Below are 57057 nucleotides of genomic sequence, written 5' to 3' on the forward strand. Positions count from 1 at the left end.
CCCTACAYGAGCGCGGCCGCTACCGCCCCGGCCGCCCCCTCAGAACGGCTTGGCCAGCACCAGCCACACCACGCCGATGAACAGCACCAGCGGCAGCTCGTTGAACCAGCGCAGCGCGCGCGAGGACGGCAACCGCCTGCCGCGCAGGCTGCCCTTCAACAGGCGCCCGGTCCAGGTGTAATACACCAGCAGCAGCACCACCAGTCCGAGCTTGGCGTGCAGCCAGCCGGCCGCACCGGGTGCGACCATCGTCGGGAAATCGGGAATCACCTTGTAGCCCAACCACAGCAGCAGCCCCAGGATCAGCGCCAGGCCGAACATCATGTGGCCGAACTTGTACAGGCGCAGGCCCATCAGCTGCAGGCGCTCGGTCACCGGCAGCTGGCCGGCGGTCTCGCTGAGGTTGACCAGGATCCGCGGCAGGTAGAACACCGCCGCCATCCACGCCACCACGAACAGCAGATGGAAGGTTTTTACCCAGTAGTAGGACTGCATGCGCTTGCTCCGGCGGCTGGCGTAAGGTGGCCGCCATTCTCGCATGCCCCAGTAGAGCCGCCGCATGGGTGTCTGCCGCGACCCATCGCCGCACCCGCGCCACGCATCCCGCAGCGCCAGGCCGTACGATAGGCGCCGTTTTCACGACTGCCCCCAAGCCCATGGACAAGACCTACGACGCCGCTTATTTCCAGCGCTGGTACCAGGCCGACCAGACCGGCGGCGCCGCGCGCCTGGCACGCAAGGTCGCTCTCGCGGTAGCCAGCGCCGAGTACTACCTGGAACGCCCGATCCGCAGCGTGCTCGATATCGGCTGTGGCGAAGGCGCATGGCGCGCGCCGCTGCTCAAGCTGCGGCCGCGCGTGCAGTACCTGGGCTTCGACAGCAGCGAGTACGCGGTGCAGCGCTTCGGTCGCAGCCGCAACCTGCACCTGGCCAAGGTCGGCGATTTTGCCTGGCTGCGGCCGTGCGCCCCGGTGGATCTGCTGGTCTGCTCGGATGTGATGCACTACGTGCCCAGCCGCGAGCTGCGCCCTGCCCTGGACGGCTTCGCCGAGCTCACCGGCGGCGTGGCGTTCCTGGAAGCATTCAGCGCCGAAGATGACTTCGACGGCGACCACGAGGGCTTCCAGCCCCGCCCGTCGCGCTGGTACCGGAGCCATCTCACGAAGACCGGCTTCACCGCGCTGGGCTCGCACTGCTGGCTGTCGCCCGCCCTTGCCGGCCATGCGGCGGCCCTGGAACGCGCAGACCGCTGAATCTCCACGACTAATGAGACAGACCCCGTATTAAGGCGCCGATCCCGCCTGTGCGTTATGCTGCGCGGCAACATAAGACCATACATATTCGGACGCCATGCTCTATCAGCTGCATGAGTTGACCCGCAACATGCTCGCCCCGTGGGTGCACCAGGCCCAGGCCAACGCCAAGTTCTTCGCCAACCAGGGACACTGGTGGTCGCAGATGCCTGGCGCTGATCGCCTGTCCGCGGTGAATGAGCTGTTCCATCGCATCGGCAAGGATTACGAGAAGCCCGAATGGGGCATCAACGAAATCGAGGTCGATGGCGAGCGCGTGCCGATCGTGGTGCACGAGGAAGTGAGCAAGCCGTTCTGCAAGCTGCTGCGCTTCAAGCGCCACAGCAACGAAGCCGAACAGCTGCACACCATGCTCAACCAGCCCTTCGTGCTGGTGGTGGCGCCGTTGTCGGGCCACCACGCCACGCTGCTGCGCGACACCGTGCGCACGCTGCTGCGCGACCACCGCGTGTATGTCACCGACTGGGTCGATGCGCGCATGGTGCCGGGCAGCGAGGGCGAGTTCGGCCTGGACGATTACATCGCCTACGTGCAGGAATTCATCCGCCATCTCGGCGCAGAAAAACTGCACGTGGTGAGCGTGTGCCAGCCCACCGTACCGGTGCTGGCGGCAGTGTCGCTGATGGCCAGTCGTGGCGAGCCAACCCCGCGCACGCTGGTGATGATGGGCGGCCCGATCGATGCGCGCTGCAGCCCGACGGCGGTCAACAACCTGGCCACGCAGAACCCGTTGTCGTGGTTCGAGAACAACGTCATCCACACCGTGCCGGGCACCTACCCCGGCGCCGGTCGCAGGGTGTATCCGGGCTTCCTGCAGCACGCGGGATTCCTGTCGATGAACCCGAGCCGGCACTTCAGTTCGCACTGGGATTTCTATGCCGACCTGGTCAAGGGCGACATGGAAGATGCCGATGCGCACCGTCGTTTCTACGATGAGTACAACGCCGTGCTGGACATGCCGGCCAAGTACTACCTGGACACGATTGAAGTGGTGTTCCAGCAGTTCCTGCTGCCGCGCGGAGAGTGGTTCGTCAACGGCGAGCGCGTGGATCCTTCGGCGATCACCGGTACCGCGCTGCTGAGCATCGAAGGCGAGCTGGACGATATCGCCGGGCTGGGCCAGACCGAAGCGGCGCAGGCCTTGTGCAGCGGTATTCCGGCCGAGCATCGCGAGCATTTCATCGTCGAGGGCGCCGGCCATTACGGCATCTTCAGCGGGCGTCGCTGGCGCGAAACCGTGTACCCGAAGGTGCGGGACTTCTTCGCTGCGCATGCGCAGCCGGCCAATGCCAAGCCGAAGAAAGCGGCCAAGATCGCCAGCAACGTGACCCCGCTGCGACGTAAAGCAGGCTGAAGCCAACGCAATTACGGTAGTGCCGGCCGCTGGCCGGCTGCTCCTGCCATCCGGGTAGTGCCGGCCGCTGGCCGGCTGCTCTTTCATCCTGCATCGCGAGGAGCCGGCCAGCGGCCGGCACTACCTTGGATCTGCGTCGCGCGGAGCCGGCCAGCGGCCGGCACTACCCTGGATCTGCGTCGCGTCAAGGACGCCTTACAGCCGCACCAGCAGGTGCTTGGCCATCATCCCGTGCAGGTGCCCGATGCCACGCGCCAGGTGCAGGGTGGCAAACAGCAGCAGCACGCCGACCACCGCCAGCAGCGGGGTCACCCAGAGCGGCAGCATCTGGTTGCCGTCGATATGGATCCCCACGTAATCCGGGGAGATCAACGCTGCCACCGGCGCCCAGATGAAGGCCAGCGACACCGACAACAGCGTGGTGGCAAGGGTGAAGTAGACGATGCCCAGCGGCAGCATCAGCATGAAGTACAACAGCGTCAGCCAGGTGCGGCCGTCGGTGAACATGTCGCCGATCCGCTGCAGCCAGGTGCGGCTGCGGTCGGAATAGGTCGGCCGGCGCGGCATGCGCTCGCCGAGCAGGGCTTCCACCAGACGCCCTTCCAGCAGCGACAGGCCGCGCACCGAACCGAAGAACAGCACCGCGATCGGGATACCGATGATCAGCACCATCAGCCCCAGCGACAACGACAGGCCGGTCACCACCCAAGTGAAGAAGAACGTGCCGGTGGCCAGCGACAGCAGCATGTAGAACAGCGCGCCGTAGGTGCGTGCCTCCAGGGCGACACCGAAGAAGCGCGCCAGCACGCCGCGCGGCTTGACCGGCGCCGGTGCCGTCGGCGCTACGCCGCTACCAACGCTGGCCCCCCCCGCACCGCCCACCGTCGCCCGGCGCAACGGCGCCGCACCGGCGCTGGGCGTGCGCAGCGCACGGGTAACGGTGATTTCGGTTTCGCGGTAGATCTCGGCGACCTCTTCCGGCGCGCCGTAGCTGCCGGCGACATCGGCGATCACCTCGGCCTCGCTGCGGCCGGGCTGCGCGGCCAGCTCCGAGCGCAGGTATTCCTCGGCGTCGTAGAGGGCGTCCTGCACCATCGCCGGGTCGGCATCGTGCAGGGCCGCGCGCAACTGCGCCAGGTACTGCGGAATGGTGGCGGGCAGCTGGCTGCCCGTCGTGGTCTGGTCGTTCATTGCAGTACCCCCTCCAACACGGAATCGACGGAATCTCGGGTGGCGCGCCAGGCCTGGGTCCATAGCTCCAGTACCTGGCGACCGCGTTCGTTGATGCGGTAGTAGCGTCGCGGCGGTCCGGCCATCGACGGTTCGACATGGCTTTCCAGCAACCCGGCCCCTTCCAGGTTGCGCAGCACCGGGTACAGCGCGCTCTGCTTGCCGCTCAGCACGCCCTCCCCGACCCGCTCCAGCTCCTTGGCTATCAGGTAGCCGTACAGCGGCTCGCCGGCCTTGGCCAGCACCGCCAGCAGGGCCAGCGAGACGGTGCCGGCGCTGAGCTCTTTCTGGAACTTCTTGAGGTGGGCCTCGTGGTCGCTCATGGGCTTCTCCAGCTAGCGTGGAGTCAACACTAGTGTGAAGTCAGCTATAGCGAATGTGTCGTTAGTCACCGTGCCGGTTGGCAGCCCCGACCGCTGGCGGATCCGTCGGGGCTTCGCGCACAATCCGGGGACACTTCCTGAACGGGTTTGCCATGTCGCCACGTCGTCCTGCCCTGCTCGCCCTCGCCCTGGCCTGCGCGCTGCCCTTGGCCGCCAGCGCAGCCACGCCTTACCGCAGCCCGCAGCAGATCCTGGACGCCTCGCCGGCCAGCGACTGGCGCACGCCGGATCCGACCAACCTGCTGTACATGAATCTGGACAAGGGCCAGGTCATCATCGAACTGGCCCCGGCGTTCGCGCCGCAGCATGTGGCCAATATCCAGACGCTGGCGCACGAGCACTTCTGGGACGGCGAAACCGTGTACCGCGTGCAGGACAATTTCGTGGTGCAGTTCGGCGATATCGATGCCGACGATGCGGCCAAGGCCAAGCCATTGGGCACGGCCAAGCGCAAACTACCGGCCGAGTTCCAGCGCGACAGCGCCGGGCTGGAGGTCAGCGTGCTGCCCGATCGCGATGGCTGGGCCGACCAGACCGGGTTTGTGGACGGTTTCGCGGTGGGCCAGGACCGCAAGGATGGCAAGACCTGGCTGGCGCACTGTTACGGCACGCTGGGCGCGGGCCGCAGCAACGAGGAAGACAGCAGCATTGGCGCGGAGCTGTATGTGGTGACGGGGCAGTCGCCACGGCAGCTGGATCGCAACATCACGGTGGTCGGTCGGGTGCTGCAGGGAATGGAACTGTTGAGCGCGTTGCCGCGCGGGCCGGCGCCGATGGGCTTCTATGCCGATGCGGCGCAGCGCACGCCGATCGCCTCGATCCAGCGGGCAACCGATGTGCCGGCGGCGCAGCGGCCGAAGCTGCAGGTGCTGCGGACCGAGTCGAAGACGTTCGCCGATGTGGTGGAGGCGCGGCGCAACCGGGTGGATGATTTCTACAAGCGGCCGGCAGGGCATATCGATCTTTGCAATATTGCGGTGCCGGTGCGGTAAAGCGAGGTTTGGCCGCGCGCTGTGGCGTAGAGCCACCCCATGGGTGGCTGCACGCGGACCAACCGGGCTTAGCGCTTCTGCGACGCCGCGACGCTGCCGAGGATCAAGGCGCCGGCCACGACCATCGCCCCGGTCACCGGTTCGCCCAGGAACAACCAGGCGAACAACGCGCCGAACATCGGAACGAGGTAGGTGACGGTGGAGGCACGCGCCGGGCCGATGCGGGCGATGAGGCGGTAGAACATCAGGAAGGCCAGGCCGGTGCAGACCACGCCCAGGGCAATCGCGCAGGTCCAGGACAGGGCCGGGATCGGGGCCGTCGGCCAGTGGGTGAGGGCCATCGGCAGCAGGGCGATGGCCGCGCAGCCCAGGGTGGCGCCCGCGGAGGCGGCCGGCGGCAGCCCGGTCATGTGGCGCTTGACCAGGTTCACGCCCAGGCCGTACAGCAAGGCAGCCAGCGCGCCGGCGATCACCGCCGCCCCGATGCTCAGGCCGGAAACTTTGGCCGTGGCCAGCACCACGACGCCGGCGAAGCCGACCAGCAGCGCAATGGCGCGGCGCATGCCGATCTTCTCGCCAAAGAACAGGAATGCGATCAGCGCCGCGAACAGCACGGTCATCGCGTTGCAGATCGCGCCGATAGCCGCCGGGGCACGTTGTGCGGCCCAGGCGAACAGCACGAACGGGATCGCCGAGTTGATCACCCCGATCGGCGCCAGCCACAGCCAGCGCCGGGCCGGGAATTGGGCGCGGGCCTGCCACAGGAACGGCAGCAGCACAACCGCGCCCAGCAGCAGGCGCACTTCGACCAACGCGTACGGGCCGAAGCTGGGGACCGCCACACGCATGAACAGGAACGAGCAGCCCCAGATCGCGCCGAGCACGGTCAACTCCAGCGGGGTGCGCCAGTCGCGCTCGACCGCGGCGCTGGCCATCGGGGCGCCGCTCATCRCAAGCCTCCAGTGAACAGGCAGATGCGTGGCTGGGCGGCGTGCGCGGACGGCAACATGGGGGTGGCTCCGGGGGACAGGGACACAGCATCCGCCTACCGGCAGAGGCCCACAAGCGCGTAGTATCCGGGCAAGCCACAAATCTAGTTTGGGTCTCGACCATGATCCTGCGCCCCGCCCTGCTGCCTGCGCTGGGGGTGTTCGCGGTTGCCGCGCGCCACCAGAATTTCGCCCATGCCGCCGAAGAACTGCACCTCACCGCCAGTGCGGTGAGCCACCATGTGCGCAAGCTTGAAGACGTGCTCGGCACGGTGCTGTTCCAGCGCCACGCGCGCGGGGTGCGCTTGACCGCAGAAGGACGCCAGCTGGCCGATGCGGCCGCCGGAGCGCTGAGCGATCTGAACGCGGTCGCCGGCAACCTGCACCCGCAGGCAGACATCGTGCCGTTGCGGGTCACCACCATCCGCTCGCTGTCCTACTGCTGGCTGGTACCGCGGCTGGCGCGCTTCACCGCCCAGCATCCGCAGGTACGGATCGAACTGCAGACCAGCACCGAGCTGGTGCGCTTCGACGAGAACGGGCCGGAACTGGGCATCCGCTACGGGCTGGGGCAATGGCCGGGACTGCGCGCGCATCATCTGATGGACGACGAACTGCAGCCGGTGGCCTCGCCTGCGCTGGCCGGCGTGGCCGCGCTGCGCGAGCCGGTGCAGATCGCCGCGCTGCCGTTGATCAGCGACATGTCACCGCAGGGCTGGCGCGACTGGTTCCGTGCCGCCGGGGTGCGCGGGCTGGAACTGCCCTCGGTGCACTCCTTCAGCGACAGTACCGATGCAATGCGCGCGGCGGTGTACGGCATCGGGGCGGTGCTGGCGCGCAAGCACATCGCCCAGCCCTACCTGCAGCGCTACGAACTGGTGCGCCTGCCCGGGCCGGCGCTCAAGGCGCGCTATGCCTACTACGTGGTGCATGCCGAACACCGACCGCTCAGCCCGACCGCGCTGGCGTTCATGGACTGGCTCAAGCGCGAGGCGCTGGACGAACGCACGCCGATACCGGCGTTGCCGGACGAACTGCTGGGCCGGCCCGCGCCGTCCCCGCCACGCTAGCGCACGCCATCCTCACCCCGTCTTTTCCACGCGCTGGCTAGGCTGGAGCTCCTTTCCCCCAAGGCGCATTCCATGGCCCTGTTGCGACTCCGAATCACCGGCAGCGAAGACGATACGCGTGCCATCACCGACCTGCTGCAGAGCATTGAAGGTATCGAGCATGTCGAGGAAACCGACGACCTGATGCCGCACATGGACGACGACGACTCCAGCTCGGCCGGCCTGTCCGACGACATCGGCCCGGGCATCCACGAACTGGAAGTGGAAGTGGGCAATGCCCTCGGCGCCCAGCGCGTGCGCGACGCCGTGCAGGAACTGGCGCTCGAACTGGATGTGTTCGTCGAATACGAGCACGACGAAGGCTGATCCGCCGCGGTGCCGGGCAACCCGGCACCGCGCGGTCGATCAGGCGTTGTTGGCGTTGCGGCGCTTGCGGCGGCGCCACAGCTTCAACCCGATCCAGCCGAACAGCCAGAGCACAAGGGCTACCGGCAGCAGCGCGGACACCGCGCGGATCAGGAAGGCCACGCTGGAAGTGAGGATCGCGCCAGACTCGCGCACGGCCTCGCCGATTTCACTGCGGCTGCGCTGCCCGGCCGGGGTGTGGAACTGCACCGTCACCAGCTGCGTATCGATCCGCCGACGCTGCTGCGCGGCATCCTTGTTGGCCTGCTCGACGCCCGCCTCGATCTCCGACAGGCGCTGGGTGATCACCAGCAGGTCGGCCATCTTGACGTCCTTGCCGTCCTCATAGGCCAGCAGGCGTTCGTGTTCCTTCTCCAGCCGTGCCTTGGTCAGCGCGGTGTCGGCCACCTGCTGGGCCAGGTCTTCGGCATGGGTGTTGCGCGAGGACACTTCCCCGCCCTGCCCGGCCAGCCCGATGATCGGCTCGACGCCCTTGGGCGCGATCCGCACCCGGATCGAACCGGTCGGGTACTCGCCGCCCTGCTGACCGACCTGCAACACAGCGCAGTCGCCAAAGCGCGCGGACTGGCAGGCATCGGCGATCTGCTTCACGCGCGGACCGATCTGCGCCGCCTCCAGCTGGATGTCGATGTCGTGCTCGTACGCCAGCGCGGCCCCTTCCGGCGAGGCCACCGCGCCCGCCGCACCGGCCCCGGCATCGGCGGCAGCGTGATTCTGGCTGCAGCCGGCCAGGGCCAGCACCAGCGTCCCTGCCAGGGCGCCCGTCAGGCGCCACGTCGTCCTTTTCACTGTTTACCCGCTCCGTCGTATCGATTGATCTTGAGCCCGTCCAGGTCCACCCCGGGCAGGCAACGTACATTCACCGCGACCATCTTCTGTCCGCTGCGCGGGTCCACGCCCTCGCTGAACGGGGCGATCCCGCAGGTGCGGCAATGGTGGTGTTCCAGGTGGTGCTGGTTGAACTGGTAGGTCGCCACGTCGGCCGCATCGGTGCCCAGCCGCAGGGCCTCGCGCGGACCGAACCACAGCAGGCCGCCACGGCGGCGGCACAGCGAACAGTTGCAGTCCAGCACCTCGGTGATAGGGGCGTCGGCATCCACCACGAATGCGATCTGCCCGCAATGACAGCTCCCTTCGTACTGCATGGCGCACCCTCCCGATGAAAGGGCCATGGTAATCCAATGGCACGGGCACGGCCGCGCCGCTGGGCCTATGCTCGGGGATTGACCACAGCACAGGATCGCCGATGCGCCAGCATCTTCTCGCCCTCGCCCTGATCGCCGCCCTCGGCGGCTGCCAGCAGGCCGACGCCCCGCCCGCCGCCACCGGCACGCAGGCCCCGGCCACCGCCGGCGACGCCGCGGTCGATGCCGCGTTCGCCGACCTGTCCAAGCGCGCCCTGGACACCTGGATGCAGCTGTCCCCGATCAGCGCCACCCAGATCGGCGACCACCGCTACGACAGCGAGATCGACGACCTCAGCGCGGCCGGCCAGCAGAAGGTGCTGACCGCCTACAAAGGCCTGGTGGGCGACCTGGACCGGATCGATGTGAGCAAGCTCTCGCGCGAGAACCAGGTGGATGCGGCGATCCTGCGCAACCAGCTGCAGTCGGAAATCTGGAGCGCCGAGGTGCTGCAGTCGTCCAAGTGGGACCCGCAGATCTACAACGGCATGGCCGGCAGCGCGCTGTACGGGCTGATGGCGCGTGAGTTCGCCCCGCTGCCCGACCGCCTGAAGTCGGCCACCGCGCGCATGGAGAAGCTGCCGCAGATCTTCGCCCAGGCCCGCGAAAACCTGGACCCGGCCCGCGTGCCGAAGATTCATGCCGAGACGGTGGCCAAGCAGAACCGCGGCATCCTCAGCATCGTCGATACGTTCATCACCCCGCACATCGGCGAGCTGCCGGCCGAAGACGGCAAGCGTCTGCAGGCCGCCATCGATGGCCTGAAGAAGGCCGTCGAAGAACAGCAGACTTGGCTGGACAAGACCCTGGTGCCCAACGCCAAGGGCGACTTCCGCATCGGCGCGGAGCTGTACGACCAGAAGCTGAAGTTCGCGCTGAGCTCGTCGCTGTCGCGTGCGGAGATCGGCGAACGCGCGCGTGCCGAACTCAAGCGCGTGCGCCAGGACATGTACGGCATCGCGCAGATGGTGCTGAAGGACAAGCCGGGCGCGCCGGCACTGCCGGCCAACCCGAGCGACGACCAGCAGCAGGCGGCGATCGAGGCGGCGCTGGAGCTGGCCTACGCCGACAAGCCGGCGCGCGACAAGGTGGTGGACGATGCGAAGGCGGCGCTGGCGCAGTCGACCGAATTCGTACGCAAGCATGACCTGATGACGCTGCCCGATTCGCCGGTGGACATCATCCTGATGCCCGAGTTCCAGCGTGGCGTGGCGGTGGCCTATTGCGATTCGCCCGGTCCGCTGGACAAGAACCTGAAGACGTTCTACGCGGTGTCGCCGATTCCGGATGATTGGAGCGACAAGCAGGTCGATTCGTTCCTGCGCGAATACAACAGCCGGATGATCCACCTGCTGAGCATCCACGAGGGCACGCCGGGGCATTATCTGGAGGGCTGGCATTCGGGCAAGTTCCCCTCGACGCTGCGCGCGGTGCTGCGTTCGGGGCTGTTCGCCGAGGGCTGGGCGGTCTACACCGAGCGGATGATGCAGGAGCAGGGTTACCTGGACAACGATCCGCTGTTCCATCTGGTGCAGTTGAAGTTCTACCTGCGCACCATTTCCAACGCGATCCTGGACCAGGGCGTGCACGTGGACAACTGGTCGCGCGAGCAGGCGATGCATCTGATGACGCACGATGCGTTCCAGCAGGAAAGCGAGGCGTCGGGCAAGTGGGTGCGTGCGCAGTTGACGTCGGCGCAGTTGCCGACCTACTTCGTGGGTGCGCAGGAGCACTTCGATACGCGCAAGGCGATGCAGGACAAGCTGGGCGCGAAGTTCAACCTGAAGGCCTACCACGACCAGATGCTGTCCTACGGCGCACCGCCGGTACGTTTCGCGCGCCAGCTGATGCTGGACCAGCCGATCGAGTAAGCACTGCCTCGTTCCTCGTCAGACAGGCAAACGGCCCGGGGTGACCCGGGCCGTTTTTTTTGGTCCTTCTCTCATCTGATTGGGGGTGTTTTGTTGCAAGACCCGCCGCCAAATGAGTAGGACGCGACGCGGGTGGCCGGGTGCGCAGGCGCCGTTTGGATCTGGTCCTGTCTTTGATCGGGGCTGTCGCGCGCGTTAGGGCCCCGTAGCAGCCGGTAGGCCCCTGGTGCAAATGTCCCCCCGGCCGCTACGGGGCTCGGCTCGCGTTACAAGCCAGGAGCGAGGCTTCCCTGACTTTCGGCGGTGGGYCRGGCGCTGGGCGCCCATGCCCTTTCCGGCGAATGTCCTCCGGCGTCGGCCTGTTGCCGACACCTCCCCCTTTATTTCGCCTCCAAGGGCATGGGCGCCCAGCGCCCGACCCACCGCCGAAAGTCAGGGAAGCCTCGCTCCTGGCGTCTCCACGATCCGGCCCTGGTCCATCACCACCAACCGGTCCATGCGCGCGATGGTCGACAAGCGGTGCGCGATCGCGATCACCGTCTTGCCGGCCATCAATTCGTCCAGGTTGTCCTGGATGGCCGCTTCCACTTCCGAATCCAGCGCCGAGGTCGCCTCGTCCAGCACCAGGATCGGCGCGTCCTTCAGCAGCACCCGGGCGATGGCGATACGCTGGCGCTGGCCACCGGACAGCTTGACCCCGCGCTCGCCCACATGCGCGTCGTAGCCGGTACGCCCTTCGCCGTCGCGCAGCGTCTCGATGAACGCCTCCGCGCGCGCCTTGGCCACCGCGCTGCGCAACTGCGCCTCGGTCGCATCCGGCCGGCCATACAGCAGGTTGTCGCGGATCGAGCGGTGCAGCAGCGACGTGTCCTGGGTAACCACCCCGATCTGCCGACGCAGGCTCTCCTGGGTCACGGCGGCGATGTCCTGGCCATCGATGCGGATATGCCCGCTTTCCAGGTCGTACAGACGCAGCAGCACATTGACCAGGGTCGACTTGCCCGCGCCCGACGGACCGACCAGGCCGATCTTCTCGCCCGGCTTCACGTCCAGGTTGAGCCCGGCCATCACCCCACCGGCCTTGCCGTAGTGGAAATGGATATCGTCGAAATGCACCCCGCCCCGTGCGACCTCCAGCGGCACCGCATCAGCACGGTCCTGCACGGTCAGCGGCTGGGAGATCGTGGTGATGCCATCCTGCACCGTGCCGATGTCCTCGAAGATGCCATTGATGGTCCACATGATCCAGCCGGACATGTTGTGGATGCGAATCACCAGACCGGTGGCCAGGGTGATCGCGCCGACGCTGATGTGGCCGCCGTTCCACAGCCACAGTGCCAGCCCACAGGTGCCCACGATCAGAAAGCCGTTGACGATGGCGATGGTGACTTCCAGCCCGGTGGTGACCCGGGTCTGGCCACGATGCTTGACCGCCAGGTCCTGGATCGATTCAGCCACGTAGGCCTGCTCATGCCCGCCATGGGCGAACAGCTTCAGCGTGGGAATGTTGGTGTAGCCATCGACGATACGGCCCATCGCCTTTGAACGTGCTTCCGAAGCGATCCACGCCCGCTGTTTCGCGCGCGGTACGAAGTACCCCATGATCACCGCGTAGGCGGCCATCCACAGCCCCAGCGGAATCATCAGGCGCCAGTCGGCCTGCGCGAACAGGTACAGCGCGGTGCCGGTGTAGACGATGATGTACCAGAGCGAATCGACCATCTGCACCGCCGATTCACGCAGTGACGTACCGGTCTGCATGACCCGGTTGGCCATGCTGCCGGCGAAGTCGTTCTGGAAGAAACTCAGGCTCTGCCGAACCACGTAGTTGTGCATCAGCCAGCGCGAGCGGTTGCTCAGCCCCGGCACGATGGCCTGGTTGACCAGCAGGCTGTGCAGCGACACCAGCAGCGGCCGCGCGATCAGGGTGATGCCGGCCATCCACAACAGCGTGTTGGCATGGCGGGCGAAGAAGCCGCTGCCGGGCTGCTCGGCGACCATGTCCACGATGCGGCCAAGGAAATCGAACATCGCCACTTCCACCAGCGCCAGCAGCAGGCCGGCGATCAACGTGGCCAGCAGCACCGGCCACACCGGGCGCAGATAGTGGATGTAGAACGGCACCACCCCGCGCGGCGGCATGCGGCCGTCGAGGGGCGGAAACACCGGAATCAGCGACTCGAACCAGCGGAACATCGCAGTGCACCCAAAACATGACAGGCCGCGATTATCCCACCACGGCCTGTGTTTTTACTCGCGCCTCCATCACAGGCCGGTGGCGGTATTCAGCCCTTGGCGTCGGCCACGATCGGGACGAACAACAAGTCCTGGAAATCGAAGCTGAAATCGGTCAACGACGAGATCGCCTGCATGCGCATGTCGCGCACCTTGCCATCCGGATCCAGGCTGAAGTTGACGAACGCATCGGCGTTGAGCGAGCGGTCGTCCCAGCGCACGATGAAGGTGTCGTGCTGCCAGTGTTCCAGCGTGCCGACCAGCTGGGCGGTCTTGCCGAACCGCAGGCGCAGTTTGCCGCCGTCGCGTTCCACGAACACATCGCCATACCATGCATCGCGGTAACCGCCGGCGTAACGCGCCAACGGCAGCGACGGTTTGCTTTTGGCATCGCGCGCCGCCTGATGCGTTGCCCAGCTTTCATCGGCCTTGTCCTGCGCCTTGGCCACCGCCGCCGCATACGCCTCGACCCAGTCGGTGGGTGGCGTCTGCAGGTACGCATCGAGCACGTCCATGGTGATCGCATTGAACGCGGCGCCCACTTCCTGGTTGGTCAGCACCACGATGCCCAGCTTCTGCTCGGGCACCAGGGTCACCCGCGAGACCATGCCCGGCCAGCCGCCGGTGTGCCAGACCAGCTTCTGGCCACGGTAATCGCTCAGGCTCCAGCCTTCGCCATAACCGGCGAAGTTCGGCTTGGCCGCCGCCAGCTGCGGCACGCTGGGCTCGGCCACCACCTGCGGGGTGATCATCTGCCACATGCCCTGCTGGCTCTTGGCGCTGAACAGCGCCTGCCCGTTCTCCAGCGTACCGTGGGCCAGCTGCACGTTCATCCAGCGCGCCATGTCGTGCACGCTGGAATAGATGCCGCCGGCGCCGGCGTTGTTGGACCAGGTCAGCGGGGCGACGGTACGCAACGTGCTGAAGTCGTACTTGGCGTGGCCGACCGCGGCGTTGTCGCCGGGCTTGAGGTGGTCCGCGTTGTAGCGGGTGCCGTCCATGCCCACCGGGGTGAAGATGTGCTGCTGCAGGAACGCGGCGTAGGACTGCCCGGAGACCTGCTCGATCACCTGCTGGGCCACCGCGTAGAGAATATTGTCGTAGGCGTAGCGGTCGCGGAAGCCGGCTTTGAGCGGCACCTTGGCCAGGCGCTGCACGACCTCCTGGTTGCTGTAGCCGGTGGTCGGCCAGAACAGCAGATCACCCGCTCCCAGACTCAGCCCGCTGCGGTGCGAGAGCAGGTCGCGGATGCGCATCTCGCCAGTAACGTAGGGATCGGACATGCGGAAGCCCGGTAGATGGTCGATCACCCGGTCGTCCATCTTCAGCTTGCCCTGCTCGGCCAACAGATTCAGCGAGGTGGCGGTGAAGGCCTTGGTGTTGGACGCGATCGCAAACAGCGTATCGGCCTGTACCGGTGCCGGCTTGCCCAGTTCGCGCACGCCGTAGCCGCGTTCGAACACGACCTGGCCATCCTTGACCACCGCCACGGCGATGCCGGGCACGTCGAACTGGCTGCGGACGCGCTCGACCGTGCTGTCCAGGCGCTGCAGCTGCGCCGGTACCGCCGCCGATGCCAAAGGTGCACATGCGAGCAGCACGATGCCTCCGATCCAGGATGTGTTCAAACAGTGTCTCCAGGTGCGTGTCGCGGGGACGTTGAGGCCTGCACGGGCCCGCTCGCCGGTTTCGCACGATGGTAACGCGCGCGCGCTCAGGCTCGCCTGTGCCAGAAGGAGGACCGCTCCGGAGACCGACATGACCGCGCCTGCCGATACCGTATCCACCGTCATTCCGTGCCTGCGCTACCGCGACGCCCGGGCGGCGATCGCCTGGCTGCAGCACGCGTTCGGGTTCGAGCCGCAGGCGGTGTATGCCGAGGGCGATACCGTCCACCATGCACAGCTGGTCTACGGCCACGGCATGATCATGCTCGGCTCGGTCGACACCACCAGCGAGTGGGGCCGGCACAGCGTGCAGCCCGATGAGGTCGGCGGTCGCCAGACCCAGAGTGCCTGTGTGATCGTGGCCGATCCCGACGCGCATTACGCGCGGGCGGTGGCCGCCGGCGCACGGGTGGTGATCGAGATCGCCGACCAGCCCTACGGCGGGCGCGGCTACGCCTGTCGTGATCCCGAAGGATTCCTGTGGTGGTTCGGCAGCTACGATCCGTGGCGCGCCCACGCAGGCACCGCATGACGGCCGCAGCAGGGCGTATCCGCACCGGCATTGGCGGCTGGGTGTTTCCGGCCTGGCGCGGTGGCATGTTCTACCCGGCCGGGCTGCCGCAGCGCGAAGAGCTGGCCCATGCCAGTGCCGCGCTGCGCTGCATCGAGATCAACAGCACCTTCTACCGGGCGCAGAAGCCGGCCGTCTACGCGCAATGGCGCGAGCAGACGCCGCCGGGCTTCCGCTTCTCGGCCAAGGCACCGCGCACCATCACCCAGACCCATGACCTGAGCAAGGTCGGGCCGCGGGTGGAGGCCTTCGTCGCTGGAATCGTGGCGTTGGAAGACCGGCTGGGCCCGCTGGTGTGGCAGTTCGGTGATACCCACCCTGCCGATGCGGAGGCGTTTGACGGCTTCCTGCAGCTGCTGCCGAAGCAGGCCGATGGGCGACGCCTTCAGCATGCGCTGGAGGTGCGCAATCCGGCGGCGTGGACGCTCGAGCTGGTGACGGTGGCGCGGGCGCACAACGTGGCCTTGGTGTTCAGCGGCTCTGCCGAGCATCCGAGCTTTGCCGACCCGACCGCGGATTTCGTCTATGCGCGGCTGATGCATGCACGCGCCAACCTGCGTGCGGGCTATCCGGAACGGGCGCTGGAGCAGTGGTGCCTGCGTGCGATGCGCTGGGCGCGCGGCGAGGACAATCCGGACCTGCCCCATGTGACCGCCGAGGCAGCGTCCACCGGTCCGCGCGAGGTCTACATGCTGTTCATTGGTGCGGCCAAGCAGCGTAATCCTGGCGCGGCGATGGCGCTGCGCGACCAGCTGGCGCGCGTAGGAGCGACGTAACGCCGATCGTGGGTCGGCCTATCGACCCACCATCGATAGCTACCGCCGGGTGGATACGGCGCTGCGCGCGCCCAACCGCGCGTCGATCCGCCACAACAACGCCCCCAGCGCGATGAACGCCAGCCCCACCACCAGCGCATTGCGCGCCACCGTGGCGGCACCGAGCGCGGCCAGGTCCAGGAACGGATACGGGTACTGCCCGCTCCAGCGCCCGACCAGCAGCGCCCACCCCAGGTAGATCGCCGGGAACAGCAGCGCCCAGCCGAGCTGGCGCCAGCGCAGGCACCCATGCGGTCCGGCCAGCCAACCCAGCAGGTACAGCACCGGGACGGCGTAATGCAAGCCTGTATCGGCCCACCACTGTGCGCCCTGCGGATGCCACAGGCCGCGCAAGACCAGCACGTAGACCAATCCGGTGATGCCGATATACAGCGCCACCGCGGCACTGGCGGCGGGCGCGGCCATGCCGTCGCGGCGCCCCCGCAGCCGTGCCAGACAGACCGCGGCCACACCGATGTTGCTGAGGATGGTGAAGTAGCCGAGCAGGCGCAGCAGCGCCTGCCCGGTGCCGGCCGTGGCGCCGACGGTCTGCAGCAGCAGCGCGTACTGCAGCACCAGCGCTGCGATGGCGGTGAGCCCGGTGAGCCCGGCCAGGGCCCGGGCGCGCGGGGACGGTGAGGGGATCGGTGCGCTGTTCATCGGCGCAGGATGCCATGCCGGCCTAAACGCGACGTGCATGGATCGCGGTGGCGCCCGGCTTGTCGCACAATACCGCGATGCCCATGACCGATACCCGCAGAGCGCTTCTGCAAATCCATTTCTGCGTGCTGCTGTGGGGCGTCACCGCCATCCTCGGCAAGCTGATCACCCTGCCCGCGCTGCCGTTGGTGTGGTGGCGAATGCTGCTCGTGGTGGCGATGCTGGCGTTGCTGCCACGGGTGTGGCGCGGGCTGCGGCAGCTGTCGCCGACACTGTTTGCAGGCTACTGCGGCATCGGCGCGCTGGTCGCGCTGCACTGGCTGACCTTCTACGGCGCGGTGAAACTGGCCAATGCCTCGGTGGCGGCCACCTGCATCGCGCTGGCGCCGGTGTTCACCTCGGTGATCGAGCCGTGGGTGGCCAGGCGCCCGTTCCAGCTGCGCGAGCTCGCCTTCGGCGTCGCGGTGCTGCCCGGCGTGGCGCTGGTGGTGGGCGGGGTTCCGCATGGCATGCGCCTGGGCGTACTGATTGGTGCCCTGTCGGCGCTGCTGGTGGCGGTGTTCGGCTCGCTCAACAAGCGCATGGTCAGTCACGCCGACCCGCTTACCGTGACCGCGCTGGAACTCGGCGCTGGCACGCTCACCCTGACCCTGCTGGCGCCGGCGCTGCCGTTCCTGCTGCCGGCGCTGGCCAGCCCGCTGTGGGTGATCCCGGACCTGCACGATGGCCTGCTGCTGCTGACCCTGGCCGGGCTGTGCACGCTGCTGCCATTCGCGCTGGCGCTGGTCGCGCTGCGCCACATCAGTGCCTACACCTCGCAGCTGGTGACCAACCTCGAACCGGTCTACGCGATCGTGCTGGCGATGGTGTTGCTCAGCGAGCAGCGCGAACTGACCCCGCTGTTCTATGCCGGCGTGGCAATCATCGTCGGCGCGGTGTTCCTGCATCCCCTGTTGAACCGCCGCAAGCCGGTCCAGCATCCGGAGATCCTGGCTACCGCCGAGGCGCGCAACATCGCCGATTGACCGGCCCGGCGCGCACCGGCCAGCAGTCCGGTACCAGCTGTGATGGCCGACCAACGGTCGCTACCGGATGCGAATGGCCCGGCCGACGATCGGCGCTTACCGCGATGGCCAGTACCAGGCCGGCGCATCCAGCAGGCCCTGTCCGACCACGCGGGTCTGGCTGAGTTCCTTGTGCAGGCGGATACACGCACACGCAGGGTCTTCCTGCAGCGCCGCGATCAGGCGGCTGGCGTGCGACACCACCCACAACTGGCTGCGCGTTGACGCGGCAATGATCAACCGCGCCAGCGCCGGCAGCAGGTCCGGGTGCAGGCTGGTCTCCGGTTCGTTGAGCACCATCAGCGGCGGCGGGCGCGGGGTATGCAACGCCGCAATCAGCAGCAGATAGCGCAGCGTGCCGTCGGACAGTTCAGCCGCCGACAACGGCCGCAGCAGCCCGGGCTGCTGGAACTTCAGGTGCAGCCGGCCTTCGTGCGGTTCGATCAACACCTGCGCACCGGGAAACGCATCGTCGAGCGAGCGCGCCAGGGCCTGCGGATCGCCGATCTCCACGATGGTCTGCCAGGCCGCCGCCAGGTCATGGCCGTCGTGGCTGAGCACCGGCGTGCGCGTGGCCAGCGGCGCCTGCCGCGCCGGTGCGTGCGGATCGCTGCGGAAATGATCGTAGAAACGCCAGCCGCGGATCGATTCGCGCAGGGCCAGCACCTCGGGCATGCGCTGCGGATCGGCCAGTTGGGTGAACAGGCTTTCGAATACCGACAGGTGCTCGTCCACCACCTCCCACTGCCGGCCGTTCCTGCGCCGCACCAGCGCGCCGCGTCGCTCTACCAGCGCGTTGGCGCTGCGCAGGAATGGCCCGGCCCAGACACTCTCGCATTTGATCTGCGGGTCCAGGTCGAACATCGACCTGCTGCCCACCGGTAGCCCCAGGTCGATCGCATAGCCGAAATCGGCAGCCGCAAACCCGAGCCGCAGCGCGACCGATGGCGCGTGCGCCTGGCCCTGCACGGGGATCTCGCCCCGTACCATGCGCGGGTTGATGCGGCTGGGCCCGGCCCACAGCGCCGAGCCCAGCCCGCCCTCGCGCGCCAGCGCCGCGGCAACGCCGCCCTGCGCGGTCTCGGCCAGCAGGCGCAGCGCGCGGTAGAGGCTGGATTTGCCGCTGCCGTTGTCACCGGTGACCAGGTTGAGCCGTCCCATCGGCACGACCAGGTCGTACAGGGAGCGGTAGTTGGCGATGGCCAGGGTCTGCAGCATGGCAAGGGCGGTGGCAGGCGGGACACCAGCATGCCAGCGCCGCGTCGCAGTGCCTGCGAATGCGCCCTCAGTCGGCGCGCAGCACCCGGTTGCGGCCCTGATGCTTGGCCTGGTAGAGCGCCGCGTCGGCGCGGGCCAGGGTCTGCTCCACCGTGTCGCCGTGGTGGTGGGCGGCCACGCCGATGCGGATCGTCAGCGGGATGCCCAGCGGCAGGTCGGCCACGGCCATGCGCAGGACATCGCACTGCAGCTCGGCGGTGGCCAGCGCGGTGTCGGGCATCAGCACCACGAACTCCTCGCCGCCAAAGCGCGCCGCCAGCCCCTGCCCGGCGAAGTGCGCGCGCAGCAGCCGGGCCAGTTCGGCCAGCACGTGGTCGCCGGTGGCGTGGCCGTAGAGATCGTTGACGCGCTTGAAATGGTCGATGTCCAGCAGGGCCACCGCGGTCTGCCGTGGCTGGCCGTCGGCATCGCAGACCGCCGCCGTCAGCGCGGCGCTCATCGCGCGGCGGTTGGGTAGTCCGGTCAGCGGGTCGGTGCGGCTCTGCTCGGCCAGGTCCGCATTCTGCTGTTCAAGCAGGTTGTTGTATTCGCCCAGGCGCTGTTCGTACCACGCGCGGTCGCGCATGTGCTGCTGGATCTCGTGCGCGTAGCGGCGCAGTTCCATCACCAGCGAGACCTGCCGGGACAGCGCGGCCAAGGCCTTGGCCTGCTCCGGGCGCAGCTGCCCAGGGCTGGCGTCGAACACGCACAACGTCCCCAGCGGCAATCCATCGAAGCTGAGCAACGGTGCACCGGCGTAGAAGCGCACGTGCGGGTCGTCCACCACCAGCGGGTTGTCGTGGAAGCGCGGATCCTGCAATGCATCCTCGACCACCATCACCTGGTCCGGTTGCAGGATGGCGTGGCCACAGAAGGAGATATCGCGACTGGCCTCGCTGGCGTCCACCGCCCGCCGCGCCTTGAACCACTGGCGGTCCCGGTCCACCAGCGTCACCGCCCCCATGCCGGTGCCACACAAGGCCGTGGCAATGGTCACCAGATCCTCGAACGACCGTTCATTGGGCGTATCCAGGATCTGGTAGCGCTGCAGCGCCAGCAGGCGCTGTTCTTCGTTGTCCGGCTTGGACGGCTTGATCATCGGGGCAGGCGTGGTGGTGTTCCCGCGCAGTCTAGCCCCGCTGCGGCGTCATCGCGTGACGCACGGCATCACCACTCCAGCTGCTTGGGCAGCAGGCCTTTGAGCTCGGCGTCGGTCAGATTGCGCCACTGGCCCGGCTTGAGCGCACCGAGCTTGATGTTGTCGATGCGCACGCGGCGCAGCTGGGTAACGCGGTAGTCGAAGGCGGCGGCCATCAGGCGGATCTGCCGGTTCAGGCCTTGCTGCAGGGTGATGCGGAAACCGAACTTGGCCAGCTTGCTGGTGCGGCACGGCAGCGTGGTTTCGTCGCGGATGCGCACGCCGCGCGCCATGCCGCGCAGGAATTCGTCGGTGACCGGCTTGTTCACCGCCACCATGTATTCCTTCTGGTGGCCGTTCTCGGCACGCAGGATCTGGTTGACGATGTTGCCGTTGCTGGTCAGCAGGATCAGGCCTTCGGAATCCTTGTCCAGGCGCCCCACCGGGAAGATGCGCTGCTCGTGGCCGACGAACTCGACGATGTTGCCCTTGACCGAGGTTTCGGTGGTGCAGGTGATGCCCACCGGCTTGTTCAGCGCGATGTAGACGTGTTTGCGGCCACCGGCCTTTTTCGCTTCGCGGGCGCGCAGCGGTTGGCCGTCGACCAGGACCACGTCGCCTTCGCCGACCACCGCACCGGTGCCGGCCGGATGGCCGTTGACGGTGACGCGGCGCTCGCCGATCAGGCGGTCGGCTTCGCGACGGGAACAGAAGCCGGTATCGGCGATGTGCTTGTTGAGTCGAATAGTCATGGGCCCATTATCCGGCAAACCCGGCCCGCGCAGGGCGATGGCGACTCATGCCGTCATCGGAGCGGCGGCCGGGGTGGCCTGCTCGGCGTCATAGACCTGGTTGCGGCCGGCGCGCTTGGCGCAGTACATGGCATGGTCGGCGCGGCGCAGCAGCGAGGGCAGGTCGTCGCCGTCGCCGCGCATCGCCGCCAGGCCGATGCTGGCCGATACGTTCAGGCCCGGGATGGCCAGGATCGCGGTGACCGCCTGCACCTGCAGGCGCACGCTTTCCAGCCGGGCCAGGGCGCTGGCGCGGCTGGCGCCGGGCAGCAGCACCAGGAACTCCTCCCCGCCCATGCGGATCACATCATCGCGGTTGCGGACCGAGTCGCGCAGGTTGCGCGCCACCGCCACCAGCACCTGGTCGCCCACCTCGTGGCCATACTGGTCGTTGATGTCCTTGAACAGGTCGATGTCCAGGAAGCCGATCGCCAGCGGCTGTTCGTCCTGGCGCGCGCGTTCCAGGTACTGCGCCAGCAGGCGCAGGCCGGCGCGGCGATTGGGCAGCCCGGTCAGCGGGTCGGTGTCGGCCAACTGGCGCATTTCATCGCGCTGCTGGCGCAGGCGGCCCAGGCGCAGGTTCAGCGCATAGGCGGACATCATCAGAAACCAGGTGGCGGCCAGCTGCAGCGTTTCGATCCGGTAGGCCACCAGCCACTGCGCATGCAGCGCATCGGCGATGATCATGATCCACCACGGTGCCAGCGCGCTCAGCCCGGCCAAGGCGTAGCGGTCGCGTCGCAGCAGCGCCCACACGCCCACCCCCAGGCACACCGCGCAGCCCAGCAGATACAGGTCTTCCAGCGCGGCCGCCCACCAGGTCAGCGCGGCCAGGCCCATCCACGGCACGCACAGACCCACCACCACCAGTGCCCACAGCACGGCCTGCTGGACGCCGCGCGAGCGTGGCCACAGCCGGTCGCCCCCGTTGAGCCGCCACAGCACCGGCAGCAGCATCGCCTCGGTGAACGCGCTCAGCGCCACCAGCCACCACGAGGACCGGTCGCCCACCGGCAGCCACGGCTCGGGATAGCCGCTGAGGCCCCCCAGCACCGCTTGCCACAGCACGAACACCAGGCACACGCCCACGTAGATCAGGAAGGATCGGTCCTTGGCGGTGACATAGCCGATCAACGCCGACAGCGCCAGCGCGATCGCCACCGCGATGCAGGCCGCGCGCACCAGCAGCCGCGCGGTGTCGTTCTGCTGCACCGGGCTGGGCGCGCCGAGCTGCACCGTGGGGATCCAGCGCGGTTTGAGCGGCGTGGCCCAGGACACCACGATAGGTTCGTGCTCACCCGCCTTGGGCACCACCACCATGCCCACCCCGGCGCGGAAGCGCGAATCGCGGGTGCGCGCGTCGTGCATGCTGCCGCAGATCTGGCGGTCGCCATGGCTGATCCGTACTTCGCCGGAGAACACGCCGAACACGTCCACCGCCTGCGGTTCGCCCGACCAGCCTTGCGGCGGCGCAGGGACCGCCAGCACCTGCTGGTGCCGCGCCAGGACGTCGGCCGAGCAGGCGCGTTGCGGCGTGCGCTCGGCGGTGGCCGCCCCCAGCAGCAGCACGTCGGTGCCGGCCCGGGCCGGCGCGTTGGGAACTGCGCTGGCGGCAGCGAGCGCCGGCAGCACCAGCACCAGCCAAGCCAGCAGCAGCGTTACTGCATGTTTGCCAACGAACCTGCCAAGCCAGTGCCCCACACGCCTGCCCGCCCATCGATGTTGCCGCCACGCACGCCGCGTGACGCCCCTGGCCGGGATTATCGCAAGTTCCCGGCCACTTCACCCTCCCCGCCGTTCAGCCGGGCCGTCGGCCCAACGCTCAGGGCGCGCCGCTGCGGCGGTCGGCTGCCACGCCGGTCCGCGCCGGCCATAACGCGGGCTGGGTCATCCGCTCAAGCGCCATCGGCCGTTCGATCGCATAGCCCTGCAGCCCATCCACGCCGAGCACCTGCAGCTGCTCGGCAACCTCGTCCGATTCGACCCACTCGGCAATCACGGTCATGTGCAGCTCGCGGCCGATCTCGGTGATCGCGCGTACCGCCGCGCGGCTGACCGGATCGATATCCATGTCGCGCACGAACACGCCGTCGATCTTGAGCATGTCCGCCGGCAACTGACGCAGGTAGCTGAAGGAGGACAGGCCTGAGCCGAAGTCGTCCAATGCGACCCGGCAACCCCGCGCCTTGACCGCTTCGATGAAGTTGCGTGCCTGGGCCAGGTTGCTGATCGCCGCCGTCTCGGTGACCTCGAAGCACAGCTTGCGGGCGAGGCCGCGATTGCGCTCGAGCAGATCGCAGACAAAGGCCAGGAAGCTGGGTTCGGTGATCGACTGCGCCGACACGTTGACGTTGCACAGGCCCAGCCGCTGCACGTGTGCCGGGCACACCTGCAGGTGGCGGAACAACAGTCCCAGCACATGCCGGTCCAGCGCCATGCCCATGCCGTAGCGCTCGACGGCGGGCATGAAGTCGCCCGGCATCTGCAGCACCCCTTCGGGGCTGCGCATGCGCACCAGCACTTCGTAATGCAGGTACGCCGGATCGCCGACCCGCTCGATGCGCTGCGCGTAGAGCAGCATGCGGTTCTCGGCGATCGCACTGGAGACCCGCGCCAGGCGTTCGGCTTCCAGCCGCCGTTCCTCCAGCGCCGGGCGGCTTTCGTTGTAGCAGTGCACACGGTTGCGCCCGGCCTCCTTGGCCGCATAGCAGGCACTGTCGGCCGCGCTCATCAGCCAGTTCACGTCCACCGTCTCGTCGGTGACTTCCACCAGGCCGATGCTGCAGCTCAGCCGCGGCGACCCTTCGCCGTGCTGGAAGCTGGCCTGGCCGAGGTTGCGGACGATCCGCTGCAGCACCTGCTTGGCTTCCTCCTGGCCGGCGTTGGCCAGGAACAGGGCGAATTCGTCCCCACCCATGCGCCCGACCCAGTCGCCCTCGCGCACCGCCCCGACCAGGTAGTCGGCGAAGCTGTGCAGCAGCTGGTCGCCGGCGGCGTGGCCAAGTCCGTCGTTGACCAGCTTGAAGTAGTCCAGGTCGAGATAGCACAGGCTGTGCACGCCGCCGTGGCTGCGCACGTCGATGAGCGCCTGTTCGAGCAGGCGTTCGATCTCGCGGCGGTTGATCAGCCCGGTCAGCGGATCGTGGCTGGCATGGTGTTCGACCTCACGCGCCAGCGCATGGTTCTGCGAGACGTCCTCGACGATGGCAAATACGGCCGGCTCGCGCCCGGGCGTGCGCACGACGGTCCCGCTCCAGCGCCCCCACATCAGCCCGCCATCGGCACGCCGGAAGCGCAGCTCGCCGGGGCGCAGCTGGCGTATCCAGTCGATGCCTCCCTGCGCATCCAGCACCAGTTCGCCTTCCACCAGCAGATCCTGCAGCGGCATCCCGAGCATCGACTCACGGCGGTGGTCGAGGATGTCGGCCATCGCCTGGTTGGCTTCCAGTACCCCGCCGGCATGGTCGAGTTTGAGCATGCCGACGGTGGCCTGGTAGAAGGCGGCGCGGAAACGTCCCTCCTGCTCCAGCAGATCACGCCGCACCCGTCGCGACAGCAGCACCGCCACCAGCGTGATCAGCAGCACCGACAAGCCGCCCACCAGCAGCGTGGTCATGCGTACGACCGAGGCGGTGCGCAGCAACGACGCCGAAAATGCCTTCGCCTGCGCCTGCAGGCTGCGATCCAGCAGGTGCAGGTGGTCCAGGAGCGCCTGCCGCTGCGGTCCGGTGCCGCCGCCATTGGCGTGCATCGCCGCCGCGCGGTCGGCGATCTGCACCAGCTGCTGCAGCCCTGCATCGGTCTGCTGCCACAGCCGCACCGCGTCGCGGAAGTAACTCATCCGGCCCAGGTAACGGAACGACACGATCAGGCGGTTGATGTCGCCCGGCGCGTTGCCGCCCTGCACGAAACCGCGGCGCGCCGCCGCCAGGTCCGGATCGGCCTGTTCCAGCGCCCGCCGCGCAGCCAGATCGCCCAGCGGCACCGCCCAGGCCGTGCGCGCTTCGGCCAGGTCGGCCGGGTCTCCCGAGTTGATGTAGCGGCCAAGCGCGAAGCTGGCCTGCTGCTGGCTCCGCGACCAGTGGCTCTGGCCGACGATCCACGCCGTCGAGGCGGCCTGCAATTCCTGGATCAGCGCGGAAATGCCCACCAGCCCGATCGCCATGCCGGTCAGCAGAACAAAGCGCAGGGTCAGGCCCCGCGTCAGATACGGTACCGCCGTTGCACCAACATCCCTGCCAGTTGCCAGCATCGCGGATCCCCCCGGAGCCATGGAGTGAGTATCAAGCCCGATGAAGTCAGGGACTCAGGCTAGAGCGGGCAATGTTGAGGCGGTGCGAAACCCGGAAACGACAACGCCAGCCCGGGGGCTGGCGTTGTCTGGACCGCGGGGGCGATCAGGCGTTGCGCGGACCGCGCGGCTTGAAGCCGTCACGACGCGGCGGACGGTCGTCGCCGCCCGGGCCGCTGCGCGGACCACCCGGGCCACCCGGGCCGCGCGGCTTGCCGCCGAACTTCGGCTTGAACGCCGGACGCGGCGACGGGGTCAGGTCTTCACCCGGCTCCACCTTGCGCATCTGAAGCTGCTGGCCGGAGACCCACACCTTCTTCAGGTGGGTCAGCAGGTCCTGCGGCATTTCCGCCGGCAGGTCCAGCACCGAGAAGTCGTCATGGATGTCGATGCGGCCGATGAAGCGGCTTTCCAGCCCGGCTTCGTTGGCGATCGCGCCGACGATGTTGCCCGGCTTCACGCCGTGCACGTGGCCCACTTCGATGCGGAAGGTTTCCATGCCCGGCTCGGCGGCACCACGCGGGGCGATGTCACGGCGCGGGGCGCGCTCGACGCCGCCGTCGCTGTTGCCGAAGTCGCCTTCCGGACGCGGCGGACGCGGGCCACGGTCGTCTTCACGACGCGGGCCACGCTCGAAGCGCGGTTCGAAACGGGCCGGACGCTCGCCACGGTCGTTGCCGCGTTCGTTGCGCTGCTGCGGGGCACGTTCTTCGCGCGCACCACGCACCGGCGGGGTCAGCAGGAACGGCGAATCGCCCTGCAGCAACTTGGCCAGCGCGGCGGCGATCTCGATCGCCGGCACGTTCTTCTCGCCTTCCAGGCGCTGCAGCAGGTCGCGGTAGAACTCGGTGCCACCGGCATCGAGCACGTCGCTGATGCGGCTCATGAACTTGGTGATGCGGGTGTCGTTGACCGCGTCCACGCTCGGCAACTGCATCTCTTCGATCGGCTGCCGGGTAGCGCGCTCGATCGCACGCAGCATCCCCTTTTCGCGCGGGGTGGCGAACAGGATCGCATCACCGGTGCGGCCGGCACGGCCGGTACGGCCGATGCGGTGCACGTAGCTTTCGGTGTCGTACGGGATGTCGTAGTTCAGCACGTGGCTGATGCGTTCCACGTCCAGGCCACGGGCGGCCACGTCGGTGGCGACCAGGATGTCCAGCTTGCCTTCCTTCAGCATGCCGATGGTGCGCTCGCGCTGGGCCTGCTGCATGTCGCCGTTGATGGCGGCTGCGGCCAGGCCACGGGCCTGCAGCTTCTCGGCGAGTTCTTCGGTGGCGGCCTTGGTCCGCGAGAAGATGATCATCGCGTCGAACGGTTCCACTTCCAGGATGCGGGTCAGCGCGTCCAGCTTGTGCATGCCGCTCACCCACCAGTAGCGCTGGCGGATGTTGGCCGAGGTGGTCGTCTTGCTGACGATGGTCACTTCGGCCGGGTTCTTCAGGTAGGTCTGGGCGATGCGGCGGATCTGCGACGGCATGGTGGCCGAGAACAGAGCGACCTGGCGGGTTTCCGGCAGCTTCTTCAGCACCGCTTCGACGTCGTCGATGAAGCCCATGCGCAGCATTTCATCGGCTTCGTCCAGCACCAGGGTCTTCAGTTCGGACAGGTCCAGGGTGCCGCGCTCAAGGTGATCGATCACCCGGCCCGGCGTACCGACGATGACATGCACGCCACGACGCAGGGCCGACAGCTGCTGACCGTAGGGCTGGCCGCCGTAAACGGGCAGCACACGGAAACCGGGGATGCCCGAGGAGTAGGTCTGGAACGCCTCGGCAACCTGGATGGCCAGTTCGCGGGTCGGCGCCAGCACCAGCACCTGCGGCTTGGTCTGGTTGAAATCGAGATTGGACAGCACCGGCAGCGCGAAGGCGGCGGTCTTGCCGGTACCGGTCTGGGCCTGGCCCAGCACGTCACGGCCTTCCAGCATGGCCGGAATGGTGGCGGCCTGGATCGGYGACGGGGTTTCATAACCGACGGTGGCGACGGCCTGCATCACAGCGTCGGACAGGCCGAGATCTGCGAACAGCAGCGGCGCGGGGGATTCTTGGGACATGGGAAACTCCGAAACACTGCCGTTTCAAGCGGCAGTGAGATAAAAAAGGGGGATGGTCCGCGCTTTGGGCGCCCTTTCTTATCGCGTGCCCTAGCGCTGCTCGGTCGGAGGAGAATTCACTCGCTCAGGGGGCGATGATACCGCATTGTTCCTGAACAACGCGTACAGATTTCCGCATGCATCCCCTTCTGCAGCGTGCTGGCGCACAATACGCGCCCTCTTCCGGCCCGGCCCCACGTCCGCGCCCCTTCCCAGGATACCCGTTCCATGCAGACCCTCGAATTTGAACTGGACCGCGACTACGTCGAGCTGAAGCAGCTGCTCAAGCTGGCCGACCTGGTCACCAGCGGGGGCGAAGCCAAGACCGTGATCGGCGACGGCCACGTCCTGGTCGATGGTGAAGTGGAACTGCGCAAGGCGTGCAAGATCCGCGCGGGCCAGATGGTCCAGTTCGGCGACACCGTCATCCACGTCATCGCCGATTCCGACGCGCCCTGATCGGTCGGTCATGACCGCTGGTGGTGACGTCTCAGCGCTGGGTCAGGTGCGCGGCGATCAACCGGCGGAACGGCGTCACCCCCTGCGCCAGGCGCAACCCGGCCCGGCGCAGCACCCGGGCCGGCAGGCGGTCGTCGGTATACAGCGCGGCGATGGCGTTGGTGGCCTCATACAACGGGCGTGACGCCAGCCGGTGGCCGCGCTCGTAGGCGGACAGCCCACCCGGGGCGGCAATGTCGGTACCCCGCACCGCTGCCCGGGTCAGGATCGCGGCCAGCCGATGCTGGCTGAGCAATCCCAGGTTGAACCCGTGGGCGGTGACCGGATGCATGCCCACGGCGGCGTCGCCGATCAAGGCACAGCGATCGCCGACGAATGCGTTGGCATACACCCCCACCAACGGATAGGCCTGTGGCCGCGCGGTCGGCTGCATCGCGCCCAGCCGGTGTTCGAAGAAGGTGCTGATGCTGCGCCCGAAGCGGTCTTCGTCCTGCGCCAGCAATGCCTCGATCTGGCGCGGTGGCAGGGTGATCACCGCCGAGGCCTGGTCGCCGTTGAGCGGCAGCAGCGCCATCGTGCGCCCATAGCCGAACCACTCCCAGGCGGTGTGCCGGTGCGGCACCTCGATCTGCATCCGGCAGACCAGCATCGACTTGCCGAAGTCGCGCATGCGCGCGCCTATCCCGAGCATGCGCCGGGTGCTGGAAAAGCGGCTGTCGGCGGCGACCACCAGGCGTGCGACCAGGCGGCGCCCATCGGCCAGGGTCACCACGCTGTGGCGCGGCCCGGCGACCACCCCGACCACCCGCGTTTCATCCAGCAGTTGCAGGCCGCGCTGGCCCTGCACGCTGTCCCAGGCGGCGCGGCGGATCAGATGGTTGGGCACCAGCCAGCCCAGGTCGCCATCGGTGCGCTGGGTGTTGGCAAAGGTCAGCGCGAACGGCGAGCCGCCGTCCAGGACCTTGGCATCCCGCAGGGAGGAGATCTCGGCCGGGTCCAGCCGCGCCCAGATGCCCAGCGTTTCCAGGATCTGCCGCGAGGCGTGGGTCAAGGCAATCTCGCGGCCGTCGAACGCCGGCTGCGCCAGTGCAGCGCGCGGCTGTTGTTCGACCAGGCTGACGCGCAGGCCGCTGTCGGCGAGCGAGCGTGCGAAGCACAACCCGGCCGGTCCCGCTCCGACCACCACCACATCCACCGGCTGTTCCGGTGCGCACTGCTGCTGCGGGCTTGCGTCCGACATGTTCCATCCTGCGGTTGCGTGTCGGTGCCAGCTTACCGCCGTTGGCCCAACCCCCGCCTTGATCTGGATCAGCGGGGTCGGCCGGGATTCACCCGTGTTCTACAGCAGGGCGAAGATCAGCTTGATGATGCCGATCAGCGAGACCACCCACACCAGGCTGCGCACGTACGGCACCCCGGCGGCATACAGCGGCAGGTAGACCACCCGCGCCCAGAAATACAGCTGCACCGCCAGGGCGGTGGTGCTGTCCTGGCGCTGGGTCAGCACCACCGCCAGTACGGCAGCAGCGAAGAACGGAAAGGTCTCCATGAAGTTGGACTGGGCGCGCTGCAGGCGCCCGGTCAGCGGCCGCACCGGCGGACCCTGCGCATCGCGCGGCGAGGCGTTCCACTTCAGGCCGCGCTCGTGAGTGACGGCGGTGGACGCGGCAAACAGGTGCACCAGGCCCAGCACCATCGACCACGCCAACATCTGGATCTCGATACTCATGGGCATTCCTCAGGGAGTGGCGGCACGCACGCTGTAACCGGCCAGGCGCCAGACCCGATCTTCGTCGAGCCGGAAGGAGACCAGTTCGCGCACCGGCTGGGCGCTGTTGGCAAACCGCGTGGGGAAACTGACGTTGATGTAGAGCCCTTCGGGCACCGTCGCGCCCGGCGCGTACTTGACCCGGGTCACCACCGGCTGACCACGCGAAGCCAATGCCCCCAGGCGCTTGCGATCGGACGTGAGCTGGCCGACGAAGGCCTGTTCGGTGACCGATTTCTTCGCGATCGCCGAGGCGCCCTTCCAGGCCTCGGCGGCGCGGTTGGCGTCCACCAGCTGTGCCACCTGCAGCGCGGCGGCACTCAACTCGGCGTCCTGCTTGTGCACCTGTGCCTGCTGCGCCGGGGTCAACGCCGGCCGTGCGGCCGGTGCGGCGGCCGGTGCCGGGCGCGCCGGGGCCGGGGCGGGCGTGGCCGGTGGCGGGGTCTGCGCATGGGCAACGGCGGCCAGCAGGAACGAGGACAGCAGCAGCGGAACACGCATCGGGACACCGTTGGCTGGAAAGAAGGAGGCCAGTCTACGGGAACCCCGTGAGTGGTCCGTCAGTTGCGTTCGGCCGCTTCCGTCGGTGTCTGCCCGGCATCACCGACGGTGCGTTCGGTCGGCGCCTCGCGCGTCGGCGTCACGCTGGATGGCAACAGCGTGGACACATCGATTTCCGACAGCGGGCTCTCGTCCGGGCAGGTCACATCGGGGAAGCCGAAGCGCTGCTTGAGGGTCTGCCCGCAGCTGTTCACCGCTTCCAGCTCACTGCCGTCGTGCTTGCACTCCTGGTCGAAGGCGACGAGGAACGCGTCCTTGCGGCGCACGAAATCATCGCCGCATTTGCGCATCTGCTTGATCCGCTCCAGATCGTCCTGCACCGCGTTGGTGCCATCCAGCCCGAACTGGCGCAGTTCCTCGCTGCTCAGCAGGCGCAGGCTGCGGTTGGGCACGGTCATCATCAGGTCGGCCACGCCCACCGCCACGCCGTTGCGCTGCAGGTAATCCTTGACGTTGTCGTAGACCTCGTGGAGTTCGCGGTTGAGCTCGGCGCGCGAGGTCGCCTTGGAACTGATCCGCATCATCCGGTGGATGCCGACCTTGCCGGCCACCAGGCGGTTGTCGCCGGCAGCCAGTACGAACACACACGCGCTGTGGCAGACCGAGCCTTCGCGGATCCAGATGGTCCAGTTGGATTCGCCGATGCGGTCGCCGCCCACGATCGCCGCTTCGACCTGGCCGCCGCTGGAATCCAGGTCGAGGATGCGCTTGGAGATGTGCTGCGCGTCGGCCACCATCGCCAGCCGCGCGACCAGTTCGGAGAACCCGGGGTTGATCTTGCCCGCGTACCGCACCCGCACCAGGCCGCGTTCGGCGCACGGTGCCAGCGCCGCATCGATGCTCTTGCGATCCAGCGCCTCCAGTGCAATGCCATCACCGGCCGCGCCGGCATAGTCGGTATCGCAACTGACCCAGGCCTTGCCGTTTTCCAGTGCGGCCTGCGGCCAGCCCTGGTCGCCGCGCTTGGGCGGCGCGGGCAGCGGGGCGGGCACATCGGCGGCGTTGATCGACACCATGTGGTCGCCGTCGGCACTCTGCGCCCGCACCGCCTTGTCGGCGGCGGTGACATTGCCCGGATTCTCCAGCTGGCTGCAACCGGCCAGGCCCAGGCACAACAACGGCAACCACCACGACTTGAGCAACATGAACAACCCGGTATCCCTACAGAGGAGCGCGCGCAGCGGCACGTGAATGCACAGTCTAGTGCGCAGCGCCCGCTTGGCGGCAACCTGCCCTGAACCACGCCGTCGCGCGATGGCATTGGTGTCCGAAAATGGCGAGCCCGACCGCCGCCCCGGGCATAGACTGGCGCCCATGGATACCGCCCTGCCCCTGGACCACGCCGCCTGCGAAAGCGCCCGACTGGCGCGCGACGCACGTTTCGACGGCGTGTTCTTCACTGCGGTGCGCAGCACCGGCATCTATTGCCGACCCGTGTGCCCGGCACCGCCGCCGAAGCCCAGCAATGTCGACTACTACCCCACCGCAGCCGCAGCGGCGGCGGCCGGCTTCCGGCCGTGCCTGCGCTGCCGTCCCGAACTGGCACCGGAGGCACAGGACGCGCTGAGCAATGAAACCCTGCAGCGCGCGCTGGCGTTGATCCACGACAGCTTCCTGCAGGATGCGCCGGTGGCCGATCTGGCCGCGCGGCTGGGGCTGAGCGCGCGCCAGCTGCAGCGCCTGTTCGTCGCCCGGCTGGGCGCGGCCCCGGCGCAGATCCACGCCACCCGGCGCCTGCTGCTGGCCAAGCAGCTGCTCACCGAAACCGCCCTGCCGATCACCGATGTTGCCATGGCGTCGGGCTACAACAGCCTGCGCCGCTTCAATGCCGCGTTCGTCGAGGGCTGCGGCATGCCACCCACCGCGATCCGACGCCAACGCGGCAGCGTGGACGCTGGCACCCTGAGCCTGAGCCTGCGCCTGGGCTACCGGCCACCGCTGGATTTTTCCGCGATGCTCGGCTTCCTGCGTCGCCGGGCCATTCCCGGCATCGAGTGCATCGACGAGGACAGCTACCAGCGCGTGATCGGCCCGCCCGAGCGCCCCAGCGTGATCCGGGTCAGTGCCGATCCCAAGCGCCCGGAGCTGCGGCTGCAGCTGGGCCAGGTCGATCCGCGCGCGATTCCCTCGATCGTGCGCCGGGTCCGGCGCATCTTCGACCTCGATGCCGACCTGCGCATCGTGCACGCCACGCTTGGCAAGGATCCGCTGCTGGCACGCGGCATCGCACAGCGCCCCGGCCTGCGCGTGCCCGGCGGCTGGGACGGCTTTGAAGTGGCGGTGCGCGCGGTGCTGGGCCAGCAGGTGAGCGTCGCGGCGGCCACCACCCTGGCACGCCGCGTGGTGGATCGTTTCGGCCTGGTGCTGGAGGGCATGGCGACGGGCCTGGACCGTCAATTCCCCACGCCGCAGGCGCTCGCCGATGCACCGCTGGAAACGATCGGATTACCGAAGACACGCGCGGCCACCGTGCGTGCCGTCGCTGCCGCCGTGGCCGAGGGCCGCCTGGATTTCCAGGCCGGGCAGCGCCTGGACCAGTTCGTCGAACGCTGCGTGGCCCTGCCCGGCATCGGGCCGTGGACGGCGCATTACATGGCGCTGCGCGCGCTGGCCCTGCCCGATGCGTTTCCCGCCGGCGACCTGGTTCTACAGCAGGTGCTGGGTGGCGACACCCGCCTGACCGAGCGCGCCACCGAAGCCCACTCGCAGGCGTGGCGCCCTTGGCGGGCCTATGCCGTGCTGCACCTGTGGCACCTGTCCACCCCCACTTCCGGAGTGAACCCATGACGCTGCTCTACGACACCTTCGACAGCCCGATCGGGCCCCTCACCGTGGCCGGCGACAGCCAGGGCATCCACCACATCCTGTTCGAGAACAACCGCTACGACGCCAAGGGTCGCGCGCAGTGGCAGCACGATGCGCACGCACTGCGCGATGCACGCACGCAGTTGCTGCAGTATCTGCACGGCCAGCGCCAGCAGTTCGACCTGCCGCTGGCACCGCACGGTACGACGTTCCAGCTGCGCGTGTGGAAGGCGCTGGCCGATATTCCGTTCGGGCAGACCTGGAGCTACGTCGACCTGGCGCGTCACATCGGCCACCCCACCGCCAGCCGCGCGGTCGGCGCCGCCAACGGGCGCAATCCGCTGCCGATCGTGCTGCCCTGCCACCGCGTGATCGGCAGCAGCGGTGCGCTCACCGGTTTCGGTGGCGGCCTGCCGACCAAGGCCGCGCTGCTGCAGCTGGAAGCGCAGCGCGATGCGTTGTTCGCCTGATGCCTGTGCCATCGGTTGTCTTCGCGGCGTCACTACGGCGAACTATGATGGCCGGATGACTTCCGTTCGCCTTCCGTTGGCGCTCGTCGCCACGCTCACGCTCACGCTGGCCGCCTGCGCCACCTCGCCTTCCACTGCGCCCGTCGCCCTCGACACGGCCGCTGCGCACGCCGCGCCGAGCGCGCGACCGAAACTGCTACTGGTCTCCATCGACGGCCTGCGTGCGGACATGCTCGATCGCGGCATTACGCCCAATCTGGCCCGCATCGTCCGCGACGGTGTGCGTGCGCGCTGGATGACGCCGTCGTATCCGTCGCTGACCTTCCCCAACCACTACACGATCGTGACCGGCCTGCGTCCGGACCACCACGGCATCATCCACAACAGCATGCAGGCCGAAGATCTGGGCACGTTCCGCCTGAGCAAGCCCGAGGCCGTGACCGATGCACGCTGGTGGGGCGGCGAGCCGATCTGGGTGGGCGCTGAGAAGGCAGGCGTGCGTACGGCGACCTGGTCGTGGCCGGGCAGCGAAGCGGCCATCCAGGGCGTGCGCCCCAGCCAATGGCGCGTCTACGACAACAACGTGCCCCTGCCCGACCGCGTCGACCAGGTGCTGGCCTGGGCCGGGCAGCGCGATGCGCAGGCACCACAACTGATCACGCTGTACATGGAACAGGTCGATCACGCCGGTCACGACAAGGGCCCGGATTCGCCCGAATATGCTGCTGCGGTGGTCGAGGTTGATGCGGCGATCGGTCGCCTGCTCGATGGCCTGCAGGCGCGTGGTCTGGATGCGGACACGAATGTCATCGTGGTCTCCGACCACGGCATGGCGAACGTGGCTGACGGCCACACCATCGCAGTGGAAGACATGGTCGATCCGTCAATCGCCAAGGATGTGTCAGTCGGCCAGTCGGTCGGTTTCGCGCCATTGYCGGGCAAGCAGCAGGAGGCCGAGCGGGTGCTGCTGGGGGCACATGCGCGCTACGACTGCTGGACGCGTCAGACGCTGCCGGCACGCTGGCACTACGGCAGCAATCCGCGCATTCCGCCGATCGTCTGCCAGATGCATGAGGGCTGGAATGCGCTGTCGCGCGCGAGCATCGCCAAGCGCACGCCGGGCGATCGCGGTTCGCATGGGTATGACAACGCACTGCCCTCCATGCGCGCGGTGTTCATCGCACGCGGTCCGGCGTTCAAGCAGGGTGAGACGTTGCCGGGTTTCGACAACGTCGATGTCTATCCGCTGCTGACCCGCCTGCTCGGCATTCCCGCCGCACCGAACGACGGCGATCCGAAGACCTTGTTGCCGGCGTTGCGTTGATCGCGCAGTACGTTCCGAACGCCCCGCCTGTATTTCGCTTGGCTTGGTTCTGAAAGCAGTGCCGGAGCAACGGCGGCGAGTGTGCACCTTTGCTGGTTTGGGCGGGGGCGTGTGGGTTCGCGGGACACGCCGTAAATCCATCCGTGGAGGCTCGCGTACGCCATCCATGGCGTACGACGGTCCCGCCAACCCACACACCCCCACCCTCGACAGTTTTCCTACGGCCGAGGGCGAGCAGAGCAGAGCACAGCACAGCACAGCAGAGCAGAGCAGAGCAGAAGTGCTCCTCCGCCGTTTCGTTGCGCGCCCGGACACTGTCAAGGGCGGGTACGGGTGGGTTGGCGGGACCCTCAAGCCGCATGGATGCGGCTTGGGAGCCTACACGGACGTATTTACGGCGTGTCCCGCCAACCCACCCGTACCTGCCCAAACCAGCACAAGCACGCACTCGCAGTTCTGGATCKGGCTGTTGATCCAGAACTTGATCTGGAAATTGATCTGCACCTGAAAAAATCCCAAAAAAAAACGCGGCGCAAGCGCCGCGTTTTCTTCGACCCGCCTGACGGGATCAACCGGCCTTGGCGACAGCCTTCTTGGCAACGGCCTTCTTGGCCGGCGCCTTGGCAACGGTCTTCTTGGCGACCGGCGCAGCTGCGCCCACGGCCACCTTGCTCACCACGTGCGAGCGCGAATTGCCGTAGCTGGCGTTGAAACGCTTGCCCTTGGCGGTCTTGCGGTCACCCTTACCCATGTCGTCAACTCCTTAGTCTTGAATCTGATTACCCCGCACTGACACGGGTTCGGCGGGGCCGCCCTCTCAGGCGCCCCCGCGCACGATCTGGAAGCCTACCACAGCGCCTCAATGCGCACAGCTGGCGTCATGGATGTGACCATGGTTCAAACGCAGATTCACCAGGTGCGCCACCCCCACCAGCACGCCGCCGAGCGTCATCACCACCGCGTGCGGCACCGCCGAATGGTGCAGCGGGTCGTACAGCAGACCGGCCCACAGGGCCACCAGCCCCGGCACCAGGAACCCCAACGCGCGAAGCGCGCCGTGTCGACGGTAGCCCCAGACCAGACTGAACAGCCCAAGCAGTGTGACGAAGCTGACCAGGGCCAGTTCCACCCCGTCACCCAGCCAGACCGACAGGCCCAGCGACGGCGCGGCAGCCAGCAGGATCGGCAGCACCGCGCAGTGCACCGCGCACAGCAGCGAGCCGGTGGCACCGAAGCGATCGAGCAGATGACGGAGGCGGGGGAACAGGGGCATGACTTCCAGCAGGGTCGGCGAAGCGTTATGGAATAATATAACATCAATCCCGACGCGCACCCCTCGGCCCCGCTCCTCCCCCGTAACGCCCCCTCGCTGTACCTGCCCCGCCAAGGGCTGCGCGCGCCACACCATTGATACATTGTAACAATTGACGACGGACCCTTTGCCCATGCGCTCTTCCCGCTCCCTCCAGCCCCACGCCCTGTCCCTGGCCCTCGCCGCTGCGCTGATCCCCTCGCTCGCCCTGGCCGCCGACGATGCCGGCCAACGTGACCACCACCTGACCGAACTGTCCACGGTCAAGGTCACCGCCTCCCCGCTGCAGGGCGACGCCGAATCGCTGGCACGTCCGGTCGATGTGCTCGCCGGTGAACGCCTGGACGAACAGAAGGCCGGCACCCTCGGCGACACCGTGGCCAAGCTGCCCGGCGTGCAGAGCACCTTCTTCGGCCCGGGCGTCGGCCGCCCGATCATCCGTGGCCAGGAAGGCCCACGCGTGGCCGTGCTCTCCAACGGCATGGGCAACATGGATGCCTCCACGGTCAGCGCCGACCATGCCACCAGCACCGAGCCGTTCCTGGCCGACCAGATCGAAGTACTGAAGGGCCCGGCCACGCTGCTGTTCGGCAGCGGCGCGATCGGCGGCGCGGTCAACGTGGTCGATGGCCGCATCGCGCGCGAACTCCCGGACCGCCCGCTCAGCGGTCGCGCCGAGCTGCGCGGCAACTCGGTCAATGACGAGCGCAGCGGCATGTTCCGCCTGGACGGTGTCAGCGGCAATAATGTCGTGCTGCATGTCGATGGCCTGGTCCGCAATGGTGATGACTACCGCATTCCCGGCTACGCGGTGATCGATGGCCTGGAAGACCACAGCGGCCACGACCATGACGCCGCCGACAGCGACGAACCGCGTCGCGGCCGCCTGGACAACAGCTCCGTGCGCACCCGCGCCGGCGGCGTCGGCGCGACCTGGCTCGGCGACGGCGGCTACTTCGGCGCCTCGGCCAGTACCTACCGCACCAACTACGGCATTCCCAACGGCGCACACGTGCATGCCGAGGACGACCATGATCATGACCACGACCATGGCGACGAAGAGGAAGAAGGCGACGAGCACGACGTTCGCATCGACATGGTGCAGAACCGCTTCGAAGCCAAGGGCGGCATCTACAACCCGACCTCGTTCCTGAAGAACATCAACCTGCGCACCGCCTACACCGACTACGAGCACGTGGAACTGGAAGCCGGCACGCCCTCCACCCGCTTCACCAACCGTGGCATCGAAGCCCGCCTGGAAGCAGTGCAGCAGCAGATCGGCGGCTGGGACGGCGCGTTCGGCCTGCAGCTCGGCAACAGCGATTTCGGCGCCAAGGGCGAAGAGGCCTTCGTGCCGGATACGGGTACGAAGAACATCGGTCTGTTCGTGCTGCAGGAAAAGCAGTTCGGTCCGTTCAAGCTGGAACTCGGCGGCCGCCATGACCAGGTGAAGCTGGACCCGACCGGCGATTACCGCGCGCGCAAGTTCGATGCCACCAATCTCTCCGCGGCCGGCATCTGGACCCTCAACGACGCCGTCGATCTGCGCTTCGGCATCGACAGCTCCGAGCGCGCGCCGACCAATGAAGAGCTGTATGCGGCCGGTGCGCACATCGCCACGCGTTCGCTGGAAATCGGCGATGCCAACCTGAAGACCGAGCGCGGCCAGCGCGTCGAACTGGGCATCCACACCCACAGCGATCGTGTCGACTTCTCGGCGTCCATCTATCAGACCAAGTTCAAGGACTTCATCTACCTGGCCGAGACCGGCGTGGTCGAATCGCTGCCGGTGCGCCTGTGGACGCAGCAGGACGCGACCTTCAAGGGTGCCGAAGCCGAGGCGCTGTTGCACCTGTTCGAAGGCAGCGCGGGCGATTGGGATCTGCGCGTGTTCGGCGACTACGTCAAAGCCGAGCTGGACGGCAGCGGCAGCCGCACCGTGGACATCGCGGTGCCGCACGGCGACCACAACCACAACTACAGTGTGGACCTGGCCAACAGCGGCTACCTGCCGCGCATCGCGCCGGGCCGCGTCGGCGCCGACCTGCGCTGGTCCAGGGACGGCTGGCGCGCGTCGGTCGGTGCGGTGCGCTACAGCAGCCAGAAGGACGTGGCGCAGAACGAAGACCCGAGCAAGGGCTACACGCTGGTCGACGCTCACCTGGCCTACCGCTGGGACCGCAGCGACAGCAACAGCTATGAGGTCTTCCTGGACGGCAGCAACCTGACCAACCAGGAAGTGCGTCCGCATACTTCCCTGCTGCGCGATTACTCGCCACTGCCGGGCCGCGGCGTCGCCTTCGGCATCCGCGCGTACTTCTGATTTTCTCTCTCCAACACTGGGGTAGCTGCTTCACCCTTGAGGGGGCCGAAAGGCCCCCTTTTTTTGGTTCTTCTCCCATCCGAAGGGAGCGTCTTGCTTCAGGGGCCGTCGCAGAGTGAGCACGAGGCTATGCGTGTGGACGGGCAGTGCCGGCAATGTGTGGATTGGCTGGCTTCTCCGTTCGGGGCTGCCGCGAGCGTGAGGGCCCCTTAGCAGCCGGTAGGCCCCTGGCGCAAATGTCCCCCGGCCGCTGGGCGGCCTCCCTCCTTTATTTTGCCCAGGGGCCTACCGGCCGCTAAGGGGCTCGGCTTGCGGCACAAGCGGGGAGCGAGGATTCTCTGACGTTCGTCGGTGGGTCGGGCGCTGGGCGCCCATGCCCTTGGAGGCGAAATAAAGGAGGAGGACGCCCCGCGGCCGGGGGACATTCGCCTCCAAGGGCATGGGCGCCCAGCGCCCGGCCCGCCGACCGCCGCGCCTGGAAAGGGTCAAAGCACGCTTCTGCTCGCCCCGCATAGGAACAAAGAACGCTTTTTTCCGCCGGTAGAGGCAACGGTTTGCCCGCTGCCGGCGCGCAGCGCGGCAAGGCTTGAAGCAACGCCGGTTTCGTCGAGATGATGCTGTCGTCGCGCAGTTTGGCAGGGTCGGCAGTCGAGCACGGCTCGACTCTACCCACTGCTCCACCGTCAGCGCCGGGCTTCACCCCGCCTTGATCTTGCCGAGCAGGCGCCCACCGGCATGCTGCGGTGGCGCGGCGGACACTTTCCTTGCGGACATGATTGTCCGATCATGCCCCATGACTTCCCAACGCGCCGATGCGGCTGCCCGCCGTGCCCTCATCCTGGATGCCGCCGATGCGGTGTTCGGGCAGCATGGCGTCACCGCCCCGCTCGACCTGGTGGTCGAACGCGCGCAGGTCGGCCGCGCCACCCTCTACCGCAATTTCCCCGACCGCACCGCGCTGGTGGAGGCGCTGCTGCAGCGCACGGTGGCTCGCATCAACCGCCAGGTACAGAGCCTGGGCGAGCGCGATGATGCGTTGTTCGAAGTGCTCGAAGGCATGGCCGCCCGCATCGTGCAGTCGCCGGCGTTGTCGGACTACTGGCGCGCGGTGGACCCCGATGACCCGGCCATCAAGGCCGCCCGGCACACCATCTGGGGCCTGCTGGAAGCACCGATCCAGCGCGCGATCGCCGCGGGTCTGTGCCGTGCGGACCTGCAGGTGACGGACATTTCACTGATCTCAGGCATGCTGGGAGCCGCGCTGCGTGGCAAGTCCCGCGAAGAGCGGGCCAAGCTGGTGGCGCGCGCCCTGCAGTTGCTGCGTACCGGACTGCAGGGACCCGTCGACGCGGAGGGCTGATGGCGCAGTACCTCAAACCCATCCCGGACTGGGAAGACCACGAGAAGCCGACGCTGCCCGGCTCGGCGTCGATGCCGTGGCATCCCTGGCACCGGCGCGTGGCCTATGCCGCCGTGGCGCTGCTGGTGGGCATCACCGGTGGCCTGGGCAATGCGCTGGTCACCGCCAACCTGCCTTTCATGCAGGGCCAGCTTGGCCTGACCCCGGCGCAGGGCAGCTGGCTGGTGGCCGCCTATGCGATGGTCAATGTCACCGCCAACCTGCTCGCCTTCAAGTTCCGCCAGCAGTACGGCATCCGCCTGTTCGCCGAGATCGGCCTGGGCCTGTATGCGGCGCTGGCGGTGCTGCACCTGTTCGTGGGCAGCTATGAAACCACCGTGCTGACCCGCGCGGCCAGCGGGTTCGCCGGCGCTGCCTGCAGCACCTTGGGCACGCTGTACATGCTGCAGTCGCTGCCGCGCAAATATACCGGCAACCTGCTGGTGATCGGCGTGGGCATCTCGCAGCTGGCGGTGCCGATCGCCTGGCTGGTGTCGCCGGGGCTGGTGGACACCGGCCAGTGGCACAACCTGTATCTGTTCGAGGCCGGTCTGGCCCTGTGCGCGTTCGCCGCGGTGGTGGTGTTGAAGCTGCCGCCGGGCGTGCAGATCAAGGCATTCGAGCCTTTGGACTTCCTCACCTTCGCCCTGCTCGCCCCGGCAGTGGGCCTGCTGGTGGTGGTGCTGGCCCAGGGCTATGTGCGCTGGTGGCTGGATACGCCGTGGCTGGGGTGGGCGCTGGTGGCCTCCGTCGCGCTGGCCACCGCCGGCTTCATCCTCGAGCATTACCGGCGCAACCCGCTGCTGCAGACGCGCTGGCTGGCCAGCCTGCCGGTGCTGCACTTCATCGTCGGCGCGTTCCTGATCCGCTTTCTCACCACCGAACAGTCGTACGGCGTGGTCGGGTTGATGCGCCAGCTGGGCATGGGGCCGGACCAGATGCGCCCGTTGTTCGGGGTGATCCTGGCCGGTGTGGTCACCGGCATCGCGGCCGCCTCGCTCACCTTCGGCCCCAAGCGCATCATCGCCCAGCTGCTGATGGCCATTCTGCTGCTCGGCAGCGCGGCCCTGCTCGACCAGAGCCGCACCAGCCTGGACCGCCCGCACGATTTCTACGCCAGCCAGTTCCTGGCCTCGGTGGGCGCCGGCATGTTCATGGGGCCGTTGATCATGCTCGGCATCACCCAGGCATTGAAGCAGGGCGTGGACCACATGATTACCTTCCTGGTCACCCTGTCGATCACCCAGACCCTGGGCGGCTTGGCCGGCTCGGCGGTGCTGGGCACCTACCAGCTGCACCGCGAGCAGCTGTATTCCAGTGCACTGGTCAGCCAGCTCGACCCGGCCGATGGCGTGGTCGCACAGCGTCTGAAACAACAACAGCAGCTCTACGCCGGGTTGATCACCGACCCGGTGCAGCGCAGTGCGCAGGGCACGGCGCAGTTGGCGCTGACCGCCCGCCGCGAAGCCAACGTGCGCGCCTTCAATGATGTGTTCCGGCTCAGCGGCACGGTCGCGCTGGGCTTCCTGGGCTGGTTGCTGCTGCTGTCGGTGCGTACCGCCGTCCTCAAGCAGTGGCGCAAGCGCCACCCCGCCCCCTCTTCCCCTTCAGTCGCGGCGCCGTTGCCCGCACCGCCCCGATGAGTCCCCCCATGCCCACGCTCCCACCCCGCGACGACAGCGCACCCGAGAACGTCAACCCGGCCCCGCCGACCGATGCCGCCCCCGCCAGCAACGCGGCCGCGCCGGGAGCGGTGCCGCCGCCGAGCGCGCCCAAGTACCTCAAGCCGAGCACCCGCAGCGTGGTGATCATGATCGTGATCGCGCTGCTGGGCATCGCGCTGATCCTGCGCGCGTGGTCGTTGTGGCCGTTCGACAGCACCCGGGTGAGTACCGACAACGCCTACGTGCGCGGCCAGATCACCGTGCTGGCGCCGCAGGTCAATGGCTATGTCACCGAGGTGCTGGTCAAGGATTTCCAGCACGTCAAACAGGGCGACCCGCTGGTGCGCGTCGATGACCGCATCTACAAGGAAAAAGTGGCGCAGGCCCAGGCCGACCTGGACAGTGCCAAGGCCGCACTGGCCAACTCCGACCAGGCCCAGGCGCAGAACCGCGCGCAGATCGGTGCCGCGCAGGCCAACCTTGTCGCCGGCCAATCGGAGCTGGCGCGGTCGCGCACCGAGCTCAAGCGCTATGAAGCCCTCGCCGCGCAGCAACTGGTGGCGCTCAGCGACCGCGACAAGCTGCGTACCGGGGCCCAGTCGGCACAGGCGGCAGTGCTGCAGTCGCAGGCGCAGATCCGCATCGCCGAGGAAACGCTGACCTCCACCCAGGTGGCACGCAAGAGCCTGGAAGCGCGCGTGGAAACCGCGCAGGCACAGCTGGAACTGACCCGGATCGACCTGGCCAACACGGTCATCCATGCCCCGCGCGACGGCCAGATCAGCGAAGCCTCGGTGCGCCTGGGCCAGTACGTCACGGCCGGCTCGCAGCTGCTGTTCCTGGTGCCGGATACGCTGTGGGTGGTGGCCAACTTCAAGGAAGGGCAGACCTGGAAAATGCGCATCGGCCAGCCCGCCTCGTTCAAGGTGGATGCTTTCGACGGTGAAAAGCTGCACGGGCACATCGAGCAGATCGCCCCGGCCACCGGCTCGGAGTTCAGCGTACTGCGCCCGGACAACGCCAGCGGCAACTTCACCAAAGTCGTGCAGCGCCTGCCGATCCGCATTTCCATCGACCCGGACCAGCCGCTGGCCAAGCGGCTGCGCCCGGGCATGTCGGTGGTGGTGAAGGTGGATACGGCRGCCCGGTAGAGCCATGCCATGCATGGCTGCTCTTTGCGTGCTGCCCGTATTCGCGGTGGATCTGGACAGGTGCCGGTCTACGGGCTGCCAACCATGGGTTGGCACTACCGGTGTATCGGATCAGGTGCGCTGCAGCGGGCTCAGCCGGCGCAGCGCGCGCACAGGCCGTGCACTTCCAGCGTCTGCGCCTGCGGCTGGAACCCCAGCTCCTTGGCGCGTTTCTCCAGCTGGCTGACGATCTCCTTGTCTTCCAGTTCCACCGCGCTGTGGCAGCTGTTGCAGATCAGGAACGGGACCGAATGCTGCGCGCTGCTGGGGTGGTGGCAGGCCACGAAGGCGTTCACCGATTCCAGCTTGTGCACGAAACCATTGGCCATCAGGAAATCCAGCGCGCGGTACACGGTCGGCGGCGCATCGGCGCCGACGCCCTTGCCACTGCGCACCCATTCCAGCAGCTCGTACGCCTTGACCGGCTTGCCGGCCTCGGCGATCAGCCGCAACACGTTGGCGCGGATGGGAGTGAGGCGCAGCCCGCGCTCGGCGCACACGCGTTCGACCACCTTCACGAAGTCGGAGGCATCGTGAACGTGATGGTGCGGAGCGGTACAAGCGGTCTTTGCGGACATGCGCGGTCTCCTGTGGTCAGGCCGTCGGTACTTTAGTGAGTGCGACGTCGATGCGTTTCAAGGCCTCTTCACGGCCGGCCAGGAACACGGTCTGGGAGATATCCGGGCTCACCTGGGTACCGGTGATGGCCACGCGCAGCGGCTGGGCGACCTTGCCCATGCCGATCTCCAGTGCCGTTGCGACATCGTGCAGGGCCACCGACACGCTCTCCACCGTCCACTCCCCGGCTGCAGCCAACAGCTCGCGGGCCTTGCCCAGCGCCAGTTCCGCGCCCGGCTTGAAGTGCTTGGCCACCGCCGCCTCGTCGTAGTCGGTCAGCGGCTGGTACCAGACCACCGCCTTCTCGGCCATTTCCTTCAGGGTCTGCACGCGGTCACGCAGCGCCACCACGACGTCGGCCGGGGCCGGGCCGGCGGCCAGATCCAGGCCCAGCTTGTTCAGCTGGTAGACCAGGTGCGGGGCGATGTCGGCCGGCTGCTCGGTCTTCAGGAAGTGCTGGTTGACCCAGCCCAGCTTGGCCATGTCCAGGCGCGCGGCCTTGGAATTGCAGTGGGTCACGTCGAACAGATCGATCAGTTCCTGGCGGCTGAACAGCTCCTGGTCGCCATGCGACCAGCCCAGGCGGGCCAGGTAGCTGAGCAGCGCGTCGGGCAGGTAGCCGGCGTCCTTGTACTGCATCACGTCGGCCGCGCCGGTGCGCTTGGACAGCTTGGCGCCCTGCTCGTCCAGGATCATCGGCATGTGGCCGAACTTCGGCACCGGTGCGCCGATGCCCTCGTACAGATTGATCTGGCGCGGGGTGTTGTTGATGTGGTCGTCGCCGCGGATGACCTCGCTGATGCGCATGTCCCAGTCGTCCACCACCACCGCGAAGTTGTAGGTCGGGAAGCCGTCCGGACGGAAGATCACCATGTCGTCCAGCTCGCTGTTGGCGATCTCGATGCGGCCCTTGATCAGGTCGTCGAACACCACCGTGCCCTCGAGCGGGTTCTTGAAGCGGATGACGCGGTTCGGGTCGTCCTTGTACGGCAGGCCCAGGTCACGCGCGGCCCCGTTGTAGCGCGGCTTTTCCTGCTTGGCCATCGCCGCCTCGCGCATCGCGTCCAGTTCTTCGCGCGTCTCGTAGGCGTAGTAGGCCTTGCCGTCGGCGACCAGCTGCTCGGCCACTTCCAGGTAACGGGCCACGCGCTGGGTCTGGTAGATCGGGCCCTCGTCGTAGCCCAGGCCGAGCCAGTCCATCGCCTCCAGGATCGCGTCGATCGCCCCCTGGGTGCTGCGCTCGCGGTCGGTGTCTTCGATGCGCAGCACGAATTCGCCGCCGCGGTGACGGGCCTCCAGCCAGCAGTACAGCGCGGTGCGGGCGCCGCCGATATGCAGGTAACCGGTGGGACTGGGGGCGAAACGGGTGCGGCAGGTCATGGAGGGCTCGAGGCGGGAAGCTGGAATCCCGGCAATTTTACCTGTCCCGGCCGGAAACCGGGGAATCGCCCGTCACGCTTGGCGCAGGCGGCCCCCATGGCAGCCCGCGCCCCACCCCGCTCAGGGCGCCAGCAACGGCTTGCGCGGCATCTTTTCCTCGCGCATCGCCGCGTTGTAGACGAAGGACGCCACGATCGCCGCCGCCTGCTTCAGATCCTCCGGCTCGGCGTGGTCCCAGGTGTCCAGGTTGCTGTGGTGGACGTTGGTGAAGTAGTCCAGCCGGTCCTGGATGAACTGGAAGCCGGGCAGGCCGACCCGGTCGAAGGCGATGTGGTCGGTGCTGCCGGTGTTGCGGGTGGCCACGGTGGTGGCGCCGATGTCGTGGAACGGGGCCAGCCAGGCCTCGAAGATCGACACCGCCGCTAGGTTTTCCTGCGCATAGATGCCGCGGAAGCGGCCCGAGCCGTTGTCCATGTTGAAGTACACCGAGAATTTGTCGTAATCGCGCTGGCGCTGCAGCGCGCCGGTCGGTTCGCGCATCGAAGCCGGCAGCAGTTTCTGCGCCGGGTCGGTCGGTTCGGGGTAGCGGGCGAAATGCCGGGACACATGGTCCTGCGAACCGACCAGCCCCTGCTCTTCACCGCTCCACAACGCCACGCGGATGGTGCGCCTGGGCTTGGCGCCCACCGCCTTGAGGATGCGCATGGCTTCCATCATCACCGCCACGCCAGCGGCGTTGTCGGCCGCACCGGTGCCGGTATGCCAGGAATCCATGTGCGCGCCGAGCATGACGATCTCATCGGCCTTGCTGCTGCCCCGGATCTCGGCCAGCGTGTTGTAGCCCGGCTGGTCCTGGGCATCGGTGAATCGCGCCTCCACGTTGACCCGCAGTTTGACCGGCTGCTTCTGCTCGACCGCACGCACCAGCGGGTTGTAGTGCTCGGCCATCATCGCCAGCTCAGGCACGCCGACCGGTTCGCCGGCCTTGCGCGAGCCGCCGCCACCCACGCGGATGATGCCGTTGTCCCAGCCACTGATGCTGATCGTGGCCAGCACGCCCTGCTCGGCGAAAAAGGCGTTGGTGGCCCGCGCGAGTTCCTGCTTCTCCAGGTACTCCTTGGCCTTTTTCGCGCGGTCCGCCTTGGCGTCGGCCACGTCCTTGGGCACCGCGAACACCTGCAGCTCGGCCAGCCCGGCATCATCGTGACGGTGCGAATCGGACTGACTGGCGCGCGCGTAGTCGCGTGCGTCGTTGAGCAGCAGGATCTTGCCGGTCAGCTTGCCCTTGTACTGCTCCAGGTCGGCGATCTTCTTGATGTCGACCTTGACCACCTCGCCTTCGACGGTGCCGTTGGTACCCGGCGTCCACGCCTTGGGCAGCGCGTACAACGGCGCCACGCGCGGGCTGAGCATTTCCACGGTGGCGCTGCTGAACTCCCAGCCCCGACCAAAGGCGTCGAAGCCTTCGTCGCGGACGTTGACCAGGCCCCATTCGGTGAACTTGCCGCGGCTCCAGCGGTTGGCTTCGCTCATGGCCGGCGAATTGGTCAGGCGCGGGCCGATCCGTTCGGTGAGGTGGCTGAAGGTGGCCATGACCTGCGAGCGATGGAAGGCTTCCTGGCGGATACGGCTGACCATGTCCAGGTCTACCGCCTCACGCTGCTGCGCCATTGCATTGCCACCCATCGCCAGCGCTATCGCCAGCACGCCCCACTTCAGCACGTCGTACCCCGGCCTTTCGGCATCACTCGTCAAGGCCTTGAGTCTAGCCAGCACGCGCGCCGTGCCCCCGTCCCATCGGTCATGCATGCGGGAACGCGCTCAACCATTCCAGCCCAGCCACAGCTGTGCGTGTGCCGGCAACAGCAACAACCAGTGGCGGCGATCGACGCTGGTGCAGCCGAATACCGCTGCGTGTGCCGGCCAATCCGCTGGCAGGCCATCGATGCCGATCTCGGTCAATGCCGCGCTGCCGGCCTTCCACTCCCGGTAGCGCGGCACCCGTCCGCCCAGCGCGCCGCGTCCCTGCCGCGCCCCGGACAACCACGCCAGTCCCTGGCGCTGCACCCCTTCGCAGGTGCGCTCGGCCAGCTTGAAGCGGACCAGGCCGGGGGCGATCCGCGCCCCCGGCAAGGCCGCCAGCACGCCACTGGCCTGCAGCAGTGCATCCACTTCCAGCAGCGCGGGAATGCCCTGCCCCGCGCGTTGYCGCAACCCTTGGCGCCAGCTCATGTCGTACTCCTTACTTCAGGCTCGCACCGACTTCGTACCAGTCGATCTTGCGGGTGATCCACATCGCCGTGGCCAGCACGCCGAACAGCAGCAGCGACCCCATCAGCAGCGCGTTGTTCTCCGAGATCAACAGGCCGTACAGCGCGCCGTACAGCACGGTGAGCATGCCGGCAAAGCCCAGCCCGCGTACCCAGCTCTTCAATGCGCCGGACAGGTACACCGCCTGTATGCCGATGCAGGCCACCGCCGAAACCACGTAGGCCAACCAGAACGGAATGTGCTCGGACAGGCTCAGCAGCAGCAGGAAGAAGATCGCCAGCGCCAGGCCCACCATCAGGTACTGCAACGGGTGGATGCGCAGCCGCTTGATCAGCTCGAACAGGATGAAGCCGACGAAGGTGAGCAGGATGAAGAGGATGCCGTACTTGCTGGCGCGATCGGCCTGGGTGTAGATGTCCACCGGGTTGACCAGCTCGACGCTGACCGTCTCCGGCTCGACGTCCTTGCTCTCGCGCAGCTGGCGCTGTGCCTGGGAGGCCAGCGACGACACCGCCCACTGTGCCTCGAAGCCCTTCTCGCCGATGGTGCGCTGGTTGGGCAGGAAGCTGCCGCCGAACGAGGGATGCGGCCACGGCGACTGGATCGAGATGCGGCTGTCATCGCCCACCGGCACCACCGCCAGCGAGCGGGTGCCATCGAGCACCAGCGCCAGTTCCAGCGTGCTGGCCTTGAGTACGCCGCCAGCATTGTTTTCAAAGCCACGCAGCGGCACGTGCAGGCCCTTGCCCATTCCGGTGACCTCGCCAATGCCCGGCTGCAGGGTCAGCGCCGCGCCGTCGACCTGCAGCTTGGGCGAGCCGACCAGTCCGCGCACGTCGGCGATACCCACCGCCAGGTACGGCGTGCCGTACACGCGGCCTTCCTTGATCGGGTAATCGTCGTCGGTGAACTCGGCGGTGATCTTCGCGTTCCAGCTGTACACCGGCACACGGAACAGGCCGATACGGCGCTCGTCCGGTTGCATCCGGCCATCGACCTGCAGTCTGGACGGCATTTGCAGCCAGTAGCTCTGCTCGGTCTGTACGCTCTTGGTTTTGTTGCCGGCCGCGTCGACCACTTCCACTTCACGGGTCTCGGTCCACGGCACCACGCGCACCGGGCCGGTCAGGGTCTGCGCACCCGCGCGGCTCTGCGATACGCGCAGATACGCCTCGTTACGGTAGGCCTCGCGCTCGCTGATCACGCCCTTGATCATCATCAGTGGGATCAGCAGCAACAGGATCAGCCCGCCGACAATGGCGAACCGCAACAGCATCTTCAGGGATTTCATGGCCCGTCCTCGGTTGGGAGGGGGCCAGCTTCGGAGGTGGCGGTGTGCGGGGTTTGTGCTGAGTTTGAAGTCTGTGTGAAGTGCGCGGCCCGCCGGGGCTCAGCGCCGGATCGGCGCGGCCGGGTCGCGCCACGGCAGCCACAACGAGGCGATGGCACCGCCGCCTTCGCGGTTGCGCAACTGGGCACGCCCACCATGCAGGCGCGCTACCTCCTGCACGAAGGACAGCCCCAGCCCGGAACTGCGCAGACCGGTGGCCGGGCGCGCCAGCGAATAGAACCGCTCGAACACCCGCTCCAGCGCGTAGTCCGGCACGCCGCTGCCGCGATCGGCCACGCGCAGGACCACGCCTTGGCCATCGCGCGCCGCACTGAGCTGCACGCAGGCCTCGGCGCTGGAGAAGGCCAGCGCGTTCTCCAACAGGTTGTTCAGCGCCTGGCGGAGCAGGTAGCCATCGCCCTGGATCACCAACCCGTCGGGCACCTCCACGTCCACGCGTACCGCGACGGACTGCGCACGCATGGCTACCGCGTCGGCGGCGGTGCCCAGCAGCACGCCCAGGTCGATCGGCTCGCGCTTCTGCAGCCACCCGTGCTGTTCCACTTCGGCCAGTGCCAGCAGCTTGTCGATGGTTTCGGTCAGGCGCTGTTCCTGGCCCTGGATGCTGCGCGCGAAGTGCACGCGGTCGGCATCGGGCAGCGGCTCCTGCAGCAGTTCGGCCGCGCCGCGGATGGCGGCCAGCGGGCTCTTCATTTCGTGCGTCAGCGACTGCACGTACTGCTCGACGTAGGCCTTGCCTTCCAGCTTGCGTCGCATGGTTTCCAGCGCCTGGCCGAGGTCGCCGATCTCGTCGCGACGCGGTTTGGGCGGGGGCACCGGTTCGCCGGCACTGACCGCCTTGGCATACCGGTTGAGCCGGTTGACCCCGTGCATCAGCCAGGCGGTCATCAGCAGCCCGATCAGCGCCGACAAGCCGATCAACCACGCCCCGCGTTTCATGATGGCGCGCTGGCTGGCCGCAATGAACGGGTCGATGCTGCGGTTGGGCTGGGCCAGGCTGAGCACGCCGATCAGGCGCTTGGCATCGGCCGGATCGTGGATCGGCGCGGCCACGTGCATCACCGAGTGGGTGTCATCGCCCGGGGTTTCCGGACTGGAGCGTGCGCCATATTCACCACGCAGGGTGCGGTAGACATCATTCCAGCGCGAGTTGTCGCGGCCGACGCCCTGGCCGGTGGAGTCGTAGATCACGATGCCCCTGGCATCGGTGATGGTCACCTGGTAGTCGAGCGTGCGCTTGGGGAAACGCCACACCATCGCCTTGGGGTCGCGGCGCTGCGCACGGGCCAGGTTGGCCACGAAGGTGCCGTTGCGGATCGTGCCGGCCTTGACGTCGGCGGCGGCCATCTCGGCCAGCACATTGGCCGCGTCGACCAACGTCGACTCCATCGCCTGGCGAACGCCGGGCTTCACTTCGTTGACAAAGATGCGCATCACGAAGAACGCGGCGATGCCCACGATCAGGAAGAAGCCGAGGAACAGCTTGAGGCCAAGCCGCATCGCTCAGACCTCCAGCGCGTAGCCGAGCCCGCGGTGGGTGCGGATCGGATCAGGGTCGGCACCGGCGGCGCGCAGCTTGGCGCGCAGCGTCTTGACGTGGGTATCCACCGTGCGATCAGCGCTGTCGGCGTCGGTGTCCCAGCCCCGGTCCATCAATTGCGCGCGGCTGAGGATGGCGCCAGGGCGCTGCAGCAGCGCGGCCATCAGCGCGTACTCGTAGCGGGTCAGCTCCAGTGGCTGCTCGGCGAAGCGGATACGGCGGCCCTCGCGGTCGATGGCGAAGCGGCCGTGCTGTTGCCACCCACCCTGCTCGACCGACGTACCGCTACGGCGCAACCGCGCGCGCACCCGGGCGACCAGCTCGCGCGGCGAGAACGGCTTGGCCATGTAGTCGTCCGCGCCCAGCTCCAGGCCCAGCACGCGGTCGAACTCGTCGTTGCGCGCGGTCAGGAAGATCACCGGCACCTCGCTGAAGGTGCGCAGGCTGCGGCAGACCTCGAACCCGCTCATGTCCGGCAGCCCCACGTCCAGCACCACCACGTCGAAGGCCTGCTGGCGCAGCGCTTCCAGCGCGCCACCGCCGAGCAGGCAGTGCTGGGCGCCATAGCCCTCGCTGCGCAGCGCGTACAGCACGGTGTCGGCGATGGCGGTTTCGTCTTCGACGACCAGGACGTTGTGCAGGGGGCGGTTCATGCGCGCAGCATAGCCGCTGGGCCCGCCGCCCCGTACACTGCGCCGATGAATTACCGCCACGCCTTCCATGCCGGCAACCACGCCGATGTGCTCAAGCACATCGTGCAGCTTGCCCTGCTCGACACCTTCAAGCGCAAGGACAGCCCGTTCTTCGTGCTGGACACCCACGGCGGCGCCGGCCGCTACCTGCTGGCCAGCGAGGAAAGCCGCAAGACGCTGGAAGCCGAGGACGGGGTGATGCGGCTGATGGCCCAGCCCTCGCTGCCGGCGGTGGTCGAGCGCTACCTCAAGGCGGTCCAGGCCGACAACCCGGTCGGGGCGATGATCAGCTACCCCGGCTCGCCGCTGCTGACCGCCCAGACCCTGCGCGAGCAGGACCGCATGGCGGTCTGCGAGGTGCAGGACGACGAAGTGGCCTCGCTGAAGGCGCTGTTCGCCCATGACAGCCGGGTGGGCGTGTACCACGCCGATGGCTATGCCCAGAACAGGAAGCTGCTGCCGCCCAAGGCCAACGGCGTGAAGATCGGCCGCGGGCTGGTCCTGATCGACCCGCCCTACGAAGGACAGGACGCCGAGTACCAGGCCATCCTGGCCTCGGTGACCGAGATCCTGGGCCGTTGGCCGCAGGCGAGCTTTGCGATCTGGTTCCCGATCAAGCAGCGCCGCACCATCCTGCATTTCCTGCGCAAGGCCTGCGCGCTGCCGGTGAAGTCGGTGCTGACCGTGGAACTGCTGGTGCGCCCGGACGATTCGCCGCTGCGGCTCAACGGCAGCGGCATGCTGCTGCTCAACCCGCCGTGGCAGTTTGACCAGGCGTTGGCCCCGGCAATGCCGGTGCTGAAGCAGTTCCTCGGCGAAGCCGGCGCCAGCACGCGCCTGCAGTGGCTCAAACAGGCCGAATGAGCGCCCCTGCGCCTCCCTGAACGGCGTGAGCGTTCCGTTCACGGAACCCGCCCCCGGGGATGCGAGAATCCGAAGACCACCTAGGAATCACCGGTATGGCTACCCGTAACCGCATGCCGCCCTGGCACGAGATTTTCAAGGCACCCAGTGGCCACGAGCTGCTGATCCGCCCGATCCGCCCCGAAGACGGGGCACCACTGCACGCCGCCTTCAGCCTGTTCGGGCCGGAGGAGATCCGTGACCGTTTCCTGCAGTCGGTGACCGAGCTGTCGCCGGAAACCACCCAGCGCCTGACCCACCCCAATCCCAAGAGCGAAATCACCCTGGTCGCGGCCGAGTCCCTGCCCGCCGGTGAAGCCGTTGTCGGAGCGGTGGCGCGGGCCTCGATCATCCAGGGCACCCGCGAGGCCGAGTACGCCATCCTGGTCAGCCGGTTCCTGGTCGGCCAGGGCCTGGGCCGGCAGCTGATGCGCAAGCTGGTCAAGTGGGCGCGTGGCAAGTACCTGGACCGGTTGTACGGCGACGTCGCCGAAGAGAACGAGCCGATGAAGCAGCTGGCTGCTTCGCTGGGCTTCAAGCCGGTGCCGCATCCGCAGGGCACGCCTGGCCTGGTGCGCATGGTTTTAGAGCTCGATAGCTGACGGCGTGCCGGCCAACGGCCGGCACCTACGGTTCTTGCGCGCGTGCCGGCCAACGGCCGGCACCTACGGTTCTCGCGCGCGTGCCGGCCAAGGGCCGGCACCTACGGTTTTTGCGCGCGTACCGGCCAGCGGCCGGTACCTACGGTTCTTGCGCGCGTGCCGGCCAGCGGCCGGTACCTACGGTTTTTGCGCGCGTACCGGGCAACGGCCGGCACCTACGGTTCTTGCGCGCGTGGCGGCCAGCGGCCGGTACCTACGGTTTTTGCGCGCGTGCCGGCCAGCGGCCGGTACCTACCGGGCTGTGCCACCGGACGGGCAACGGTGAGCGGAGCGATGCGCAGGCCCAGCGGCAACACCACGGGCTGACACGGTCCTGACCGCGCGGTCTGCTAAAATCGCCGGTTCATGTCACGCACCTCCTATCCCGCACCGCCGCTGCCACGTTCCGGTCAGCTCCGCGCCTGGTGGCGCGCTCCCGCTTCGGCCACTGCGCTGGCGTGGTACGTCGCCCGTGCGGCCGAGGTCCATGACGGGCCGCTGCTGTTCATCGCGCGCGACAACCATACCGCCAACCAGATCGAAGCCGACCTGCGCACGCTGCTGGGCGGCGCCTCGGACCTGCCGGTGGTGGTGTTCCCGGATTGGGAAACCCTGCCCTACGACGCCTTCAGCCCGCACCCGGACATCATTTCCCAGCGCCTGGCCGCGCTGCACCAGTTGCCCTCGCTCAAGCGCGGCATCGTGGTGGTGCCGGTGCAGACGCTGCTGCAGCAGCTGGCCCCGCTCAAGTACATCGTCGGTGGCAGCTTCGACCTGAAGGTCGGCCAGCGCCTGGACCTGGACGCGGAGAAGCGCCGCCTGGAGGCCGCCGCCTACCGCAACGTGCCGCAGGTGATGGACCCGGGCGATTTCGCCGTGCGTGGCGGCCTGCTCGATGTGTTCCCGATGGGCGCCGAGGCGCCACTGCGGATCGAGCTGCTGGACGAGGACATCGATTCGATCCGCGCCTTCGACCCTGAAAGCCAGCGCTCGCTGGACAAGGTCGACGCGGTGCGGATGCTGCCCGGTCGTGAAGTGCCGCTGGACGACCTGAGCGTGTCGCGGGTGCTGGCCACCCTGCGTGAGCGCTTCGACGTGGATACCCGGCGCAGCGCGCTGTACCAGGATCTCAAGGCCGGGCTGGCCCCGGCCGGCGTCGAGTATTACCTGCCACTGTTCTTCGACCAGACCGCCACGCTGTTCGACTACCTGCAGCCGAACGTGCTGCCGCTGGTCGGCGTGGGCGTGGGCGACGCCGCGGCGGCCTTCTGGGCGCAGACCGGCAACCGCTACGAACAGCGCCGCCATGACGTGGAGCGGCCGCTGCTGGCGCCTTCGGAGCTGTACCTCAGCCCGGAGGCGCTGAGCGCCAAGCTCAATGCACTGCCGCGCATCGAGATCTGGAACGCCGACCACCCGCGCATCGCCGACGCGCAGCCGCTGGGCGACCAGCCGTTGCCGCCGCTGCCGGTGGCCGCGCGTGACGCACCGGCCGGCGAAGCGCTCAAGTCCTTCATCGGCCATTACCCGGGCCGGGTGCTGATCGCCGCCGATTCGCCCGGCCGCCGCGAGGCGTTGCTGGAAGTGCTGCTGGCAGCCGAACTGAAGCCGCCGGTAGCGGTTGATCTGCCGACGTTCCTGGCCGATGCCAAGACGCGCTTTGCGATCACCGTGGCGCCACTGGAAGACGGCTTCGCACTGGATGCGCCGCAGATCGCGGTGCTGACCGAGCGCCAGTTGTTCCCCGAGCGCGCCGGCACCACCCGTCGCAGCCGCCGGGTCGGCCGCGAACCGGAAGCGATCATCCGCGACCTGGGCGAGCTGACCGAAGGCGCGCCGATCGTCCATGAAGACCACGGCGTGGGCCGCTACCGCGGCCTGATCGTGCTCGATGCGGGCGGCATGCCCGGCGAATTCCTGGAAATCGAATACGCCAAGGGCGACCGCCTGTACGTACCGGTCGCCCAGCTGCACCTGATCAGCCGCTACTCCGGTGCCTCGGCCGAAACCGCGCCGCTGCATTCGCTCGGTGGCGAGCAATGGACCAAGGCCAAGCGCAAGGCGGCCGAAAAAGTCCGCGACGTGGCCGCCGAACTACTGGAAATCCAGGCCCGCCGCCGCGCGCGTGCCGGGCTGGCGCTGCATGTGGACCGTTCGATGTACGAACCGTTCGCGGCCGGCTTCCCGTTCGAGGAAACCCCCGACCAGCTCGCCGCGATCGATGCCACGCTGCGCGATCTTGCCAGCAGCCAGCCGATGGACCGGGTGGTCTGCGGCGATGTCGGCTTCGGCAAGACCGAAGTGGCCGTGCGCGCCGCGTTCGCCGCCGCCAGTGCGGGCAAGCAGGTCGCGGTGCTGGTGCCGACCACGCTGCTGGCCGAACAGCATTACCGCAACTTCCGCGACCGCTTCGCCGATTGGCCGCTGCGCGTGGAAGTGCTGTCACGCTTCAAGAGCACCAAGGAAATCAAGGCCGAGCTGGAGAAGGTGGCCGCCGGTACCATCGACGTCATCATCGGTACCCACCGCCTGCTGCAGCCGGACGTGAAGTTCAAGGACCTGGGCCTGGTGGTGGTGGACGAGGAGCAGCGCTTCGGCGTGCGCCAGAAGGAGGCACTGAAGGCGATGCGTGCCAACGTGCACCTGCTGACCCTCACCGCCACTCCGATCCCGCGCACCTTGAACATGGCCATGGCCGGGCTGCGCGACCTGTCGATCATCGCCACCCCGCCGCCGAACCGGCTGGCAGTGCAGACCTTCATCACCGCCTGGGACAACGCGTTGCTGCGTGAGGCGTTCCAGCGCGAACTGGCCCGTGGTGGCCAGCTGTACTTCCTGCACAACGATGTGGAAAGCATCGGCCGCATGCAGCGTGACCTGGCCGAACTGGTGCCTGAAGCACGCATCGGCATCGCCCACGGGCAGATGCCCGAGCGCGAGCTGGAGCGGGTGATGCTGGACTTCCAGAAGCAGCGTTACAACGTGCTGCTGTCGACCACGATCATCGAATCGGGCATCGACATTCCCAACGCCAATACCATCATCATCAACCGCGCCGACCGCTTCGGCCTGGCCCAGCTGCACCAGCTGCGTGGCCGCGTCGGTCGCTCGCACCACCGCGCCTATGCCTACCTGGTGGTGCCGGACAAGCGGGCGATGACCCCGGACGCGGAAAAGCGCCTGGACGCGATCGCCTCGATGGACGAGCTCGGTGCCGGTTTCACCCTGGCCACCCACGATCTGGAAATCCGCGGCGCCGGCGAACTGCTCGGCGAGGACCAGAGCGGACAGATGGCCGAGGTCGGTTTCAGCCTGTACACCGAGCTGCTCGAACGCGCGGTCCGCAGCATCCGCCTGGGCAAGCTGCCCGACCTGGATGCCGGCGAAGAAGCGCGCGGTGCCGAGGTGGAGCTGCACGTGCCCGCGCTGATCCCGGACGACTACCTGCCCGACGTGCATACCCGCCTGACCCTGTACAAGCGCATCAGCAGCGCGCGCGATACCGATGCACTGCGCGAACTGCAGGTGGAGATGATCGACCGCTTCGGCCTGCTGCCGGATCCGGCCAAGCACCTGTTCGCAATCGCCGAACTCAAGCTGCAGGCCAACACGCTGGGCGTGCGCAAGCTGGAGCTGGGTGAAAACGGCGGTCGCATCGTGTTCGAAGCCAAGCCGACGATCGATCCGATGGCGGTGATCCAGATGATCCAGAAGCAGCCCAAGCTGTACACGATGGACGGCCCGGACAAGCTGCGCATCAAGCACCCGCTGCCGTTGCCCGAAGATCGCTTCAGCGCCGCCAAGGCGTTGCTGCTGACGCTGTCGCCGCGCTGACGCTCTACAACTGATTCCCCTGTGACCCTCCGCTTCTGCGGGCCGGAGGGTCTTCCCTGCTCATTGCCCGCGACAAGGAGAGTTGCTTTGAAACGATTCCACACCCTGCTGCTGGCCGCCGGCCTGGCCCTGCTCACCGCCTGCAGCGGCGGCGGCAGCGGCATGACCGCCAGCGAATACCTCACCGAAAACGTCGCCCTGTGGAACGGCACCGCCACCACCGTGCAGCAGTGGACCATCGGCCCGCGCGGCGAAGAACTGCAGAAGGCACTGGGCCAAGGCAAGGGCCTGGCCACGTTCAAGTCCGGCCTGGAAGGTGCACGCGCGGAGATGAAGCAGTACCTGGCCATGATCGACCAGATGCCGCCGGCCGACGATGCCAAGGACGTGCACCAGAAGCTGCGCACCTACGTGCAGAGCTCGGATGAAATGTTCGCCATCCTGCTGGAAATGGCCGCGCTGCCGGAAGGCTACGACAAGGCGCAGATCATGCCGCTGGCCGAGAAGCTGCAGGCCGTGGGCAACCGGATCGACGGTGAAATGCAGGCCCTGGACGCGGCCCAGGACGCGTACGCCAAGAAGCACGGCATCCAGCTGCAGCGGCATTGATTCCACCGTCTCCCGGCGGCAGCCGCCGCCGGGAGACGCAGCAAGAAGTTCCCGTGACCGATTCCTCCCCGCTGCACCCCAGCCACGCGCTGGCCTGCTCCATCGATGCGCTGTCGCTGTCACTGCAACTGCGCGATGCCTACACCCGCCGCCACTGCGACCGCGTCGGTCTGCTGGCCACCTCGCTGGCCCGCCACTGCGGACTGGACCCGGCGCACTGCGACCGGATCGGGCTGGCCGCCTGCTTCCACGATATCGGCAAGATCGGCATCCCCGACGACGTGCTGCTCAGCAGCGGCCGCCACGACGATGCCGAGCAGGCGATCATGCGCCAGCACCCCCTGCACGGCGAACGCATTTTCCTGGCTACCGGCCGCAGCGATGCTGCCGACGTGGCGCAACTGATCCGCGCGCACCATGAAGCCTTCGACGGCAGCGGCTATCCCGATGGCCTGCGTGGCGAAGCGATACCGCTCGGCGCACGCATCCTGACCCTCGTAGACGCCTGGGATGCGATGACCAGCGACCGCCCCTACCGCGATGCGAT

50 protein-coding genes (1 of these 50 only partly in view) are annotated in these 57057 nt (G+C 67.9%); 22 read left to right on the forward strand and 28 right to left on the reverse strand.

The annotated features are described in order from the left end of the window. Positions 1–39: 39 nt before the first annotated feature. Complete coding sequence (locus tag AC1DR7_RS01380) at positions 40–495, reverse strand: CopD family protein (protein WP_256776818.1); 456 nt, start codon at positions 493–495, stop codon at positions 40–42. Positions 496–656: 161 nt separating this feature from the next. Here AC1DR7_RS01380 and AC1DR7_RS01385 point away from each other — a divergent pair, with 161 nt between their 5' ends. Both AC1DR7_RS01385 and AC1DR7_RS01390 read left to right on the forward strand, forming a co-directional pair. Next, positions 657–1253 (forward strand): class I SAM-dependent DNA methyltransferase, encoded by a 597-nt coding sequence (locus AC1DR7_RS01385; RefSeq protein WP_457321465.1) that lies wholly within the window; start codon positions 657–659, stop codon positions 1251–1253. A gap of 97 nt (positions 1254–1350) precedes the next feature. Continuing rightward, positions 1351–2667 (forward strand): polyhydroxyalkanoate depolymerase, encoded by a 1317-nt coding sequence (locus tag AC1DR7_RS01390; RefSeq protein ID WP_478054991.1) that lies wholly within the window; start codon positions 1351–1353, stop codon positions 2665–2667. A 195-nt stretch (positions 2668–2862) separates the two neighbouring features. On the opposite strand, the gene AC1DR7_RS01395 is transcribed toward AC1DR7_RS01390, so the two are convergent. Together AC1DR7_RS01395 and AC1DR7_RS01400 are read right to left on the reverse strand one after the other, a co-directional pair. Beyond that, entirely contained in the window at positions 2863–3858 is a 996-nt protein-coding gene (locus AC1DR7_RS01395; protein ID WP_457319310.1) for a sensor domain-containing protein, read from the reverse strand. Then, the gene (locus tag AC1DR7_RS01400; RefSeq protein ID WP_256776822.1) at positions 3855–4220 is read right to left on the reverse strand and encodes a PadR family transcriptional regulator; all 366 of its coding nucleotides are present in this window, start codon (positions 4218–4220) and stop codon (positions 3855–3857) included. The genes AC1DR7_RS01395 and AC1DR7_RS01400 overlap by 4 nt, the downstream gene beginning before the upstream one ends. Before the next feature lie 152 nt (positions 4221–4372). On the opposite strand from AC1DR7_RS01400, the gene AC1DR7_RS01405 reads away from it, so the two are divergent. Then, positions 4373–5272 carry a peptidylprolyl isomerase gene (locus AC1DR7_RS01405; RefSeq protein WP_457319309.1) on the forward strand — a complete coding sequence of 300 codons (900 nt, stop codon included), beginning with the start codon at positions 4373–4375 and terminating at the stop codon, positions 5270–5272. A 68-nt stretch (positions 5273–5340) separates the two neighbouring features. On the opposite strand, the gene AC1DR7_RS01410 is transcribed toward AC1DR7_RS01405, so the two are convergent. Then, on the reverse strand, positions 5341–6222 hold the full coding sequence (locus AC1DR7_RS01410) for a DMT family transporter (RefSeq protein WP_457319308.1): 882 nt from the start codon (positions 6220–6222) through the stop codon (positions 5341–5343). 161 nt (positions 6223–6383) lie between these two features. On the opposite strand from AC1DR7_RS01410, the gene AC1DR7_RS01415 reads away from it, so the two are divergent. Continuing rightward, positions 6384–7331, forward strand: a complete 948-nt coding sequence (locus AC1DR7_RS01415) for a LysR substrate-binding domain-containing protein (protein WP_457319307.1) — start codon at positions 6384–6386, stop codon at positions 7329–7331. A 72-nt stretch (positions 7332–7403) separates the two neighbouring features. Then, complete coding sequence (locus tag AC1DR7_RS01420; RefSeq protein ID WP_256776826.1) at positions 7404–7697, forward strand: hypothetical protein; 294 nt, start codon at positions 7404–7406, stop codon at positions 7695–7697. Positions 7698–7736: 39 nt separating this feature from the next. Here AC1DR7_RS01420 and AC1DR7_RS01425 read toward each other — a convergent pair whose 3' ends face one another. Next, positions 7737–8546 carry a DUF4349 domain-containing protein gene (locus AC1DR7_RS01425; RefSeq protein ID WP_478051953.1) on the reverse strand — a complete coding sequence of 270 codons (810 nt, stop codon included), beginning with the start codon at positions 8544–8546 and terminating at the stop codon, positions 7737–7739. Next, positions 8543–8902: a GFA family protein gene (locus tag AC1DR7_RS01430; RefSeq protein ID WP_256776828.1), complete on the reverse strand. Its 360-nt coding sequence runs from the start codon at positions 8900–8902 to the stop codon at positions 8543–8545. Before AC1DR7_RS01430 ends, AC1DR7_RS01425 begins: the two co-directional genes overlap by 4 nt. A gap of 101 nt (positions 8903–9003) precedes the next feature. Between AC1DR7_RS01430 and AC1DR7_RS01435 the strand changes: the two genes are divergently transcribed. Next, positions 9004–10812, forward strand: coding sequence for a DUF885 domain-containing protein (locus tag AC1DR7_RS01435; protein WP_457319305.1), 1809 nt, complete (start codon positions 9004–9006; stop codon positions 10810–10812). Between the two features lie 432 nt (positions 10813–11244). Here the strand turns inward: AC1DR7_RS01435 and smrA are convergent, their stop codons facing one another. Next, positions 11245–13008, reverse strand: coding sequence for a multidrug efflux ABC transporter SmrA (gene smrA, locus AC1DR7_RS01440; RefSeq protein WP_478076370.1), 1764 nt, complete (start codon positions 13006–13008; stop codon positions 11245–11247). A gap of 89 nt (positions 13009–13097) precedes the next feature. Beyond that, complete coding sequence (locus AC1DR7_RS01445) at positions 13098–14675, reverse strand: serine hydrolase (RefSeq protein WP_457318487.1); 1578 nt, start codon at positions 14673–14675, stop codon at positions 13098–13100. Positions 14676–14805: 130 nt separating this feature from the next. Here AC1DR7_RS01445 and AC1DR7_RS01450 point away from each other — a divergent pair, with 130 nt between their 5' ends. Together AC1DR7_RS01450 and AC1DR7_RS01455 are read left to right on the forward strand one after the other, a co-directional pair. Next, the gene (locus AC1DR7_RS01450; protein ID WP_256776832.1) at positions 14806–15246 is read left to right on the forward strand and encodes a VOC family protein; all 441 of its coding nucleotides are present in this window, start codon (positions 14806–14808) and stop codon (positions 15244–15246) included. Beyond that, positions 15243–16061, forward strand: coding sequence for a DUF72 domain-containing protein (locus tag AC1DR7_RS01455; protein ID WP_457318488.1), 819 nt, complete (start codon positions 15243–15245; stop codon positions 16059–16061). The genes AC1DR7_RS01450 and AC1DR7_RS01455 overlap by 4 nt, the downstream gene beginning before the upstream one ends. 39 nt (positions 16062–16100) lie before the next feature. Here the strand turns inward: AC1DR7_RS01455 and AC1DR7_RS01460 are convergent, their stop codons facing one another. Next, positions 16101–16760, reverse strand: coding sequence for a Pr6Pr family membrane protein (locus AC1DR7_RS01460; protein WP_457318489.1), 660 nt, complete (start codon positions 16758–16760; stop codon positions 16101–16103). Between the two features lie 77 nt (positions 16761–16837). Between AC1DR7_RS01460 and AC1DR7_RS01465 the strand changes: the two genes are divergently transcribed. Then, complete coding sequence (locus AC1DR7_RS01465; protein ID WP_256776850.1) at positions 16838–17785, forward strand: DMT family transporter; 948 nt, start codon at positions 16838–16840, stop codon at positions 17783–17785. Between the two features lie 96 nt (positions 17786–17881). Here the strand turns inward: AC1DR7_RS01465 and AC1DR7_RS01470 are convergent, their stop codons facing one another. The 6 genes from AC1DR7_RS01470 to AC1DR7_RS01495 form a co-directional block, all read right to left on the reverse strand. Beyond that, a complete protein-coding gene (locus AC1DR7_RS01470; protein WP_457318490.1) occupies positions 17882–19042 on the reverse strand; it encodes an AAA family ATPase in 1161 nt (386 codons plus the stop codon). Between the two features lie 67 nt (positions 19043–19109). After that, the gene (locus AC1DR7_RS01475) at positions 19110–20180 is read right to left on the reverse strand and encodes a sensor domain-containing diguanylate cyclase (RefSeq protein WP_478051309.1); all 1071 of its coding nucleotides are present in this window, start codon (positions 20178–20180) and stop codon (positions 19110–19112) included. A 68-nt stretch (positions 20181–20248) separates the two neighbouring features. After that, positions 20249–20971, reverse strand: coding sequence for a pseudouridine synthase (locus AC1DR7_RS01480; RefSeq protein WP_457318492.1), 723 nt, complete (start codon positions 20969–20971; stop codon positions 20249–20251). Positions 20972–21016: 45 nt separating this feature from the next. Continuing rightward, positions 21017–22648 (reverse strand): sensor domain-containing diguanylate cyclase, encoded by a 1632-nt coding sequence (locus AC1DR7_RS01485; protein WP_457318493.1) that lies wholly within the window; start codon positions 22646–22648, stop codon positions 21017–21019. Between the two features lie 184 nt (positions 22649–22832). Beyond that, entirely contained in the window at positions 22833–25262 is a 2430-nt protein-coding gene (locus AC1DR7_RS01490) for a putative bifunctional diguanylate cyclase/phosphodiesterase (RefSeq protein WP_457318494.1), read from the reverse strand. 145 nt (positions 25263–25407) lie between these two features. After that, entirely contained in the window at positions 25408–27357 is a 1950-nt protein-coding gene (locus AC1DR7_RS01495; RefSeq protein WP_478051311.1) for a DEAD/DEAH box helicase, read from the reverse strand. Positions 27358–27624: 267 nt separating this feature from the next. Between AC1DR7_RS01495 and AC1DR7_RS01500 the strand changes: the two genes are divergently transcribed. Next, positions 27625–27855, forward strand: coding sequence for an RNA-binding S4 domain-containing protein (locus tag AC1DR7_RS01500; protein WP_457321532.1), 231 nt, complete (start codon positions 27625–27627; stop codon positions 27853–27855). Positions 27856–27886: 31 nt separating this feature from the next. Here the strand turns inward: AC1DR7_RS01500 and ubiM are convergent, their stop codons facing one another. The 4 genes from ubiM to AC1DR7_RS01520 all read right to left on the reverse strand — a co-directional run bounded on the left by ubiM (position 27887) and on the right by AC1DR7_RS01520 (position 31326). Next, positions 27887–29095: a 5-demethoxyubiquinol-8 5-hydroxylase UbiM gene (gene ubiM / locus AC1DR7_RS01505; protein WP_478054340.1), complete on the reverse strand. Its 1209-nt coding sequence runs from the start codon at positions 29093–29095 to the stop codon at positions 27887–27889. Positions 29096–29194: 99 nt separating this feature from the next. Further along, positions 29195–29590 (reverse strand): MAPEG family protein, encoded by a 396-nt coding sequence (locus tag AC1DR7_RS01510; protein ID WP_457321527.1) that lies wholly within the window; start codon positions 29588–29590, stop codon positions 29195–29197. Positions 29591–29593: 3 nt separating this feature from the next. Further along, positions 29594–30124, reverse strand: coding sequence for a DUF4019 domain-containing protein (locus AC1DR7_RS01515; RefSeq protein ID WP_478052670.1), 531 nt, complete (start codon positions 30122–30124; stop codon positions 29594–29596). A gap of 59 nt (positions 30125–30183) precedes the next feature. Beyond that, the gene (locus tag AC1DR7_RS01520) at positions 30184–31326 is read right to left on the reverse strand and encodes a COG3904 family protein (RefSeq protein ID WP_457319328.1); all 1143 of its coding nucleotides are present in this window, start codon (positions 31324–31326) and stop codon (positions 30184–30186) included. A 172-nt stretch (positions 31327–31498) separates the two neighbouring features. Here AC1DR7_RS01520 and AC1DR7_RS01525 point away from each other — a divergent pair, with 172 nt between their 5' ends. From AC1DR7_RS01525 to AC1DR7_RS01535, 3 genes are read left to right on the forward strand one after another with little or no spacing between them, the layout of a single operon-like run. Continuing rightward, the gene (locus AC1DR7_RS01525) at positions 31499–32971 is read left to right on the forward strand and encodes an AlkA N-terminal domain-containing protein (protein WP_478052051.1); all 1473 of its coding nucleotides are present in this window, start codon (positions 31499–31501) and stop codon (positions 32969–32971) included. After that, positions 32968–33459, forward strand: coding sequence for a methylated-DNA--[protein]-cysteine S-methyltransferase (locus AC1DR7_RS01530; RefSeq protein WP_256776846.1), 492 nt, complete (start codon positions 32968–32970; stop codon positions 33457–33459). Before AC1DR7_RS01525 ends, AC1DR7_RS01530 begins: the two co-directional genes overlap by 4 nt. Positions 33460–33514: 55 nt before the next feature. Further along, the gene (locus AC1DR7_RS01535) at positions 33515–34783 is read left to right on the forward strand and encodes an alkaline phosphatase family protein (protein ID WP_478076371.1); all 1269 of its coding nucleotides are present in this window, start codon (positions 33515–33517) and stop codon (positions 34781–34783) included. A gap of 568 nt (positions 34784–35351) precedes the next feature. Here AC1DR7_RS01535 and AC1DR7_RS01540 read toward each other — a convergent pair. Together AC1DR7_RS01540 and AC1DR7_RS01545 are read right to left on the reverse strand one after the other, a co-directional pair. After that, on the reverse strand, positions 35352–35534 hold the full coding sequence (locus AC1DR7_RS01540; protein ID WP_038689543.1) for a 30S ribosomal protein THX: 183 nt from the start codon (positions 35532–35534) through the stop codon (positions 35352–35354). Positions 35535–35642: 108 nt separating this feature from the next. After that, positions 35643–36056 (reverse strand): MerC domain-containing protein, encoded by a 414-nt coding sequence (locus AC1DR7_RS01545; RefSeq protein ID WP_256776848.1) that lies wholly within the window; start codon positions 36054–36056, stop codon positions 35643–35645. 172 nt (positions 36057–36228) lie between these two features. Between AC1DR7_RS01545 and AC1DR7_RS01550 the strand changes: the two genes are divergently transcribed. From AC1DR7_RS01550 to AC1DR7_RS01565, 4 genes are all read left to right on the forward strand, one after another. After that, positions 36229–38418, forward strand: a complete 2190-nt coding sequence (locus AC1DR7_RS01550; RefSeq protein ID WP_457319325.1) for a TonB-dependent receptor — start codon at positions 36229–36231, stop codon at positions 38416–38418. 793 nt (positions 38419–39211) lie between these two features. Then, the gene (locus AC1DR7_RS01555; RefSeq protein WP_128095414.1) at positions 39212–39778 is read left to right on the forward strand and encodes a TetR/AcrR family transcriptional regulator; all 567 of its coding nucleotides are present in this window, start codon (positions 39212–39214) and stop codon (positions 39776–39778) included. Then, entirely contained in the window at positions 39775–41460 is a 1686-nt protein-coding gene (locus tag AC1DR7_RS01560; protein ID WP_038692398.1) for an MFS transporter, read from the forward strand. The genes AC1DR7_RS01555 and AC1DR7_RS01560 overlap by 4 nt, the downstream gene beginning before the upstream one ends. Before the next feature lie 8 nt (positions 41461–41468). Next, the gene (locus AC1DR7_RS01565; protein WP_478052272.1) at positions 41469–42632 is read left to right on the forward strand and encodes an HlyD family secretion protein; all 1164 of its coding nucleotides are present in this window, start codon (positions 41469–41471) and stop codon (positions 42630–42632) included. Between the two features lie 131 nt (positions 42633–42763). Here AC1DR7_RS01565 and AC1DR7_RS01570 read toward each other — a convergent pair whose 3' ends face one another. From AC1DR7_RS01570 to creB, 7 genes are all read right to left on the reverse strand, one after another. Then, on the reverse strand, positions 42764–43249 hold the full coding sequence (locus AC1DR7_RS01570) for a transcriptional repressor (protein WP_312237445.1): 486 nt from the start codon (positions 43247–43249) through the stop codon (positions 42764–42766). A gap of 16 nt (positions 43250–43265) precedes the next feature. Continuing rightward, positions 43266–44669 (reverse strand): glutamate--tRNA ligase, encoded by a 1404-nt coding sequence (gene gltX / locus AC1DR7_RS01575; protein ID WP_457319547.1) that lies wholly within the window; start codon positions 44667–44669, stop codon positions 43266–43268. A 120-nt stretch (positions 44670–44789) separates the two neighbouring features. Beyond that, positions 44790–46391: a M20/M25/M40 family metallo-hydrolase gene (locus AC1DR7_RS01580; RefSeq protein ID WP_478052677.1), complete on the reverse strand. Its 1602-nt coding sequence runs from the start codon at positions 46389–46391 to the stop codon at positions 44790–44792. A 99-nt stretch (positions 46392–46490) separates the two neighbouring features. Further along, positions 46491–46901, reverse strand: coding sequence for a hypothetical protein (locus tag AC1DR7_RS01585; RefSeq protein ID WP_256776469.1), 411 nt, complete (start codon positions 46899–46901; stop codon positions 46491–46493). Positions 46902–46911: 10 nt separating this feature from the next. Continuing rightward, complete coding sequence (creD, locus tag AC1DR7_RS01590; protein ID WP_457319548.1) at positions 46912–48231, reverse strand: cell envelope integrity protein CreD; 1320 nt, start codon at positions 48229–48231, stop codon at positions 46912–46914. A gap of 99 nt (positions 48232–48330) precedes the next feature. Further along, entirely contained in the window at positions 48331–49791 is a 1461-nt protein-coding gene (gene creC / locus AC1DR7_RS01595) for a two-component system sensor histidine kinase CreC (protein ID WP_478051798.1), read from the reverse strand. A 3-nt stretch (positions 49792–49794) separates the two neighbouring features. Next, on the reverse strand, positions 49795–50484 hold the full coding sequence (creB, locus tag AC1DR7_RS01600; RefSeq protein WP_256776465.1) for a two-component system response regulator CreB: 690 nt from the start codon (positions 50482–50484) through the stop codon (positions 49795–49797). Positions 50485–50529: 45 nt separating this feature from the next. Here creB and AC1DR7_RS01605 point away from each other — a divergent pair, with 45 nt between their 5' ends. From AC1DR7_RS01605 to AC1DR7_RS01625, 5 genes are all read left to right on the forward strand, one after another. Continuing rightward, entirely contained in the window at positions 50530–51387 is an 858-nt protein-coding gene (locus AC1DR7_RS01605; protein ID WP_256776464.1) for a 23S rRNA (adenine(2030)-N(6))-methyltransferase RlmJ, read from the forward strand. A gap of 95 nt (positions 51388–51482) precedes the next feature. After that, the gene (locus AC1DR7_RS01610) at positions 51483–52028 is read left to right on the forward strand and encodes a GNAT family N-acetyltransferase (RefSeq protein ID WP_038689569.1); all 546 of its coding nucleotides are present in this window, start codon (positions 51483–51485) and stop codon (positions 52026–52028) included. 405 nt (positions 52029–52433) lie between these two features. After that, a complete protein-coding gene (gene mfd, locus AC1DR7_RS01615) occupies positions 52434–55901 on the forward strand; it encodes a transcription-repair coupling factor (protein ID WP_457319864.1) in 3468 nt (1155 codons plus the stop codon). A gap of 87 nt (positions 55902–55988) precedes the next feature. After that, a complete protein-coding gene (locus AC1DR7_RS01620) occupies positions 55989–56510 on the forward strand; it encodes a hypothetical protein (RefSeq protein WP_256776461.1) in 522 nt (173 codons plus the stop codon). Positions 56511–56563: 53 nt separating this feature from the next. Then, positions 56564–57057: the 5' portion of an HD-GYP domain-containing protein gene (locus tag AC1DR7_RS01625; RefSeq protein WP_457319862.1), read on the forward strand. The gene runs 112 nt beyond the window's last position; 494 of the gene's 606 nt are visible here — the first part of the coding sequence; the start codon lies at positions 56564–56566; its stop codon lies beyond the right edge, outside the window.

Source organism: Stenotrophomonas sp. P5_A9, assembly GCF_056400525.1.

What these genes read in the sequence shown, in the direction of transcription:
- AC1DR7_RS01380 (WP_256776818.1), bottom strand. Translation starts at nt 495, where the DNA reads ATGCAGTCCTACTACTGGGTAAAAACCTTCCATCTGCTGTTCGTGGTG.
- AC1DR7_RS01385 (WP_457321465.1), top strand. Translation starts at nt 657, where the DNA reads ATGGACAAGACCTACGACGCCGCTTATTTCCAGCGCTGGTACCAGGCC.
- AC1DR7_RS01390 (WP_478054991.1), top strand. Translation starts at nt 1,351, where the DNA reads ATGCTCTATCAGCTGCATGAGTTGACCCGCAACATGCTCGCCCCGTGG.
- AC1DR7_RS01395 (WP_457319310.1), bottom strand. Translation starts at nt 3,858, where the DNA reads ATGAACGACCAGACCACGACGGGCAGCCAGCTGCCCGCCACCATTCCG.
- AC1DR7_RS01400 (WP_256776822.1), bottom strand. Translation starts at nt 4,220, where the DNA reads ATGAGCGACCACGAGGCCCACCTCAAGAAGTTCCAGAAAGAGCTCAGC.
- AC1DR7_RS01405 (WP_457319309.1), top strand. Translation starts at nt 4,373, where the DNA reads ATGTCGCCACGTCGTCCTGCCCTGCTCGCCCTCGCCCTGGCCTGCGCG.
- AC1DR7_RS01410 (WP_457319308.1), bottom strand. Translation starts at nt 6,222, where the DNA reads ATGAGCGGCGCCCCGATGGCCAGCGCCGCGGTCGAGCGCGACTGGCGC.
- AC1DR7_RS01415 (WP_457319307.1), top strand. Translation starts at nt 6,384, where the DNA reads ATGATCCTGCGCCCCGCCCTGCTGCCTGCGCTGGGGGTGTTCGCGGTT.
- AC1DR7_RS01420 (WP_256776826.1), top strand. Translation starts at nt 7,404, where the DNA reads ATGGCCCTGTTGCGACTCCGAATCACCGGCAGCGAAGACGATACGCGT.
- AC1DR7_RS01430 (WP_256776828.1), bottom strand. Translation starts at nt 8,902, where the DNA reads ATGCAGTACGAAGGGAGCTGTCATTGCGGGCAGATCGCATTCGTGGTG.
- AC1DR7_RS01435 (WP_457319305.1), top strand. Translation starts at nt 9,004, where the DNA reads ATGCGCCAGCATCTTCTCGCCCTCGCCCTGATCGCCGCCCTCGGCGGC.
- smrA (WP_478076370.1), bottom strand. Translation starts at nt 13,008, where the DNA reads ATGTTCCGCTGGTTCGAGTCGCTGATTCCGGTGTTTCCGCCCCTCGAC.
- AC1DR7_RS01450 (WP_256776832.1), top strand. Translation starts at nt 14,806, where the DNA reads ATGACCGCGCCTGCCGATACCGTATCCACCGTCATTCCGTGCCTGCGC.
- AC1DR7_RS01455 (WP_457318488.1), top strand. Translation starts at nt 15,243, where the DNA reads ATGACGGCCGCAGCAGGGCGTATCCGCACCGGCATTGGCGGCTGGGTG.
- AC1DR7_RS01460 (WP_457318489.1), bottom strand. Translation starts at nt 16,760, where the DNA reads ATGAACAGCGCACCGATCCCCTCACCGTCCCCGCGCGCCCGGGCCCTG.
- AC1DR7_RS01465 (WP_256776850.1), top strand. Translation starts at nt 16,838, where the DNA reads ATGCCCATGACCGATACCCGCAGAGCGCTTCTGCAAATCCATTTCTGC.
- AC1DR7_RS01470 (WP_457318490.1), bottom strand. Translation starts at nt 19,042, where the DNA reads ATGCTGCAGACCCTGGCCATCGCCAACTACCGCTCCCTGTACGACCTG.
- AC1DR7_RS01475 (WP_478051309.1), bottom strand. Translation starts at nt 20,180, where the DNA reads ATGATCAAGCCGTCCAAGCCGGACAACGAAGAACAGCGCCTGCTGGCG.
- AC1DR7_RS01480 (WP_457318492.1), bottom strand. Translation starts at nt 20,971, where the DNA reads ATGACTATTCGACTCAACAAGCACATCGCCGATACCGGCTTCTGTTCC.
- AC1DR7_RS01490 (WP_457318494.1), bottom strand. Translation starts at nt 25,262, where the DNA reads ATGCTGGCAACTGGCAGGGATGTTGGTGCAACGGCGGTACCGTATCTG.
- AC1DR7_RS01500 (WP_457321532.1), top strand. Translation starts at nt 27,625, where the DNA reads ATGCAGACCCTCGAATTTGAACTGGACCGCGACTACGTCGAGCTGAAG.
- ubiM (WP_478054340.1), bottom strand. Translation starts at nt 29,095, where the DNA reads ATGTCGGACGCAAGCCCGCAGCAGCAGTGCGCACCGGAACAGCCGGTG.
- AC1DR7_RS01510 (WP_457321527.1), bottom strand. Translation starts at nt 29,590, where the DNA reads ATGCCCATGAGTATCGAGATCCAGATGTTGGCGTGGTCGATGGTGCTG.
- AC1DR7_RS01515 (WP_478052670.1), bottom strand. Translation starts at nt 30,124, where the DNA reads ATGCGTGTTCCGCTGCTGCTGTCCTCGTTCCTGCTGGCCGCCGTTGCC.
- AC1DR7_RS01525 (WP_478052051.1), top strand. Translation starts at nt 31,499, where the DNA reads ATGGATACCGCCCTGCCCCTGGACCACGCCGCCTGCGAAAGCGCCCGA.
- AC1DR7_RS01530 (WP_256776846.1), top strand. Translation starts at nt 32,968, where the DNA reads ATGACGCTGCTCTACGACACCTTCGACAGCCCGATCGGGCCCCTCACC.
- AC1DR7_RS01540 (WP_038689543.1), bottom strand. Translation starts at nt 35,534, where the DNA reads ATGGGTAAGGGTGACCGCAAGACCGCCAAGGGCAAGCGTTTCAACGCC.
- AC1DR7_RS01545 (WP_256776848.1), bottom strand. Translation starts at nt 36,056, where the DNA reads ATGCCCCTGTTCCCCCGCCTCCGTCATCTGCTCGATCGCTTCGGTGCC.
- AC1DR7_RS01550 (WP_457319325.1), top strand. Translation starts at nt 36,229, where the DNA reads ATGCGCTCTTCCCGCTCCCTCCAGCCCCACGCCCTGTCCCTGGCCCTC.
- AC1DR7_RS01555 (WP_128095414.1), top strand. Translation starts at nt 39,212, where the DNA reads ATGACTTCCCAACGCGCCGATGCGGCTGCCCGCCGTGCCCTCATCCTG.
- AC1DR7_RS01570 (WP_312237445.1), bottom strand. Translation starts at nt 43,249, where the DNA reads ATGTCCGCAAAGACCGCTTGTACCGCTCCGCACCATCACGTTCACGAT.
- gltX (WP_457319547.1), bottom strand. Translation starts at nt 44,669, where the DNA reads ATGACCTGCCGCACCCGTTTCGCCCCCAGTCCCACCGGTTACCTGCAT.
- creD (WP_457319548.1), bottom strand. Translation starts at nt 48,231, where the DNA reads ATGAAATCCCTGAAGATGCTGTTGCGGTTCGCCATTGTCGGCGGGCTG.
- creC (WP_478051798.1), bottom strand. Translation starts at nt 49,791, where the DNA reads ATGCGGCTTGGCCTCAAGCTGTTCCTCGGCTTCTTCCTGATCGTGGGC.
- creB (WP_256776465.1), bottom strand. Translation starts at nt 50,484, where the DNA reads ATGAACCGCCCCCTGCACAACGTCCTGGTCGTCGAAGACGAAACCGCC.
- AC1DR7_RS01605 (WP_256776464.1), top strand. Translation starts at nt 50,530, where the DNA reads ATGAATTACCGCCACGCCTTCCATGCCGGCAACCACGCCGATGTGCTC.
- AC1DR7_RS01610 (WP_038689569.1), top strand. Translation starts at nt 51,483, where the DNA reads ATGGCTACCCGTAACCGCATGCCGCCCTGGCACGAGATTTTCAAGGCA.
- mfd (WP_457319864.1), top strand. Translation starts at nt 52,434, where the DNA reads ATGTCACGCACCTCCTATCCCGCACCGCCGCTGCCACGTTCCGGTCAG.